The organism is Bradyrhizobium sp. Leaf396, assembly GCF_001424605.1.
In the GTDB taxonomy this organism is placed as follows: Bacteria; Pseudomonadota; Alphaproteobacteria; order Rhizobiales; family Xanthobacteraceae; genus Bradyrhizobium; species Bradyrhizobium japonicum_C.
The window spans coordinates 1-40959 of the sequence record NZ_LMQJ01000032.1 but is presented as its reverse complement, the minus strand read 5'-3'; the positions used below and the strand labels follow the sequence as shown (position 1 = coordinate 40959).

At 62.8% G+C, this 40959-nt stretch carries 35 protein-coding genes and 7 pseudogenes; 12 read left to right on the top strand and 30 right to left on the bottom strand.

The genetic code is table 11. The features are described from left to right. From ASG57_RS38105 to ASG57_RS39425, 3 pseudogenes are all read left to right on the top strand, one after another. Positions 1–245, top strand: a pseudogene (locus ASG57_RS38105) (hypothetical protein); the annotation flags it as partial. Between the two features lie 477 nt (positions 246–722). Next, positions 723–917: pseudogene (locus tag ASG57_RS40145) on the top strand (hypothetical protein); the annotation flags it as partial. 82 nt (positions 918–999) lie between these two features. Next, a pseudogene (locus tag ASG57_RS39425) lies at positions 1000–1331 on the top strand (c-type cytochrome); the annotation flags it as partial. A 53-nt stretch (positions 1332–1384) separates the two neighbouring features. On the opposite strand, the gene ASG57_RS24595 reads toward ASG57_RS39425, so the two are convergent. The 7 genes and pseudogenes from ASG57_RS24595 to ASG57_RS24570 all read right to left on the bottom strand — a co-directional run bounded on the left by ASG57_RS24595 (position 1385) and on the right by ASG57_RS24570 (position 7064). Next, a complete protein-coding gene (locus ASG57_RS24595; protein ID WP_024343341.1) occupies positions 1385–2158 on the bottom strand; it encodes a Crp/Fnr family transcriptional regulator in 774 nt (257 codons plus the stop codon). Positions 2159–2667: 509 nt separating this feature from the next. Further along, on the bottom strand, positions 2668–3075 hold the full coding sequence (locus ASG57_RS39420; protein ID WP_230646879.1) for an FAD-binding protein: 408 nt from the start codon (positions 3073–3075) through the stop codon (positions 2668–2670). A 221-nt stretch (positions 3076–3296) separates the two neighbouring features. Further along, positions 3297–4181 (bottom strand): annotated as a pseudogene (locus ASG57_RS39415) (FAD-binding protein); the annotation flags it as partial. Between the two features lie 637 nt (positions 4182–4818). Beyond that, the gene (locus ASG57_RS39410; protein ID WP_244490946.1) at positions 4819–5574 is read right to left on the bottom strand and encodes a 4Fe-4S dicluster domain-containing protein; all 756 of its coding nucleotides are present in this window, start codon (positions 5572–5574) and stop codon (positions 4819–4821) included. Positions 5575–5609: 35 nt separating this feature from the next. Further along, positions 5610–6236 (bottom strand): 4Fe-4S binding protein (locus tag ASG57_RS39405; RefSeq protein ID WP_244490945.1); only part of this gene is annotated, 627 nt, incomplete at its 3' end. An 8-nt stretch (positions 6237–6244) separates the two neighbouring features. Then, positions 6245–6558, bottom strand: a pseudogene (locus tag ASG57_RS24575) (metal-sulfur cluster assembly factor). Beyond that, positions 6555–7064, bottom strand: a complete 510-nt coding sequence (locus tag ASG57_RS24570; protein ID WP_024343345.1) for a DUF2249 domain-containing protein — start codon at positions 7062–7064, stop codon at positions 6555–6557. The pseudogene ASG57_RS24575 and the gene ASG57_RS24570 overlap by 4 nt, the downstream one beginning before the upstream one ends. A 481-nt stretch (positions 7065–7545) precedes the next feature. On the opposite strand from ASG57_RS24570, the gene ASG57_RS38815 reads away from it, so the two are divergent. Then, entirely contained in the window at positions 7546–7695 is a 150-nt protein-coding gene (locus ASG57_RS38815) for a hypothetical protein (protein ID WP_196232448.1), read from the top strand. Positions 7696–8121: 426 nt separating this feature from the next. Beyond that, positions 8122–8253 carry a DUF433 domain-containing protein gene (locus ASG57_RS40140; protein WP_080655018.1) on the top strand — a complete coding sequence of 44 codons (132 nt, stop codon included), beginning with the start codon at positions 8122–8124 and terminating at the stop codon, positions 8251–8253. 1201 nt (positions 8254–9454) lie between these two features. On the opposite strand, the gene ASG57_RS24565 is transcribed toward ASG57_RS40140, so the two are convergent. The 7 genes from ASG57_RS24565 to ASG57_RS24535 form a co-directional block, all read right to left on the bottom strand. Continuing rightward, complete coding sequence (locus ASG57_RS24565) at positions 9455–10660, bottom strand: NnrS family protein (RefSeq protein WP_024343347.1); 1206 nt, start codon at positions 10658–10660, stop codon at positions 9455–9457. A 21-nt stretch (positions 10661–10681) separates the two neighbouring features. Continuing rightward, the gene (locus ASG57_RS24560; protein WP_051160788.1) at positions 10682–11869 is read right to left on the bottom strand and encodes an NnrS family protein; all 1188 of its coding nucleotides are present in this window, start codon (positions 11867–11869) and stop codon (positions 10682–10684) included. A gap of 19 nt (positions 11870–11888) precedes the next feature. After that, positions 11889–12638 (bottom strand): ABC transporter ATP-binding protein, encoded by a 750-nt coding sequence (locus tag ASG57_RS24555; protein ID WP_024343349.1) that lies wholly within the window; start codon positions 12636–12638, stop codon positions 11889–11891. Then, a complete protein-coding gene (locus tag ASG57_RS24550; RefSeq protein ID WP_230646877.1) occupies positions 12635–13453 on the bottom strand; it encodes an ABC transporter permease in 819 nt (272 codons plus the stop codon). Before ASG57_RS24550 ends, ASG57_RS24555 begins: the two co-directional genes overlap by 4 nt. After that, positions 13450–14439: an ABC transporter substrate-binding protein gene (locus ASG57_RS24545; RefSeq protein WP_024343351.1), complete on the bottom strand. Its 990-nt coding sequence runs from the start codon at positions 14437–14439 to the stop codon at positions 13450–13452. Before ASG57_RS24545 ends, ASG57_RS24550 begins: the two co-directional genes overlap by 4 nt. A 154-nt stretch (positions 14440–14593) precedes the next feature. After that, complete coding sequence (locus ASG57_RS24540) at positions 14594–14818, bottom strand: hypothetical protein (protein WP_024343352.1); 225 nt, start codon at positions 14816–14818, stop codon at positions 14594–14596. A gap of 128 nt (positions 14819–14946) precedes the next feature. Beyond that, complete coding sequence (locus ASG57_RS24535; RefSeq protein ID WP_028146145.1) at positions 14947–17274, bottom strand: TonB-dependent receptor family protein; 2328 nt, start codon at positions 17272–17274, stop codon at positions 14947–14949. A gap of 705 nt (positions 17275–17979) precedes the next feature. On the opposite strand from ASG57_RS24535, the gene ASG57_RS38100 reads away from it, so the two are divergent. Further along, entirely contained in the window at positions 17980–18117 is a 138-nt protein-coding gene (locus ASG57_RS38100) for a hypothetical protein (RefSeq protein WP_155248803.1), read from the top strand. A gap of 289 nt (positions 18118–18406) precedes the next feature. On the opposite strand, the gene ASG57_RS38095 is transcribed toward ASG57_RS38100, so the two are convergent. Both ASG57_RS38095 and ASG57_RS24525 read right to left on the bottom strand, forming a co-directional pair. Next, entirely contained in the window at positions 18407–18547 is a 141-nt protein-coding gene (locus tag ASG57_RS38095; protein ID WP_155248804.1) for a hypothetical protein, read from the bottom strand. 668 nt (positions 18548–19215) lie between these two features. Next, positions 19216–20079 carry a hotdog family protein gene (locus ASG57_RS24525; RefSeq protein WP_155248805.1) on the bottom strand — a complete coding sequence of 288 codons (864 nt, stop codon included), beginning with the start codon at positions 20077–20079 and terminating at the stop codon, positions 19216–19218. 166 nt (positions 20080–20245) lie between these two features. On the opposite strand from ASG57_RS24525, the gene ASG57_RS24520 reads away from it, so the two are divergent. After that, on the top strand, positions 20246–20794 hold the full coding sequence (locus ASG57_RS24520) for a TetR/AcrR family transcriptional regulator (RefSeq protein ID WP_162250082.1): 549 nt from the start codon (positions 20246–20248) through the stop codon (positions 20792–20794). 190 nt (positions 20795–20984) lie between these two features. Continuing rightward, a pseudogene (locus tag ASG57_RS40135) lies at positions 20985–21167 on the top strand (LysE family transporter); the annotation flags it as partial. 42 nt (positions 21168–21209) lie between these two features. On the opposite strand, the pseudogene ASG57_RS24515 reads toward ASG57_RS40135, so the two are convergent. The 13 genes and pseudogenes from ASG57_RS24515 to ASG57_RS24455 form a co-directional block, all read right to left on the bottom strand. After that, a pseudogene (locus tag ASG57_RS24515) lies at positions 21210–21506 on the bottom strand (c-type cytochrome); the annotation flags it as partial. A gap of 589 nt (positions 21507–22095) precedes the next feature. Continuing rightward, positions 22096–23361, bottom strand: a complete 1266-nt coding sequence (locus tag ASG57_RS24510; RefSeq protein WP_024343357.1) for a molybdopterin molybdotransferase MoeA — start codon at positions 23359–23361, stop codon at positions 22096–22098. Positions 23362–23399: 38 nt separating this feature from the next. Beyond that, positions 23400–23933: a DUF2478 domain-containing protein gene (locus ASG57_RS24505; protein WP_230646878.1), complete on the bottom strand. Its 534-nt coding sequence runs from the start codon at positions 23931–23933 to the stop codon at positions 23400–23402. 25 nt (positions 23934–23958) lie between these two features. Further along, positions 23959–24498, bottom strand: coding sequence for a molybdopterin adenylyltransferase (gene mog / locus ASG57_RS24500; protein WP_024343359.1), 540 nt, complete (start codon positions 24496–24498; stop codon positions 23959–23961). Position 24499: 1 nt separating this feature from the next. After that, entirely contained in the window at positions 24500–25228 is a 729-nt protein-coding gene (locus ASG57_RS24495; RefSeq protein WP_024343360.1) for a carbonic anhydrase, read from the bottom strand. A gap of 23 nt (positions 25229–25251) precedes the next feature. Further along, positions 25252–25590: a hypothetical protein gene (locus tag ASG57_RS24490; RefSeq protein ID WP_024343361.1), complete on the bottom strand. Its 339-nt coding sequence runs from the start codon at positions 25588–25590 to the stop codon at positions 25252–25254. 9 nt (positions 25591–25599) lie between these two features. After that, the gene (locus tag ASG57_RS24485) at positions 25600–26424 is read right to left on the bottom strand and encodes a peptidylprolyl isomerase (RefSeq protein ID WP_024343362.1); all 825 of its coding nucleotides are present in this window, start codon (positions 26422–26424) and stop codon (positions 25600–25602) included. 4 nt (positions 26425–26428) lie between these two features. Next, positions 26429–27142, bottom strand: coding sequence for a respiratory nitrate reductase subunit gamma (narI, locus tag ASG57_RS24480; RefSeq protein ID WP_024343363.1), 714 nt, complete (start codon positions 27140–27142; stop codon positions 26429–26431). Positions 27143–27152: 10 nt separating this feature from the next. Further along, positions 27153–27860: a nitrate reductase molybdenum cofactor assembly chaperone gene (gene narJ, locus ASG57_RS24475; protein ID WP_024343364.1), complete on the bottom strand. Its 708-nt coding sequence runs from the start codon at positions 27858–27860 to the stop codon at positions 27153–27155. Then, a complete protein-coding gene (narH, locus tag ASG57_RS24470; protein WP_024343365.1) occupies positions 27860–29380 on the bottom strand; it encodes a nitrate reductase subunit beta in 1521 nt (506 codons plus the stop codon). The genes narJ and narH overlap by 1 nt, the downstream gene beginning before the upstream one ends. Then, positions 29377–33129, bottom strand: coding sequence for a nitrate reductase subunit alpha (locus ASG57_RS24465; RefSeq protein ID WP_024343366.1), 3753 nt, complete (start codon positions 33127–33129; stop codon positions 29377–29379). The genes narH and ASG57_RS24465 overlap by 4 nt, the downstream gene beginning before the upstream one ends. 11 nt (positions 33130–33140) lie before the next feature. Then, positions 33141–35879, bottom strand: coding sequence for a nitrate/nitrite transporter (locus tag ASG57_RS24460; protein WP_024343367.1), 2739 nt, complete (start codon positions 35877–35879; stop codon positions 33141–33143). Positions 35880–36320: 441 nt separating this feature from the next. After that, positions 36321–36884, bottom strand: coding sequence for a methyl-accepting chemotaxis protein (locus tag ASG57_RS24455; RefSeq protein ID WP_024343368.1), 564 nt, complete (start codon positions 36882–36884; stop codon positions 36321–36323). Between the two features lie 193 nt (positions 36885–37077). Here ASG57_RS24455 and ASG57_RS38450 point away from each other — a divergent pair, with 193 nt between their 5' ends. Next, on the top strand, positions 37078–37689 hold the full coding sequence (locus ASG57_RS38450) for a GAF domain-containing protein (protein WP_051160791.1): 612 nt from the start codon (positions 37078–37080) through the stop codon (positions 37687–37689). Continuing rightward, the gene (locus ASG57_RS38445; RefSeq protein ID WP_051160792.1) at positions 37686–38249 is read left to right on the top strand and encodes a sensor histidine kinase; all 564 of its coding nucleotides are present in this window, start codon (positions 37686–37688) and stop codon (positions 38247–38249) included. Before ASG57_RS38450 ends, ASG57_RS38445 begins: the two co-directional genes overlap by 4 nt. 184 nt (positions 38250–38433) lie before the next feature. On the opposite strand, the gene ASG57_RS39735 is transcribed toward ASG57_RS38445, so the two are convergent. Beyond that, positions 38434–38559, bottom strand: a complete 126-nt coding sequence (locus ASG57_RS39735) for a hypothetical protein (protein ID WP_283805304.1) — start codon at positions 38557–38559, stop codon at positions 38434–38436. Positions 38560–38745: 186 nt separating this feature from the next. On the opposite strand from ASG57_RS39735, the gene ASG57_RS24440 reads away from it, so the two are divergent. Then, a complete protein-coding gene (locus ASG57_RS24440; protein WP_155248806.1) occupies positions 38746–38946 on the top strand; it encodes a hypothetical protein in 201 nt (66 codons plus the stop codon). A gap of 285 nt (positions 38947–39231) precedes the next feature. Then, positions 39232–40788 carry an ISL3 family transposase gene (locus tag ASG57_RS24435; protein WP_024342178.1) on the top strand — a complete coding sequence of 519 codons (1557 nt, stop codon included), beginning with the start codon at positions 39232–39234 and terminating at the stop codon, positions 40786–40788. Positions 40789–40959 lie beyond the last annotated feature (171 nt).

Genomic DNA, 40959 nt, shown 5'->3' with positions numbered 1-40959 from the left:
CCGGCACGAAACATGAAGTTCCTGCGGGAATGGCCGTTCGACCTCTATGCGGGATTGCTGCTGCGCGCCGGCCTCTTCGTGAGCGCTTCTACTGCCGCTATCTGTGCCTGCTCGGGGCGGCGCTCGCGATTCCGGCCCGCATGCGGATGTTCGAATGGCTCAAGCGCTACCGCGAATGCGGCGCCGAATGTCACGTCAGCGCGCGTCGCTGCACGGCGAAGGCGATCCATCCGCTTGGGCAGATCATTTCGACCAAGACATCTGCCGCACTTGAGAAGCGCGCTTCGCGCCGCCAACCGTTGCCGCAGCCTGCTCCGACCCTGCCGTCATGAGGAGGTCGTCATGAGGACTGACACCTCGCCTGATCATCCGGCCCGCCACCGCGCCATCACCATTGGCGAGCGCCACGGTCGTCGCGTTTGCAGGACCGGCGCGTCCCTCGCCGATCGAATTCGAATGGTGCGGCATGGCAATGGAGGCGGACGCCAGCATTCCCTTCAACGGCGGCGACGCGCAGCCGCACGACAATCCGCCGCGATCGTCGAAGCCGAGGTCGAGCGCATTGAAGGCGCGCTGCGCCTGTTCCGCGCTGAATCGGAGCTGCGCCGGCTCAATCGCGACGGAACCCTGCCCGAGCCGAGCGCCGATCTACAGCGCGCCGTCACCCTGCGCTTCGCACCGCCGACCTCACGCAGGGACTTCGATTCGTCGGTGCAGGCGCTGTGGGAGGCACATGTCGACTGGTTCGCGGATGGCACGCGCACCACGCTGCCGCCGGGCGCGATGATTGCGCGGACGCGAGAGGAGTGGACTGGCGGAAGATCCAGCTTGCGCCGGAGGCGATCTCGCTCAGCAAGGGCCGGCCCCTGGCGCTCAACGGCCTCGGCCAGGGCTACGTCACCGATCGCGCCGCGGAGCTTCTGGCGAGACAAGGCTCTGCACGCGTCCTCGTCGACCTCGGCGAGCAGCGGGCGATCGCGCTGCGCGAGGGGGGTCGCCGTGGAGCTGGTGTCGCGCGACAATGCGGAGCCGTTGCGACTTGCCCTTGGTGCACTGGCGGCGTCGGAAGGTTCGGCGAAGAACAAAGTTGGCCCCCGCGCTCAACGGCCTAGACGGCCGCAAGTCGGGCTCGGTCGCGGGGCTGCAGCTATTCGGATGCGAACAAGAACTCGGGCATCACCTGGGACGAGTCCAACTTCCTCGACTACATCAAGGAACCCAAGGCCAAGGTACCCAACACCAAGATGGCGTTCGCCGGCATCAAGAACGAGGCGGAAGCCAAGAATCTCTGGGCCTACCTCAAGCAATGCGACTCGCCGCGGCGATTGCGATTGCGATCAGACCCGCTTCATTTCGTCCCGGCGCAAAATGGTTTGTTCGGGCGTCAGGGATTCATCTCGGACTGAACCACTTGCGGCACGGCCGGCTCCGGACACGGCATCCTGGGCTTCAGGGGGCAGCGCGCGCTAATTCTGTCGCAAGCCACCAGCTTGCAGAGCTGCGCCATATCGCGCACTACGACCCTCGAGGCGCGCACGTCGACGCCCACCGTGCGCAGCTTGGCGAAAACGCGAGAAAGCGATTCCGGCTTCAAGCCAAGTCTGCCGGCGATCAGCGACTTCTCGTACGGAAGCGTGATCGTGCACGGCCCGCGGGTGCGGTCGGCCAGCGAAGCCAGGAACTCCGCCACGCGCTGCGTCGCGCTCTGGGCCACCAGTTGCTCGATCTGCTGCACCATGCGGTGCAGATGCTGCGAGGTCGATGCGATCATCGCGATCGCGATGTCGGGCGTATCGCGGATGCAGTTGATGACGTGATCCGCAGGGATCAGCATGACGCGAGCCGGCGTCACGGCGCTCGCGGTAGCGGGATAACAGCCGGACGTGAAGGTGACGGCCTCGGCAAAACTCTCACCCTTGGTCAGGACGTTGAGAACCGCTTCGTCGCCGGCCGGCGTGACACGATAGATTTTGATCCAGCCGTCGATAATGACGAAGAAGGCGTGCGCCGGCTCGCCCTGGCGGAACAGCGCGTGACCGGGACGAAGATTGAAGACGCTGGCCCCCGCCAGAAGAACGGAGAGCGCCTGCAGCTTCAGTCCGCTGAACGCCGGTATGTCGCCGGCGACCTGAAAATCAACCGGAGTAGGCGCTGTCATGGTTTCTCCTGCTGCCCGATTTTCTTGCTGACTTTCGATGATCTCTAGCTGCATGTCATGATGTGGATCAATTTGCACCATGAGGGCGAGGACCGTCCTCACACAGCGCGATCAAAGACCAAGACGCGATCGGACGTAAGTCTTCCCATTCCTCTGCATCATCAACCCATTCCAGTCCGGGCTATTTGTGTAGGCACAAATTCGGGAAGCTTTTGGCGGGCGTTCGACTGCAGGTCCGCCGGCTCAGGCGGAGAAACCGAGTCCCGCACGCGGAAGCCCCGGTCGCGAGATGCCGCACCGCCCCCCCCTCGAGAGGGTCAGGCCACGAAGCTCGAATCACACGATCCGGAAAATAGCCTGATAGCCAAACGTCCAAGCGTCGGCATGCAGAAATGGGGGCGACCGGCGCCGTGGGTTGCCCTGACGCGTGTCGGCGGCGACTTACAAAAGCTGACCGAATGGCAAGCCATCCGGGCCGCGAGACCAAACGCCGGCACCTACTTAACGCGCTACTCCGACTGGCGGCGAAGGGAGGCATTGGCTTGGCACGCAGCGGCACGACCGGCGATCCGCCCGAACACAGTGGAGATGGTGATGCCGAGGCCGGCAAGGTTGCCCTCACGAAGCACATTGGCGGCCATGATCGCGCCGGCGGCGAAAAGGCGACTCGAAGCGGTGCCGTCGGCCCGCAGTATCCGGGTGTCAGGGGCGATGGCAACGCCAAAATGGGTGAAGGTAACCCCTGGTCGCAGTGGGTAACAGAAAAACGGCGGTCTGCTCAATGGGTTCGCGCAACACGACTTCGGTGGCAGCAGTCCGATGGTGGCTCGCTCCACTGGCTCCGTGTCGGCCGATGCGACGAGGGCTGCGTTGAAGCGATTGACGGTACTGTTGAGAACTGCAGAATCGAGTTGCAGCTTGTTGGAAGGTCACCGACGTCATCAGCTTGAATCGGACGAAATACCGAAGGAGCTGTCTTCATGTACCCGTCAAGATCCAGGATCAGATAGGCGATCTGGTCGGGACAGCGGCTGATACGTACTCCCCATTTTGAGAAATGCATCTTGCCGATGTCCTCGCCCTCATCCGCGATTCGCAGACCATTTCGATCGACAACTATGCCGTGTGGAATTGCAGTTACGCGGGTCACGACGCCACCGTCGAACTTGGGGCCTCGCGCATCGAAGGGAACCATGTGGCAATGCGACGGCTCTCCTATGGAGCGCATGCCACACGCGAGCAAACGAACGAGCAGGTCACCCAACGCGTAAGGCGTGCCTCGGATCACGAGACCGTTCGCAGCATCCCCAAGCTCCTCTCGAAGCCATTCGATATTGGCCGGATTGCCACCAGCACATATAGCGATGGTCTTCGATGCTACGTGGCGGACTACGCCTCCCCGACTAACGAAGGACACGCAATACTCGGTTTGGCTCAGATCTAGTTCAATCACGGGGCTGCCGTGCCAGACTGTCGCGCCAAGCCGGATTGCGGCAGCGTAGAGCGCGTTCATCATGGCCTTTCCCCCGCCGAGAAGGAAGGCGGTCCGATTTGAGACATTCTGGCAGCGGTGATCTCTACGCTCGAGATGGATTCCATTCTCGACAAGCCAATCGGTAGTCTCCGCAGATTCGCGGACCAGGATTTCGGTCAGCTCCCGGTCAGCCGTTCCGCGCGTCACGTGCAAGATATCGCCTATGAACGCCTCTTCACCGTACTTTCCGGGCACGAACGTAGTCGGCTGCTGATGCGCAATCCGGAAATTGCGCGCATGACGAGCGTTCTCGCCCCGCAGAATTGAAGGCGCTGCCTCGATCACGTGAACCGACGCGCCGCATTGACGTGCAGCGATGGCGGCACATAGAGCCGCGCTGCCGCCGCCGACGACTAGGACGTCGACGCAGCTGCGAAGCGCCGGAGCATAAGTTGTTAGCTCGCCGCTCGCGTGCGCTTCGAGCTCGGCTTGAAGTGCCCGTCGGTCCAAGCCAGTTAATGACAGGGGAGACTTTGTTGGACTTCTCACTGGATCGTCCTTCGCAAGTCATTCCGTGCGACCATTCTGGCGACGAGGGCGCTATGAGCTCCAGACGAGGCCGGCAATGGTGAATATAGCTGTCCGGGCTCCACAGCGGGGTGCACGACAGGGAAGTCGTTCAGGAGATTCCTCGCTCCAAAGCAGGCAAGTAGGGTAAGCGCACTTGCTCGCGTACGTCCTCACATGCCGGTATGGTCTCGACCGCCGTCGATGCCGGTTGTTTAGGCCGCAAGTTGGCCAAGGCAGGAAGAGACTGGTCTGCTTCGCAGAGGCGCCTTCGGGCTCGCCCTGCCCACTGGGCTAAAGTGAAGCCTCGATTGGCGAGGCAACACTTAGGGGTGCCCAGTCTGCATCTCTTGCAGCAAGCACGCAATCAGCACAAAAAGGAGCCGTCGCTCGAGATCGGGCTTGCGTCTACGCCACCCGAGTTTGTGTAACTGTCGCATTGCGTTCTCCCTTGCCGGTCTGGAGCCCATTAAGTTGCCACCAGTAAGAACGTCGTCGTTGTTCTGGCACAAAGAGCGTGTCTGCCCCTTGCCGGTCTTCGAATAGCAGCCAGCGGCAGCTTGGGCGAAGATGACATCCAGACGTTCGGCCGTGCACTCCAGGCAGACTTCCCGGGACGCTACCGCTCGACAAATCGGTCCGTGGCGGAGAGCGTATTGCCGGCCTCGTCCCGAACGGTGAACACGACGTCCTTCTGCTCGGCGCCCGCCGCCGTCAAGGTGACGCGTAAGGACTCCGAGGCGTCGGCGGCGACCTCGATCGGAGCGATACCATCACTGCCCACGATGGAGAGCCTTGCATCGATGCCGCTGACGGAGAGCGTGTAGCGATGAGGGCTCGCTGACTTGTTGAGCAGCTTCACGGTGTAGGCATTGCGCAACGACCCGTCGGATAGCCGGACAGCTACGGGATCACGATCGTGCTGGACCGACAACGTCAAGGTGGTCCTCATCGCGAACCCGACCCCGATCGTTCCCGCCAACGCAAGGCAGGCCGCCGTCAAGCCGACGGTCTTCGGCCGCAGAAGACGGTTGCGAGGGGACTCGTTGCTGCGGCCCCGCTCGATGTTAGCCCAGCTTTCGTAATCGATCAGGCCTCTTGGGCGTCCGAGCTTCGCCATTACGCCGTCGCAGGCATCGACGCACAGGCCGCAATTGATGCATGCGAAGTTCGGCCCCTCCCGGATGTCGATCCCGATCGGACAGACAGCGACGCACTGGCCGCAGTCCACGCAATCTCCCGCCGTCTCACCCCGCAGGCGCAACTCGGCGGCCTTCTTCGCGGAGGTCCGCTGCTCACCGCGATAGTCCCGATAGTTGACGGTGTAGGCCTCCGGATCCCAGATCGCACCCTGCAGGCGCGGCCAAGGACACATGAAGGTGCAGACCTGCTCGCGCGCGAAACCCGCANCGTCGTGCCCGTGAACACCGCGATCCAGGTAAGGGCGTTGGCGGAAAAGTTGCCGGCAGCCAAGTCGCGCAGCAGGTCCGGCGCGTCGGTGAAGTAGAAAATCAGCGTGCCACCCGTTGCCAGGGAGATCAGAAGCCACGCCGTGTGCTTCGCCGCGGACTGGACGGCCCGCTTCGGCGTGAGGGGTGCTCCGAAGTTCTTGAGACGCTGGCGCCTGCCGCCCTCGATCACGCGCTCGACGAGCAGGAATAGATCGGTCCAGACCGTCTGGGGGCATGCGAACCCGCACCAGAGGCGCCCCGCAAGCGCATTTGTAAGAATCAAGACGGTCGACGCGAGCACCAGGAGGCCGGTGACCAGATAGAGATCCTGAGGCCATATCTCGACGAAAAACGCGTAGAGGCGCCCGTTGGCGAAATCGAGCAGCACCGCCTGGTCCGGTGCGTTCGGTCCGCGATCCCAGCGAACGAACGGGGTGACGTAGTAGATCGATAGGGTCAGCAGCAGGATGGCCCATTTGATCCTTCGGATCGGACCTCGGACGGCCTGCGGGACGACCGGCAGTCCGGCTGCCGCCGCGGCCTTGGCACGCGTTTTCGCGTGGTTGATCTCGATGGTGATGGCCATGGGAAGCGTCAGTTCACCGCGGCGAAGCCGAGCGAGGCCCGGACCGCTTGTTCGAGGAGGTCGGGAGTCCAAGGCGGCTCGAAGGTCATCGCCACGTCGACGGAAACGACCCTGGAACGGTCGACGCCGCCGTACGCGCTCCTTCCTTCAGGAAGGACGTCGCTGGACACCCCGGCGTCGTCGCCGTCATCGTGATGCGGACCGCCCCATCCGCGACCGCGATATCGTAGACCAAACCGAGATCGACAATGTTCTCGCCCAGTTCAGGATCGATCACGACGCGCAGCGCGTCGCGGATGTCCTCGGCCAACTGGCCCATCATGATGGCGCCCTCACGGTCAACTCGTAGGTGGCGCCGTCAGGGTGAAATCCACCGAGCCAGCGAAAGCCGCGTTTTTCGAGCTGAGGGAACAGGAAGACCGGCTCCCGTCGAAGAAGGGATGACAGCGTCTCGCCGGGCCCCAGCTTTTCCGCCGCTGCGAGGATCCGGACCATGGGCTCGGGCGGATCCAGGTCGCGGTTGTCGAGTTCCACGACAGGCTCGGGCCAAGGGGCGAAGGGGGAATTGTTTGCGGCAACCGATGTGGTCTCCGCCTTGGCTCCGGCAGGCGTGAACAGCACCTCCCATTCGCCGCCTTCGAGTTCGCTCGTCGAATGAGCGAAGCCCTTGTCGGCCATGACGGCGAACAAAGGCACCGGCTTGAACGGCGCGTGCAGGCGGAGGCCCTGCCCCTGCCGGAGTCGACCGACCGCGGCCATAATGACCGAGAACGGCTCGCCACCGCCGCGCAGGATCGGGCGGACATCGACATCCAGGTATTCGGTCATGGCGATCTCCTTCTCAATTCGTCGCGCAGATGAAGCCTGACATTCCGTCGTATCTCAGGAGCTCATCATCGGCGATGCAGCCGGCGACTGGCGCTCGCGTGGGCACTGCGCCTAAAACGTCTTCGCGCCCTCCGATCGAACGCGAGCCACGGTATCCCGAGGTCGAGCGAGGTCGTTGCGCCATCGCAAAGAATCGCCGGACCTTGGGGGAACGGGCCTCGCGCCCCCCGGGCAAGGACCCGGTTCAGGCGCCGATCGACCAGCGAAACGATCGGAAGGCGCCAAGTTCACGGAGATCGGAGGAAGACCCGCGTCTGAGTGGTGGAGGTGTTCCGCGTGTTTTGAGCTGCCTCAAGGCAGCTCAATAAAGATTTCATAGATTAGCCAACGTAGCCCCGAGCGGCGCCGCCATGACGTCACTGAGGTTATGACCCCGGACTCCTAGGCACTCCGGGGTCGCCCCTTCCTTCAGGAGGCTGGGATGAAGACGTTGACCGAGGCAGAGGCCGCATTGAAAGAGATGGAGCGGGGCATCAATGCGATCAGGTCCCGCGAGCTTCGCGAGTTGGTCCACGAAGCCGTTGAGGAGTACCGAGAAATCATTAAGATGCTGCGCAGGCTCTACAATTGACGCTACCTCAGTTGGCAATTCATCAATTACCAATATTTCCGGCTTATCATGAGAGAATGCCGGACAAGGAAAAGAGCCTGGAACAGATACTGGACGAAATACACAGGAAGGAAGCGGCAGAACGCGCGCGGCCGACCTGTGACTCGAAACAGCCCAAAAACAAGTGAGGACGCCTAAGTGGGCGGCCTTTTCATTCTCAGCCCCCGTACTTCCGCTGCTGGCTCCTTCTCGGAAGTCCGATAACGTCCGCTTTCGCGCCGCTGTTAGGATATGCGAACATAGGATGCACCTGCTCCTAACGGCAAGTTTTATGAGTACGCACCCAAGTGCTTGTGGAGAGGCTCAAATGGGAGCATCGCACCCGACCATAGAGGCTGAAGTCGTTAGCGATCCCTCCATCATGAGCGGGGATCCGTCGTTCGCGGTATCTGCGTGCCTGCCGAAACCATTCTCGCGTACCTCCGCGGTGGCCAAAGCGCCGAAGACGTTTTCGAGGATTATCCAAGCCTACCTGTAACGGCATCGACGCTGTCGTTCGCTGGGCGCGGCGACGTATAGTGCGGACTGGATGTCCAACCCACCGCCGGCAGAGCGTTGAAGGATCGTTTCTCCATCGATGGGTGTCTGAAACGACGATCTGGTCGGGGACATCCATGTCGACGGCAGCGTCCACATCAGAGAATGGTCTTCGGAAGACCACGACATCGGTGACATCGGAATCCGAAATGGCCTTAGACCGGAATTCGACGATGCAGTGGCTGGTTGGGTTCGGAGAGAAGGCTGCTCTGGAGATTGTTGAGTCGAAGAGGAGGTTTCTCGCGAGATGGGTTGCCTCCAGGCCGCGTCTTTCGGGGCTTGGATTTCATGCACAGGATCTCTTGAACTCGTCTGGATCGGCAATGTCCGCTCGGGCAGGAAGTCGTCGGCGCTATGATCGTTCAATCGTCGTCTGATGGTTTCCGCTCCGCAATCACATCGTCGTAAGCGGGCATGGCTTGGCGAAAAGCAGATGGGGTGCTACGGCGCCTGCAGGCAGACGCAGCGACAAGATCCTGCGCGAGCTTGCGATCCCACGAGTCCGAGAGGATTTGATCGATGTCAAAGCTTCGAGCGTCCATGCAAGACGGATCCTATTCTACAACATTCGCGGCAAGAGGCGATCGGATGAATGTCACTTCAATCGATTTGCGCAGTGCGCCTGTGAGCACCGTCATGACGACCGAGGCCACTAGTCAACAGCGCCTTGAACATCTCGAATCAGACACAAGTACTAGTTCGATCTTGATTTGGCAGCATACGTCTGTCTTTGCTGAGCGACAAGGATCGTGCTTCGAACCTTAGTTGCCGATCCGAGGTAGGAAGCCGCAGAAAAGTCGATGTTGGGCTAGGAGTTCTAGGGAGACGGAAAAAATGCTCACGGTTCACTCGCTGATCCCGATGATGTGAGTATCGAGCTCCGCCGAACGAGCCGTTTCGCAGCCGTCGGGAAAGCCAGATTGATGGAGTTCGCAGCCCTCGCTGATTTTGGACTCTCGGCAGCTCCGCTTTGGAAGGCAATGCGAAGCAATAGCTTACAAGCGCAGCGGCCGAGCTTGGCCGACTTTGTTTCCAGCCAGTTGGCTGCGCTGCAACAAGTCCCGACTGAAAGCAACTTTCGGATGCAGTTCGTTTGTGCTGAGCTTAGCGCACTATCCCGCTAACAATTAGCCTAGTGGAAGCAGTCTGATGCGCTTCAAATCGAGCGCGGCAGCGCGACAACCTACCGCGGCGCTCCCTTCCGCGGCAGCAACAGCATCGGCCCATACAGCAAGGCAAACAGCAGGTAGGCGGCGATCCAGGCCGCGCCAGCGAGGCTGAGGGTCGCGAACGTGGTCTCCGGCGAAAGGGCCGCGACAATGCGCGCGAGCGCCGCGCTCACAATCAGCAGATAGATCGCGACCGTCCCGGCCGACGCGGTGAGAGGGCGGCCGGTGTGACCGCGGGTCGCCCGCGTCATCACCCCCAGTGTCATCAGTCCGATGCCGCCGACCGTCCAGGCGTGGATCGCAGCAGTCGCCGCTGCCCGGTCGCCTGTCCAATGCGCGAATCCAGCGAGCAGGAAGCCGAGAGGGATGAAGGCATAGCCCGCATGGAGCACAGTGACGAGCGGCTCGGCCAGTGCGCGCTGCGGATACCAGCGCGCCTGCCGGAAGAGGTGGAGCACGCCGGCAACTAGCAACAGCCCGGCCAGAACTGGATCGGCCACGGGCAGCAGCGGTGCGCCGGCCCAGCCGAGCAGCGCGAAGAAGCCGACGATCGCCGCGACGGCGTCGATCCGGCCGAACGGCGCCGGCAGCGGCCCGGGCTCGCGCGGCCTGAGCCAATTCGTAGTGAACGCCGGCACAATTCGGCCACCGATGATAGCAATCAGCATGACGATGGCGGCTACGGCGAAGCGATCGCCGTAGGTGGAGCGGTCGTACCGCCAGACTTCGTAGTGGACCAGTGCCTGCGCCAGCGCCAGCGCCCCTATCCCGGCGAGCACCTTAAGGTTGCGCCGATTGCGCGCGGCGACGATGTCGCGCCCGATCACAGCGAGCAGCGCCAAAGGAAACGCAAGGCTGAGCGCGGCGACAACGCCAGGCGACGACAGGCTCGACAGCGCTATCGCCGCCCGCCCGGTCAGCCACAACGTGAACAGTGCGATCAGCGGCAAGCCGCTCGACGGCCGTCGCCCGGTCCAGCTAGGCACCGCGGTGAGCAGAAATCCCGCCACGATGGCCGGCACGTATCCGAACAGCAATTCGTGGCTGTGCCAGGCGACCGGCGGAAACGCGCTCGGCAGGGCGACAAAGCCGAGATACCACGGCACCCACAGCGCCACCATCGCAGCCGCGTGCAGCGCGCCGAACAGGAAGAACGGCCGAAATCCGCCAGTGAACAAAGAGGACATCGCCCAGCCGCGCGGCTTCACCAGCATCGGCATGTCGAGAATCCTTTCACATTGCTATGAGCCGATCGACGCCGGGTCCGACAGCAGCGGCCAATAGGCTTTCAGCCAGATCAGGAACGCCGATGCCCAGATCAACGAGGCAAGGCCGTGCGCCGGACCGGGCGGCGTGAGCCAGCCGAGATCCGGCGCGAGCCGCAGCATCAACCCGATCAGCAGAACGGCCATGGCCGTCTTCGCGAGGCGGCCCAACGGCAGCGTCCGGTCGGCATGCATCAGCCCGGCGATGCTGAACACCGCCATCACTCCAAGTCCGAGCCCGCCCATGGTGATGACGTGCAGCCCTGTGGCTTCGGGAAACGGCAGCCCGAGCCGGGCAGCGCCGATCAGCATCAGCCCAGCCCCGGCCAATATGCTCGAGCCTGCCGGCGACAGGATCTCCGCCCGCAACATCTCCCGACCGACGAACGCCTCGCTGGCCCGATCCATGAACGCCGCGCCGGCAGCGACCCACAGGAAGCCGGAGACTGCCGGCGAGAGCGCGCTGAGTTCACCCGCGATTGCGACGGCGGCGAGGCCCGGCCCGAGATTAAGCCGTCCCGGATGTGGCCGGTACGGCGAGTTCTGTTCGCTCGGGTCGAGTACGAGATTTGTGACCGGCACGGTGATGCGCGCCAGCGCCAGCCCAAGAATGCCGCACCACAGCAAAGTGCCGACGCGCGTCATCGTCTGCGCCAGCGCCGCGTCCGAGGTCCAGAATGCGTAGCGAATGATAAGGGCCGCCGTCAGCAGCGCCGCGATCCAGCCAGCGAACGCCAGGAGCCGCGTTGTTCGTCTGTAACAGGACACTGCCAGCAGATGAACCAGCAGCGCGGTCAGCCAGGCGGCATCGAGCAGCGCGGCGACCGGCGTCAGCGCGTCGGCGCCCAGCAGGCCGGCGATCCGCGCCCCGCCCCAAAGGCCAGCGAGCACGAACAGCCTGGTGTGGCGGACCGGGCGTGTGTCGGTCCACTCGGGAACCGCGGTGGTTATGAAACCGAGCAGCGCTGCGCCAAAGCCGCCGATCAGCATTTCCTGCGCATGCCACAGTCCGGCCGGCATCGCCCGCGCCAGAGGCAGGTCGCCGCCGTGGACCGTTGTCCACAGCACCGGCCACAGCGCCAGATGCAGCGCCGCCAACGGAAAGAATAGTCGAAACCCTTCATCGCCCAGTACGCGATGCAGCGACATCGGATAGTTTCTCATGACCCTCGTCTCGACCGGCTCATGCCTCTCTCCGTTCGTCGACGTCGTTGATGTGACAGAACAGCGGATCGTCGTGCAGGAAGCTCTGCACCTCGTCGAATATGTCCCGATCCTGGCGCATTCCCGGGACGCCGGGCAAGGTCCGCTCGCCCGCAACGCCGCGGCCGTTGAGATCAAGCACCGCGATTCGGTGCGCAATCCGCACCGCCTCGATCAGATCGTGGGTGATGAACAGCGCCGCGAACGCCTGCATCGTAGCGGCCTCGATCACGAGATCCTGCATGCGGCGCTTGAGCGCCTGATCGAGAGCGGTGAACGGTTCGTCGAAGAATACGAAATCCGGCTCGACAACGAGTGCCCGGGCGATCGCCGCGCGCTGACGCATGCCGCCCGACAACGCGACCGGAAACTTGCCGAGATCGTCTGCCGCGAGCGCCACTCGCGCCGCGGCGGCCCGTGCTCGCCCCCGGCGTTCGCCATACGGGACGCCGACAAGCTTCAACGGGTAGGCGATATTGTCCACCGCGGTCGCCCACGGCATCAGCCGCGGCTCCTGGAACACCATGCCCTGGCGCGCATAGGACCGAACCGTGCGCCCGCGCATCGGCTCGATGATCCCAGCCGCAATCTGGACCAGCGTGCTCTTGCCGCATCCGGACGCCCCGACTAGCGCAACCACCTCGCCCGGCGCCACGGCAAGCTCGACATTGTCGAGCACGGTGCGTCCGAGATAGGCGTGGCCGATGCCGGCGAGCGTCAACGCGGTCATCGCTTTACTCCCCAAGGTCGCGCCGCTTCGCGCCAGCGCTCAAACGCCGAGCGGATCGGATGCAACACGCAGTATTCTACGGCGATCAGCGCCGCGACCACGATCATGATCCAGGCCAGGGCCGCCGCCACGTCGAGATTTGATCTGGCGCGCGCCAACGCCCCGCCGACGCCGCCGGTATTAGCAAGCAGTTCGGCCATGACCGCGACCTTGAACGCTGTGCCGAGCGATATGGTGGTCGCGGGGAATACTTGGGCGGCGACCTGGCGCAGTCCGATCGTCGTTACCCGCCGCCAGACGCCGGCGCCAAACGCCTTGGCCATGTCGTCGAGGCTGCGGTCGCGGCCGGCGACGCCTTCGGCCGCGCCGGCGAACATCAGCGGAAACGCCGCGATCACGATGGTCAACAGCACGGTGCCGTCGGTCGGACCGAACCAGATCATCGCCAGCACGATCCAGGCGATCGGCGGCACGCCGAGAATCACCGTGATGAGGGGGCGCGCCAGCCGCATCGTCGCCGCCGAATACCCGGCAATCAGCCCGGCTGTCAGCCCGGCGAGCGTCGCCATCGCAAACCCCTGCAGCGCGCGTCGCACGGTGTCGAGGGCGATCGTCCAGTTCGACGGCGCGGTCAGGATCGTAGCTGCAGCGGCCAGCGTCGCCAGCGGCGCGGGCAGGATGAAGTCGCCATACGCTTCGTGGCCGGTCTGCCAAAGTGCGGCCAGCATGGCCAGCGCGGCGAGCCCGGCCCAGGCGCCCCACAGGAAGCGGACCGCGGCGAGCAAGCGATCGGCGATGTAACGCGCTGCGGTCACAGATAGAAGCCGCCATCGGGTAGCCGCCCCCCGATCATCGCCATGTCAGCGCCGGCCGCCTTGGTGAACATCCGCTCAAGATCGGCCCGCGCCTCGCGCGCGCTCACCGCGACCAGCTTGGAATGCGGAATCGACTGCTGGATGATCGGCAGCGGCAGCTCCAAATGCGCGGCGGAATGGCCAGCGGCCACCGCAGGGGCAGCGTTGACTTCGGCAGTGGCTGTTACCAGCGCCTGCTGCAGCCGCGGTAGCAGGCTCTCGTTCGCGGCGCGGAACGTGTCGAGTACAGCGAGTCCCGCCTGCGGCAAGATCGGCGGCCCGCCTACCGCCCGCGCCCATTCGACCTGGATATCCATCGCCCGATGGACCGGGCGGTTGGCGAGCTTGCCACGGAAGATCGCCGCGGTGGCCGCCGGCTCAGGCACGAACGCGGCGTCGATTCGACCCGCAAGCAGCAACTGAATGGCCTCGAGGGGCGTGCCGGTGGTGCTGACCTGGATATCCTTGCCATCATCGAGGCCGTGATGGCGCAGCAGAATGTTCGCCAGGAACTCCGGCGTGTCATTGCGGAACGGCACCGCCAGCCGCTTGCCCGCGAGCGCGGGAAACGTTGTCAGGGAAGGATCGGCGGCAATCAGGAACAGCAGGCCGTGAGTCATGACGTTGACCAACCGGATGCCAAAGCCGCGATTGTAGAGGTTCGCCGCCGCCGCCGTCGGCACGATCACCAGCGGCATTGTACCCGAGGTCAGCCCCGCGCGCATCTCGTCAACGTCGCGCCATGCTCGGAACTTGGCCTTGTCGGCAAGAAACGACAGCGACCCGGTGGCGACCGCGTGGGCCAGTATGATCGATGGGCCAGCCGGCGGCCCGGCCAGCGTGGTCTCTCGCAGCGATGCCGCCAATACCGGCTGGCGCAGCAAGGGGTTTGTGGCGAACGCGGAGGCTGCGGCAACGAAGGCGCGACGAGAAACGGGGGCTGTCATCGGTACGCTCCACGTCCGCTCGTCATCATGTCTGGGTGGAGTTGCGACATCATTCGCGCTGGGCTGATTGCATCTGCCGGGTCGGCGTATTGGCCTGCCTGTGGTCGCAGTTGCGGGCCTCCTGTGTTCATTCCGATGAGGCTCGCAGGGGCGTTCAGCTGACGCAGGCCTTGTCGAGCGCCTTCAGCCAAGTGTCGCCGCCGGCGAGGAACCCGGCGCGGGAGACATTGTCGTCTTGGTCGGTGAAGTTCCAGACGAATATCAACCTCTTGGCGACCCACCGGATCATCTCCTGGTCTTCCGCCGCGAATCGAGCAGCGTCGGTCTCTCGCACGTTGTCGAAGCGCTCGTTCCTGGCGGTCGATCGAGCTCTCGCCACTGCCGTTCCACCGATTCAAGAAGTGTTTGACGATCATCGGCTCCGCCGCAGGGGTGGACAGGACCATGGCGACGGGCATCGCCGCTGCACGCGCGTGCTTGCTCATGTCGAACTCGATGTTCACTCTTCTAGAACTTGGCCTTGATGCCGGCGTAGAAGCCTCTGCCGTCGGCAGGCAGGAACGCGGCCTGATCCGACGTCGCCCGGTCGACCACCAGCGCGGTCGCCGCATAGGTCTTGTTGAACAGGTTGGTGATCTCGCCGAACACCCAGAAGGTTTTGTCGATCTTGTATTCGGTGCGCAGGTCGACCACCGCATAGGGATCGGCGTACAGCGTGTTCATGTTGTCGACCGCAACTTTGGTCGGGCTCCAGCGCACCGCGCCCTGAACCATCCAGGCGTCGGTAGCCTGCAACTGCACTTGCGCATAGATCAGATGCGGCACCACGCCGCCAAGCCGGTTGTTGCCGCGCACCGAGTCACGAACGAAGCGGAAGTCCTGATAGGTGTAGGCGAGCCGCCCGGACAGCCGGTCGGTGAACTTCATCCCGGTGCCGAGTTCGACGCCGAAATGCGTGGTGCGGTCGGCATTTACCGCCGCCAGTGGCGCCCCAGTGACGTCACGTAGCGTCAGCAGTTCGTTGCCGACCCACGAATAGTAGGTCACCGCATCCCAGGAGAAGCGATCGGTCCGGCCGCGCCAGCCGCCTTCCGCCGTGTTCGCCGTCTGCGCGCGCAGGTTTGGCGTCGCGAACGCCGCCGCCGCCAGCGCCGGATTGCCCGGTGACGGGCGTCCCGCGCTCGAGTTCGGCGTGCCGTTGAGCGTCGCGATCAGGTCGTCGTGGGTCGGCGGCTCGAAGCTGTGGCTGCCGGCGACGAAGAACGTCTGCACCGCATCCGGCCGATAGCTGATGGCCAGACTCGGGCTCCAGCCCGCGTACCGGCGCGAGTAGCTGGTGTCCTGGGTCGCCACCGAGCCGTTCGGTAGCAAGGCAGTCGGATTGGCCGGGTTGTACGCGATCGTCGGCCGGCGCGCGGAGCCGTAAATGTCGTCGTTGTCGCGGGTCGCGTAGGCGTAAGAAATCGAGGGCGATACCACAAACTGCCTCCAGACCGGGACGTTGGCGCCGGCGTACAGCGACAGGGTCTGGGCGTTCAACAGGTTGGCGCCGAACTGCGCGCTGGTCTGCCCGCTCTGGTTCAACGCGTAGAAGCGATCGGCCGAACCAACGGTGTATTGCGCGGTAGTCTCGAACAACGGCAGCAGCGCCGCAGTGGGATTGTAGGCATAGCGCGCCACACCAGTGAAGTCGCCGCCCTGAGTGGCGCGGACGCCCGATGAAATCGGGAACCGGAACATGTCATCGGTGTAGGTGTAACCTAACGCGAGATCGAACAGATGCGCATCGATCACCGCTGTGGTGCGGTTGCCGACCATGAACTGGCTCGCCTCGCGCCGCGGCTTGTCACGCACGGCGTTGGGGCCGGGATTGATCGCGACGCCTCCGACCACCGTGGGACCGGCGGCGGTCTGCCTGGGGTTGGCGTATAGCGCCGCCCTGTTCAGCGGGCCGGCCACGTCGAAGCCGAGATCGGTATAGCTCATGAAGAACCTGGTCTTAACGTTCTCCGAAAGGGCGACTCCGAGATTGCCGTTGACGCCGACGCGCTCCGACGAATTGTAGTCGCGGAATCCGTCGCGTCGACTGGTCTCGAACTGAAAGAACGCATCGACATCGTCCTTCCTGCCGCCGACCTGCCCGGAGGTGTTGATCTGGCCGAAGCTGCCGCCGCTGACGCCGATCTGGGTGCCCGGCTGACTCGAACCGGTCGGCGACACGAAGTTGATCGCGCCGCTCAAGACCGTCGCGCCGAGGCGATTTGCCATGTAACCGCGATATACCTCGATCGAATCGGCCTGTTGTGGACTGGCGAAGCCGATGATGAAGGAGCCGTCGGCGCGATTGATCGGCAAGCCGTTCTGCAGCACCAGAACGCCGCGCTCTGCTGGATTCTGCTGGGCGGCGCCGCGCATCTGGATCCGCGGTTGGTCGTTGGCGCCAAGGAAGTTCTGCACGATCAATCCGGGAATGCCGCTTAGGCTGTTGGCCAGCGACGGGTTGCCGTGATCCGCGATATCCTGCTGGGTCATCAGGGCCACGCCGCCGGGCAGCATGTCGAACCGCTGGCGGACTACGCCCGCGGGTTGTACCGAAGGCGTCGCTGGCGAAGGCGTAACGGCAGCAGTCGGTACACGCCGAGTCGCCGATCGTTGCTGGCGCACGACGGACCGTTGGGGTTGTCGCGTCTCGACCACGATCGGATCGAGCGTAATGGCCGACCCGGGCGTCGCCGATTGCGCGAAACATGCCTGACTGGCCGACGACAACAGAGCGGCAAGTGCCATCGTCCGCAGCGGTAATTGCCGGCCGATCCACCGGATCGCCTGGATCATGTCATTGTCTTTTATATGCCCGGCCACGTTCATCGCTATCCCCTGTCCGCTCGATCGTCGGGCATGATGCCGGTGTCCCGCGCGTCGATGCAGTCCGACGTTCTTCAAGAAATGGAAGGTCGCCATCGCACGTCGAACCGCGACACGGGAAATCCCACCCCCCGATCCGTACTTAGACGCCGACCTTTCGGATTTGATCTCGATGGCAAGCAGGCTTTCTCGACCGGCAGCGACCATACAAAAGCGTCCGGCCCGACCTTTTGCTTTGGCGCAAACAACTCTCATTCGCAGGACGCGGCCGATTGATCAGCGGGCGACGGGACACATGTCGAAGGCCTTTCAGTACATCAAATGGTCGAATCTAGCAGGCTTCCTCTCAACCGCCGACCGCCCCAAGGCGCTTCGCTTAGCGCTGAAAACCAGCGCTGCCCAGCGCGGGTAGAAGACACGTAGCTGGCGCGGCCACGCGCTCGATCTCGCGCCAAATTTAGAATTTCTCTCACTTGATTTTGCGAGTGCGCCTGCAAATTAGAATCTCTCGCAACAGATGCATCGTTTGCTCCCAGCACAAGCTTCTTCGCGAATGCCGCAAATAGCTTCGCGGCCCGTGCAGAGCGGCCTCGCCCTGCGGCGCTTTAGGACAGGCCGACGCGACGTGCGCGGCGTGAATGCTGAAGAAGAAACCATGAATGCAGGGGCAAGTGAATGATCGGGGCGAAGACGGCAATCGGAACGACGACGCGCGTCGTCGGCGTCGTCGGCGTTGTCGTGCTGGTCGCCATGATGGCGTCCGCGCACACGGCGAAGGCGCAGAGCGCGCAGAAGATCTCGGCACCGTCGTGATCACCGCCAAGACCGGCACCGTTGCCTCTCCACTACGCCCGCCAGCGCCGGTCTCGGCGGACGACTCGGCGTCATTCGCGGCCCCGCAGCGATGAGGGAATGGGATATAACCAGCCTTGTTCCGTCGTAGCATGGCGGATGAGGAGGACCGACGTCCGGGCGTCGTTACTATGAAGTCGCGGACCTCAAAGCCTCGGCGCTCCCCCATGGCGGCGCCAGCGCGCACGATTACGTAGCACGGCCAGGATCAAGTGGAGGTATGCCCATGACGGTGGCTGGTGCGCGATGATCAGGAGCTCGACCCGGGAGGTGGCTTGAAGACGGCGAACTCGCCGCTCGCCGGCAGCCGCTGCTCCAGATAGTAGAAGCGGAGCGGCGCGCTGCCAGTAGCATTGTAGATCAGAAGGGGCAGCACGGGGGCAGAAGACATCAGAAGCGTGATTATGCCGGCGCACATGGCCGAGAGCGTGGAGGTCTGACGCCAAGGCTTCGTGTGATCGCCCTGTCGCCTGCACCGTTCATTGCGCCGGTCAGAGGCTGCGAAGGCCCGGTGCCCTTTGTACGCGACAGCATCGCGCCGATCCATGGCTGGCTGATATCAAGCCCGATTCGACTTCGAACAGTGGGAATCAAGGGCACCATCGCCCAAGTCGCGCACGTGCTGCTCGTCATCCTACCGGTCGTCATGTGGCAAGCGGGATCGGCGTGTCGCGCTGTCGGGTGCAGGCGAGCAGCTTCGGCGGCGCGCCGGGTCCGCTGCCGGATCTTAAGAGATTTCGTCCGCGCGTCCCTCACGGCATCGGAGCCCGTATACTGCTCGCCCTCGTGGTGTTGCACGTAGGTGCCGCGGTCTATCACCTTCTGGTGTTGCGCGACCGGTTGCTCGAACGACTCTCCTGGAGGACGCGTCAATGGGGAAGGCGAGGGAGCATAATCGATCCTTCTTGGACTTGATTGGCAGCTCGAGTGCCACTTTCTTGCCGCCAAGCCCGTCGGCGCGGACCGACGACGGAACCCAGATGAACGTCCCTGTCGCATCCTAACTAAGACGCACAGCTACAGCTTGCCAGCCAGCTTATCCCGTGCCCGACAGGACAGTCATGCTGCGATTGACCACGACCCCATGAGGGCGTGGCGGGCATCACCTGCAAGCGATAGTCCGAAATCCAGGGCATCCGGCTTGCGAAGGGCGATGAGAATGGCATCGGCGTCATAGAAGACCGGACCTTTGATCCATAAGATGAGCGTTCCCGGTTCGCCGCCGAGTTGCCCGAGACGATCAAGACAGAGGCCTGCCGCGCGCTGCGGATGCATGAAGGCTGTCGGGAAACCGAACCGGCGCGCATAGCAGCGCCACAGGTGGATGCCATTGTAGTCGCCCGTCAATCCGCCGAATGCCCAGCGACCGGATCCGGGCGTTTGAAACTTTGCAACCTCGACGGCTGCCGAGAGGTCGGGCAACGCAGGTTGCGGACAGTTGACCTCTGCCGGGCCGAAACGTCCCCTATAGAAATATGTGATCGTACTTTCCCAGTCGCAGCGGTCGCCACTTACCAACCGGGTGTGGAGGTCGACCTCAATGCCCTTTTCGACCTCGCGATGCCCGCCGATGCCGGTTTCGAAATCGTATTCGGAGCCGTGATCAAGCGGGGTGTGCCTGACGAGGCGGTTGCGTGTTTGTAACGCGTTCCAAATCGGCAAGGGAAATGCCGGATGCGTCAGCAAGGCCATCTGCAAACGGAAGCCGAGCACGTGCGGGTAAAGCACACACCGGGCATCTCGGCCGGTCGCCTGATGAAAGCTTGCCTCGTGGCTTCCTCCTATGCGAACCCCGGTCCAGCGCTCGACAAGGAGCGGGAATTTCGGTCGTACCGGAAGGCGGGGAAATCGCAGTAAAGCCCGCGTCATGAAGGCGAGTGCGGACGGCGGCCGCCGATGCTGTTCAATGGTGGCGGGGTTCATGACCGCCATCTCGTCTGGTTTCCAGTGGATTTCTCGGCCATAGTGAGCATTGAGAGGCACCCATGCAGATATATAATATTATTATATAATACCATTCTATATGATAGTCAAGAAGAGCAAATCGTCGCGCCCGCGAGCGGCCCACGGCCAGCGCCGACACGACCTGATGGATGCGGGACGCGCCTGTTTCGCGGCATCGGGCGTCGGAGGCGCGACCGTCGACGATATCCTTAGCCGCAGTGGCGCCAGCGTCGCGAGCCTCTATCAGCACTTCCAAGGCAAGGACGGGCTTGCGGCCGAGCTCTATCTCGAAGCGATGGACATGTTCTTCGCCAAAGCTCGGGAGCGCCTTCGCCGGGCCGAAACCACCGCCGACGGCGCCAAGGCTCTGGTGCGGGCCTATTTCGACTGTGCGGAAGCCGACCCGGCAGCGGTCTCCTTCCTGATCGAAGCGCGCGACTATCTCGAAAAGACGCGCTATGCTGCCGAGATCGAACGGAAGAATGCGGAATTCATGCCGGAAGTGGCGGCATGGTTTCTTCAGAAGATTAGGGCGCGCAAACTGCGCGATATCGCCCCGGACTACATCATGGCGATTATCGAGGGGCCGGCTCGCCACTATGTGAAGCGCTGGCTGGCATCGCGGACGCCGTCGCTGAAGGAAGCTCGCGAAGTGCTGGCGCAAGCCGCCTGGGACGCCTTACGGGAACCTTAGACGGAAAAACCCGCGCGCAGCTATGTCCGCGGCCAGCATGGCCGCGAGAGAGCACTCTGATCCGCACAGATTGTCGCCAGATAGTGCGTAGATCGCTTATGATAGAAGTAAGTTAGTGGCGCGATGTTTCTGCTTGCAATTGTCGGGATCAGGCGTCGCTGTCGTCGTCTCGAGAACACTTGTTTAATGGATCAAGGCTGGCCTTGCGGTCACAACAGGAGTTGTCTGCGGCGACGTGATCTTTCTGATCCTGGCGGTCATCGGCTTTTCGGCTGTCGCGGCAACGATGGAATCGCTATTCCAAGCGATCAAGTACGCATGGGCCGCCTGTTTAATTTGGCTTGGGCACGTCCGCGCAACGGCATCCTCGGCTGACCGGGATGCGCGCCGCGCGGACAGATTGGAACGACAGCTACTACTTGGTCTTGCCGTCGGAGTCGTTTTTGCTCAAGGTAGGCGCAGTGATTCTTGGCTTCCGCTCGTTCTTGATGCCGGCGAACGCCATCTTGGTGTTGGGTACCCTGGCCTTGGGTTCCTTGATGTAGTCGAGGAAGTTGGACTCATCCCAAGTGATGCCCGAGTTCTTGTTCGCATCCGAATAGCTGCAGCCCGCGACCGAGCCCGACTTGCGGCCGTCTAGGCCGTTGAACGCGGGGCCAACTTTGTTCTTCGCCATCGGACCGACATCGTGGCAGCTCACGCATTTCTTGAATGGGCGCCAAGGAAAACAGATAGCTTCGACGTTTCCACAGCTTACCTAATTCTCGCAAATAGATGAAGCGCGAACGCGTGCACTCCAATTTAGACTAAACTGCACGCGTTTGTACCCGTTTGACCTCGGTGCATATGAAGCCAATTTCGTTGGGAACGCCGCTAGCGCGGATATCGGCGAGCATTGTAGGCGATGCAGCGATAGTTGGGTGCTAACTTTCGAATTTGAGAATCCAGGCACTAGAGGCTAATTCGAATTCATGATCGGATAACCGTAGCCGTTCTCCTCAAAGAAGAGCTTCACGTTGCCCGAAACGGTACAGGGCATCACCCAACTGCGCCCCGCGCAAGTCGCGTCACGCCTCAACGGCGGATAGCCACAGATCCCGCTTCGACCGTGGGATGGCAAGCTCGACTTTCATTTCCAGCACAAAGTTGACAAGCGTCGAGACCTCCCAGCATCGATGCAGTTCGGATGTCCCACGAAGCACCGCCTCCGTCTCCATCCTTTGCCAATCGACGTCATCAGCAATTTTGGTGTAAAGCAGTCGACTATACTGGCGGGCAGCGCGGCGGTAGTGCCGCACTCCTTATCTCGCAAATGGCAACCAGCATATCTTTGCTCCGCGTTCGATGGATTTCACTTCTGGCGAGACAACGACGAATCCGGCGGCGAGGCTGAGCTGATGCAGCTTGCCGGAATTGGAATCCGGCAACAGCTCGATAAACGGCAAGCCGTTCTCGATCCCCGAGAGAATGGCTGGCAGATAGGTTGTGCGGCCCGGTCGTCCGCTCCAGGTAAAATTGGCAATCGCGGTTCGCTCGCCATCACCGGCGCGCTTGATCCCTGCACAAGCACGGAGCACCTTATCGACGATGACTTCAAATGCCGTGAAGAGCGCCCCCGGATTCCCGGGGAGGCCGACATAGGTCGAGTTAGCCATTCTGCCGAGGACCACGGGCTTGCCGGGTTTGATCGCGACCTTGCGGACCCACAGTCTGCCACCGCAACGCTCGAACGAATCCACCACATGGTCTTCGTCTCCCACAGATATGCCCCCGGCACTGATAATCACGTCGGCGCGGGCCGCAGCCGACTGGAAGGTACTGCGCAACTTCGATGGGCTATCGGCGACGCATCCGAGGTCTGCCATCTCGATCCAGGGCTTTGCAAGCAGGCCGAGCAGGATAAAGCGGTTGGCATCGTAGATCTCGCCCGGCTGGATGCTCTCCCCCGGCTGTCGAAGCTCCGAACCGGTCGTGAATATTGCCACGCGAAGCCTGCGGAATACACGAACGCCAGGATAGCCGCAGGCCGCTGCCACGCCGGCCTGCAGCGCTCCCATCTCGGTGCCGGTCTCGATCAGGCTTTCGCCCGACCTGACGTCCTCGCCGCGCCTTCGAATATTTTCGCCGCTTCGTGGCGCGCGGGAGAGAGCTATCCAGTCGCCCTCCGCATGCACCTCTTCGTGGGCAATGATGGCATTGGCGCCGGCTGGAATCGGCGCACCCGTCAGGATGCGAAAGGCGCAGCCGGCCTGCAACACCGGCTCGTCGACGGTGCGGCGCGCGGCGATGCTGCCGGCGACCTTCAGCCGGGCAGGAAATTCAATGCCTAGGCTGTCCGTATCGACGGCATAACCGTCCATCGCACTGTAATCGAACCGCGGCAGCGGCTCGTCGGCCTTGATGGGCTGTGCGAGAATCCGCCCCGCGACGGCTGAAAGATCAACCAGTTCGGTCTCGGCGATAGGCCGCGCCTCGGACAAGCCGATGGCAACCGCCCGTTCCACCGAGACAAGGTCCGTTGCAGGCGTAAGGCACACGTCGATTTCCGGCTGCAGCAATGCTGCCATTTCGCCTCCGCAAGATCGTTCGAAGTTGCAATCCCTGTCTAGCAGGCCGCCGGCTCGGGACTTTGCGCCATCGCAACAGGAAATGCTCTATTGAGCCAGTCCGCGATCTCCAGGGGATCGCTGGAGAACTCGACCGACATGCCCCCGGTAAATTCGCGCCAGGAGTCGAGATTCCGCGTCGGGATCCCGATTACCACGGGAATGTCGCGGTCGACTGCCATCGCCACCAGGTCGAGCAGCCCACGCCCTTCGGCCTCCACCTTGCCGAACTTGTTGAGGATCAGAATCTCAGGGGCGAGATCGAGCGAACGCGCCACCTGGCCGTTCACTTCCGCGAGCGCCGCCTCGTCGAGTCGACATCCCGACGCGCCGGGGCCGCGGTCCTCGAATAAATCCGTCCGTAGTCCCGTCGTGAGTTCTTCCAGCGCCACATTGCAGTGGCCGGCGGCGTCCGAGCAGACCGGATGTTGCAGCACGCCGGCGATCTTGAGCCCACGATGCCGGCAATCCTGGACGATTCGTTCGAATGTTGCTTGGGGATAGACCTCGTTGGCGTAGACGATCGCGACCAAAGCGGGTTGCCGATGCACGGCTGTGCTATGCGGCGGGACGGAATGCTGCGCATGCATCTGGATTTACCTCCATTCGTCGCGCCCCGATCAGATCGAGGCAGTAGGGAATCGCCGGGAAGACGGCGCTCAGACAGATATCGATGGCCGAGGGGCGTCCCGGCAGATTGACGATCAGGCACTTTCCGCGCGTTCCGGCAGTCTGTCGTGAGAGAATGGCGGTCGGAACCTGTTCGAGGCTGACCCGGCGCATTAGCTCGCCAAATCCCTCCAGCTCGCGAGTGACGACCATGCGTGTTGCTTCGGGCGTGAGGTCCCGCGGCGCCGGACCGGTGCCGCCGGTCGTCAGGATGAGGTCGCAACCGTCGCCCTCGACCATTTCGATCAGCGCCTGCGCCACGCTGTCGGTGCCGTCAGGCACGAGCCTGACGACCGCGGTCCAGTTCGAGGCCACCACCCGGCCGAGAAAATCATGGATAGCCTTGCCGCTGATATCCTCATATTCGCCGCGGCTGGCGCGGTCGGATATCGTCAGCACACCAATCCGCGGCAAAAGATCGTCCGGCACCTCAACCCTCCTCCAGAAACTGCGGTTCAAGCATCGACAGCCCGCCGAAAGCTTCCTCGGCGTGGCGACGAACCATCGTGATCGGCTCGCGACGGTTTGCGTATTCGCCTTCGCGATCGAGGCTCTCCGCTTCATCGAGCGACGACAGCTTCAGGCCGAGATCCCGCAGCAGCCCGTCGCCCAAGCCATAGATCCAGCCGTGGACCGACACGGACTGCTGACGCAGCCAGGCCCCGCGCAATATCGGCGTGGCCGCGATGCGCCGCAGCTGAAGCTCGACGTTCAGCTCGCAGGCGCGGTCCATTCTGGCTGCATCGCTGGGTAGGCGCGCCAGCTCCGGCGCGCAGCGCCGGCACATCTCCCGCACCGGCGCCAGCCAGTGATCGACCAGACCGCCGCCACCCGGCGGTTCGAATGCCCTGCGTATGCCGCCGCAGCCGTAGTGGCCGCACACGATGACGTGCTTGACCTGCAGCGTTTCGACCGCAAATTCCAGCACCGACAGCAAATTCATGTCGCCGGTGTGAACGACATTGCCGACATTGCGGTGGACGAACACCTCGCCCGGATCGAGACCGACGATGTCGTTGGCGGGAACGCGGCTGTCGGAACAGCCCAGCCAGAGATATCGCGGCGCCTGCTGCTCGGCGAGACGGCGAAGGTAATCGGGGTCTCTGCGGGTCCTGCCCGTCGCCCAGGCCACATTGCGGTCAAACAGCTCGTCGATCATCTGATGTCACGATCCGGCGCCGATCACGAACAATCTCCACCACCGCCGCAAGTGCAGCCGGCATGCGCGGGCGCCTCAGGCGCCTCATCTTTCTTCAGCGACCAGTTAACCATGTAGACGAGACACCCCGTTCCGGGATCGTCGGTACGCTCGACGACGTTCATCAACCCCAGCCAGTCCTCGCTGCCGGCGAGATTGGCGAAGCGCCTGACGGCGCCGGAGGCGTATTCGCCTACGGTCTCTTCATACCGGCTGGCCGCATCGCCGACGCGCGCGAACAGCACGATATCGTTGCAGGCGAGCAGCACCTCGCCGGCGGCGGCGTCTTCACTGAAACTGCGGATGATGTCGCCCAGTTGCATCTTCGGCCCCTATTGCAGCAGCGGCGACGCCGCCGCAGCGAGCGCAATTCCCGTTATCTCGGCCCGGCCGGCCAGCACCGAGACATACTGCGCCAGCGCGCGATGCTGAACGCTGGTCGTGAGGTAGTCCGCGATACGGTCGCGCGCCAGTTCGAATGGAAGCACCTGCCCCGGCGCATGCTGATCGAGACGGATGACATGAAAGCCGTAGCGGGTCTCCGCAATGGCCAATTCACCGGGGCGCATCCGCTCCAAGGCGGCCTCGAACTCGGCAACCGTCTGGCCGCGCGTCAGCTGACCGAGCCGTCCCCCTTCCTGCGCCGAGGTCTTGCAAGCCGAATGGCTGCGCGCGAATTCGGCAAACAGCGCCGGATCTGCGCTCACCGCAGCCAGAATGTTCTCGGCAGTCCGGCGACCCGCACTGCGGGCCACGACGTTGTCGGGATGCGCCGCAATCAGGATGTGCGCCGCCTCATACAGGTCTCCCGAACGGAAGCGCTGTCGGTTCTGCTCGTAAAACCTGAGGCAGGCCGCGTCGTCCGGCTCAGGGGTTGCCACCTCTCGCTCGATCAACGCGCGCATGGCCGCTTCCTCGTCGGTCTCGGAACGCCCCTCGGCATCGCGGAGCGGCTCTGCTTTAATGCCGAGCCGCGCCGATTCCTGCAGCAGGAGTTCACGCACGACCAGTGCCTGGGCCGCAGCCTGCCATGCCATGATCGGCTTCTCGGCCGGATGGTTCTGCACCTCACGGGCAATCACCTCGCGCGGAATGACCTTGCCGTTGACGCTGATCGTCTTGGGCTTCGGCAGCGCATTCGTCACTGAGCAATCCACTGATCTACTCCGCCGGTTGAATCGGTCGCAGCGAACCATCGCGGCTTCGCACCACCTGATAGCCGCGCCGGCCAAGGTACCACACCGGCGCGCTCCAGATATGGACCAGTCGGGTGAACGGAAAGACGAGGAACAGCGTCATGCCGAGCACGAGGTGGGCCCTGAAAATCGGATGCACGTCCAGAACGTTAGCTGCCGCGCCGGGCTGGAGCGTCAGGATGCCCTGCGCCCAGGCCATGAATTTCACCATCTCATGGCCGTCCAGATGGCCCATCGACACCGGAATGGTCGCAAGCCCCAGCAGCAGCTGCGCGAACAGCAGCAGCAGGATCGCGGTGTCGCCGAACGAGGAGTTGGCGCGAATGCGCGGATCGAACAGGCGGCGGTGCGTCAGCAGCGCAATTCCGACCAGGCACATCAGGCCCGCAATGCCGCCCGCGACGATCGCCAGCATCTGCTTGAAGCCGTGCGAAACGCCGAGCATGTCGAACACCCAGATCGGGGTCAGCAGGCCGACGAAATGGCCGAGGAAAATAAAGAGAATGCCGACGTGGAACAGATTGGAGCCCCATGTCAGTTGCCGCCGCCGCAGCAACTGGCTGGACCCGGTACGCCACGTATACTGCTCGCGGTCGAACCGCACCAGGCTGCCAAACAGGAATACGGTCAGGCACAGATAGGGATACCAGCCGAAGACGATTGAATTGAGCGTTTGCATGGCTTCCTCCTCACTGCGCACGTGGCGCGGGATCGACCGCGCGTCTGGCATGGCGAAGTTTTGCGATCAGGCCTTCGTGGCCGCAGGCGCCCTGCCCCTGGCTGCCCGAACCGAACCGCACCTCCTCTTCTTCCCAGGCGGCATCGAGCGCCACGAGATCCATCGGATCGGTATCAATGTCCTTCAGCAGTTCGTCGACAATCTCGCGCGACAAAGTTTCGGCCGAGATCGCGACCAGCACATCGAACACCGACTTGTAGTTCGATTGCCGCCGCCCGAGCCGCTCGCCGAGGGCCGCAAAAATATGGGCGGCCTGCCCCAACAGGTCACGGGCCTCCGCGAATGGCTGGGTCGAGAGGAATTCGAGGAACAGCGGCACGTAGTCGGGCAGTTCGTTGGCGGCAATGAACAGGTCGGCCTTCTCGTACATCGCCTTGAGGTCGACCATGGCCTGACCGCGATCGCGGCTTTCGCCATGGATGTGCTCGAACAGATGCAGTGCCAGCGTCTTGCTGCGATCGAACAGCAGGCCGTAGCGCTCCTGCAGATCGTAAACCTCGCCGACCGAAATTTCCTCGATCAAGAGATCGAGCGCACCGCGACAGGTCGCGGGCACCACCTTCTCGGCGTCGAGGATCGCCGGGAACTCCGGCGCCGCGTCGATCAACTCCTGGGCCGGATAGCTCAACAATGCCGACAGGACCTTGAACGTCTTCATCACGCGATCTCCATCGGGTTCTTGGCCTTGCGCGGCGAGCCGAATAAATTGGTTTCGCTTTCGCCACCAGAGCAGCCATTGCCGAAGGTGAAGCCGCAGGATCCACGCATGTCGTAGGCATCGGCGCCGAGCTCGCGGTGCGCGGTCGGAATCACGAAGCGGTCCTCGTAATTGGCGATCGACATGATCTGGTACATTTCGTCGATCTGTGCCGGCGTGAGCCCGACCCGCCGGGCGACCACTTCGTCGACGACACCGTCGATGGTCTTGGTGCGCATATAGGAACGCATCGCCATCATTCGCTCCAGCGCCAGCGTCACCGGCTTCTCATCGCCCGCGGTGAGCAGATTGGCGAGATATTTCATGGGGATGCGCAACGACTTTACATCGGGCATTCCGCCATCGAGCCCGATCTTGCCGGCGGAGGCGGCCGAGGTGATCGGCGACAGCGGCGGCACGTACCAGACCATCGGCAGCGTGCGGTATTCCGGATGCAGCGGGAACGCCACCTTCCACTCCATCGCCATCTTCCAGATCGGCGAGGCCTTGGCGGATTCCAGCCATGCATGCGGGATGCCCTGCCGCTCCGCTTCCGCGATGACCTTGGGATCGTTGGGATCGAGGAAGACGTCGAGCTGCGCCTGATAGAGGTCGCGCTCGTCGGGGTTGCTGGCAGCTTCCGCGATGCGATCGGCGTCATAAAGCACGACGCCGAGATAGCGGATGCGACCGACGCAGGTTTCCGAACATACCGTCGGTTGGCCGGCCTCGATGCGCGGATAGCAGAAGATGCATTTCTCGGATTTGCCCGAGGACCAGTTGTAATAGATCTTCTTGTAAGGGCAGCCGGAGACGCACATGCGCCAGCCGCGGCACTTGTCCTGGTCGATCAGGACGATGCCATCCTCCTCGCGCTTGTAGATCGCGCCGGACGGACAGGCCGCGACACAGGCCGGGTTGAGGCAGTGCTCGCACAGCCGCGGCAGGTACATCATGAAGGTGTTTTCGAACTGGCCGTAGATGTCCTTCTGCACGCCCTCGAAATTATAGTCCTGCGAGCGCTTGGCGAACTCGCCGCCGAGGATCTCTTCCCAGTTCGGACCCCATTCTATCTTCTCGATCCGCTCGCCAGACACCAGCGAGCGGGGCCGCGCGGTCGGCATCGCCGGCATTTCCTTGGCCTGCTGCAGATGCGCGTAGTCGAAGGTGAACGGCTCGTAGTAATCGTCGATTTCGGGCAGGTCCGGGTTGGCGAAGATGTTCGCCAGCACGCGCCACTTGCCGCCGATGCGCGGCTCGATCTTGCCGTTGCGCTTGCGTTTCCAGCCGCCTTTCCAGCGCGCCTGGTTCTCCCAGTCCTTGGGATAGCCGATGCCCGGCTTGGTCTCGACGTTGTTGAACCATGCGTATTCCATGCCCTCGCGGCTGGTCCACACGTTCTTACAGGTGACGCTGCAGGTGTGACACCCGATACACTTGTCGAGGTTCAACACCATGGCGATTTGAGCGCGGATCTTCATTCTGCGGCCTCCAAACGGGGGGGTCCGGGCTGATCTGATGTCGGCGTGTCGAGCCAGTCGACTTTCACCATCTTCCGGACGATGACGAACTCGTCACGGTTGGCGCCAACCGTGCCGTAATAGTTGAAGCCGTAGGACTGCTGGGCGTAGCCGCCGATCATGTGCGTCGGCTTGGTGACAACGCGGGTGACCGAGTTGTGAATGCCGCCGCGCTGGCCGGTCTGCTCCGAGCCCGGTACGTTCACGATCTTCTCCTGGGCATGGTACATCATGCACATGCCCTGCTTGACGCGCTGGGAGACCACGGCGCGCGCCACCAGCGCGCCGTTGGTGTTGTAAGCCTCGATCCAGTCGTTATCGACGATCCCGGCGGCTTTGGCGTCGATCTCGCTGATCCAGACGATCGGACCACCGCGCGACAGCGTCAGCATCAGCAGATTGTCGGTGTAGGTCGAGTGGATGCCCCATTTCTGGTGCGGCGTGATGAAGTTTAGCACCACGGACGCATTGCCGTTCGGCTTGCGGTCGATCACCGGCTTGATGGTCTTGGTATCAATCGGCGGCCGGTAGACGCAGAACCCCTCGCCGAAGGCACGCATCCACAGGTGATCCTGGTAGAGCTGCTGCCGGCCGGTGAGCGTCCGCCACGGGATCAGTTCATGGACGTTGGTATAGCCGGCGTTGTAGCAGACCTTTTCCGATTCAAGGCCGGACCAGATCGGCGAGGAAATGATCTTGCGCGGCTGCGCGACCACGTCGCGGTAGCGAATTTTCTCATCCTCTTTCGGAACCGCCAGATGAGTGTGTTCCCGTCCAGTAAAGGTCTCGAGCGATGCCCATGCTTTCACCGCGACCTCGCCGTTGGTTTCCGGTGCAAGGCTGAGGATGACCTCGCAGGCGTCGATCGCGCTGTCGATGCGGGCAAGTCCCTTGCTCGCACCCTCCTCGATCACGACGCCGTTGAGCTTCTTGAGCAGATCGACCTCATGGTCGGTATTCCAGCTCATGCCCTTGCCGCTATTGCCGAGCTTGTTCATCAGCGGCCCAAGCGACGTGAAGCGCTTGTAGAGGTTCGGGTAGTCGCGCTCGACCACGGTTACGGCCGGCATGGTCTTGCCGGGGATCGGATCGATCTCGCCTTTCTTCCAGTCCTTGACGTCGAGCGGCTGAGCGATCTCGCCGGCCGTGTCGTGCATGATCGGGGTCAGCACGACGTCTTTCTCGACGCCGAGCACTTCCGGCGCCACGCGCGAGAACGCCTCCGCGATACCCTTGTAGATGTCCCAGTCGCTGCGCGTTTCCCAGACCGGATCGACCGCCGCCGACAGCGGGTGGATGAAGGGATGCATGTCCGAGGTATTGAGATCGTTCTTCTCATACCAGGTCGCCGTCGGCAGGACGATGTCCGAATACATGCAGGTGGTAGACATCCGGAAGTCGAGCGTGACCAGCAGGTCGAGCTTTCCTTCCGGCGCCTCCTCATGCCACCTCACATCGACCGGCTTCTTCAAGCCATGCTCGCCGAGGTCCTTGCCCATCACGCCGTGCTTGGTGCCCAGCAGGTGCTTGAGGAAGTATTCGTGGCCCTTGCCGGACGCGCCAAGCAGATTGGAGCGCCAGACAAAGAGATTACGCGGCCAGTTCCGGGGATTGTCCGGATCGTCGCAAGACAGGCTCAACTCACCCGACTTCAGCGCCTTGGCGACATAATCCTTCGCCTCCATCCCGGCGGCCGCAGCCTGCTTCGATACTTCGAGCGGATTGGTTTCCAGTTGCGGTGCCGACGGCAACCAGCCCATCCGTTCGGCGCGCACGTTGTAGTCGATCATGGCGCCATCCCACGGGCCCACCGGCGCCGTCGGCGACAGGATCTCCTTAACGTCCAGCGTCTCGTAACGCCACTGGTCGGTGTGCGCGTAGAAAGCCGACGTCGAATTCATCTGCCGCGGCGGGCGCCCCCAATCCAGGCCAAACGCCAGCGGTGTCCAGCCGGACTGCGGCCGCAGCTTTTCCTGGCCGACATAATGCGACCAGCCGCCGCCGGACTGCCCGATGCAGCCGCACATCACCAGCATGTTGATGATGCCGCGGTAGTTCATGTCCATGTGGTACCAGTGGTTCAGGCCGGCGCCGAGGATGACCATCGAGCGACCGCCCGTCTTTTCGGCGTTGAGCGCGAACTCACGCGCCACCGTGACGATGTGATCGCGCGGCACGCCGCTGATCTTTTCCGCCCAGGCCGGCGTGTAGGGCTGCAGGTCGTCGTAGCTCTTGCCGATGTTCTCGCCGCCCAAGCCGCGATCGACGCCGTAATTGGCGAGGAAGAGATCGAACACCGAGGCGACGACGGTTTCCCCCTCGGCCAGTTGCAACGTCTTGGTCGGCACGTTGCGCTTGAGCACGTCGGGATGATCGGTGCCGGCAAAATGGTCGTGCTCGCGGTTGCCGAAATACGGGAATCCGACCGGCGACATGCCGTCCTTGATGTCGTTCAGCGACAGCCGCAGCCGGGTGTCCCGGTTGCCGGACGTCTTCTCTTCCAGGCTCCATTTTCCCTTCTCGCCCCAGCGGAAGCCGACCGAGCCCTTGGGCACAACGATCTCGCCGGAGGTTTCGTCGTAGGCGACTGTCTTCCATTCCGGATTGTTGGTCTCGTCCATCCCGTTCACGAAGTCGGATGCGCGAAGGAAACGCTCGGGCACGAAGTGGTCGCCCTGCTTCACCAGCCGCACCAGCATCGGCATGTCGGTGTACTGGCGCGCGTAGTCGTTGAAATACTTGGCCTGACGCTCGACGTGGAATTCCTTGAGAATGACGTGGCCCATCGCCATCGCCAGCGCCGCATCGGTGCCCGGCTTCGGCGAGACCCAGAGATCGGCGAATTTCGAGGCTTCGGAATAGTCCGGGCTGATCACGACGCTCTTGGCGCCCTTGTAGCGGACCTCGGTATAGAAGTGCGCATCGGGGGTGCGGGTTTGCGGAACGTTCGAGCCCCACAGGATCAGGAAACCGGAATTGTACCAGTCGGCGCTTTCGGGGACGTCGGTCTGCTCGCCCCAGGTCTGCGGCGAGGCCGGCGGCAGGTCGCAATACCAGTCGTAGAACGACATGCAGACGCCGCCGAGCAGCGACAGATAGCGCGCGCCGGCGGCGTAGCTCACCATCGACATTGCCGGGATCGGGGAAAAGCCGAACACGCGGTCCGGGCCGTAAGTCTTGGCCGTATAGGCATTCGCCGCTGCCACGAGTTCGTTGACCTCGGCCCAGCTCGCGCGGACGAAGCCGCCGAGGCCGCGCTTCTGCACATAGGCCGTGCGCTTCTTCGGATCCTCGACGATCGACTTCCATGCCGTCACCGGCGTCATGAGCACGCGCGCTTCGCGCCACAGTTTCAGCAACCGCGAACGCACCAGCGGGTATTTCACCCGGTTGCCCGAGTAGAGATACCAGCTATAGCTCGCGCCGCGGGCGCAACCGCGCGGTTCGTGATTGGGCAAATCCGGCCGCGTGCGCGGATAGTCGGTCTGCTGCGTCTCCCACGTCACGATGCCGCCCTTGACGTAGACCTTCCACGAGCAGGACCCCGTGCAGTTCACGCCATGGGTTGAGCGGACGATCTTGTCGTGCTGCCAACGCTTACGGTAACCGTCCTCCCAGGATCGGTCCTCGGTGGTCATCACGCCATGCCCGTCGGCGAACTCGGCCTTGGCTCGCGTGAAGAACGACAACCTGTCGAGAAAATGACTCATCGTGAGCTTCCTTATTCGGCAGCTTGGGTAACGGTTGAAATGCGGGGCCCGCGCTCGACATCATGGAGCATTCCGCCTTTGCGCGAATAGACACTCCAGGTGACAGCGACGCAGATCACGTAGAAGATGAAGAACCCCCACAGCGCGCCCTCAACACCACCAGTGAGATCGATCGAGGTCCCGTAGGACTTCGGGATGAAGAAGGCGCCGAAGGCTGCGATTGCCGACGTGAAGCCCGTGATGGCCGCCGATTCCTTTTCGGCCTGGCGCTGGCGGGTCGAGGCATCAGCGGTAGGCATCAGCCGGTCTATTTCCTTCCGCATGATGTTCGGGATCATTTGGAAGGTCGAGGCATTGCCAACGCCTGTTGCGAAGAACAGGATGAGGAACATCGCGAAGAAGCCCCAGAATGCCCCCGGCTGGTCCTTGATGCCGATGAAGTAGAGGATGCCGAGCACGCCGAGCATCATCAGGATGAACACCCAGAAGGTGACCCGCGCCCCACCCCATTTATCGGAGATCCAGCCCGTCGCCGAGCGCGAGAGCGCACCGATGAGAGGCCCGAGGAAGACCAACGGCAGCGCGTCAACTGCGGGGAATTGAGTCTTGGCGAGCAGCGGGAACCCGGCGGAGTAGCCGATGAACGAACCGAAGGTGCCGGTATAGAGCCAGCACATGATCCAGTTGTGCTTGCGCTGGAAAATCACGGCCTGATCAGCGAACGAGGCCTTGGCGGAAGAGATGTCGTTCATGCCAAACCAGGCTGCGAACGCGCTGGCGACGATGAACGGCACCCAGATGAAGCCGGCGTTCTGCAGCCACAGCGAGGACGTCTGTGTTCCGCTGCTAACCGTCGTAGGATCGCCGCCGAACCAGCCGAACACGCCGACGGTGATGATGATTGGTACCACGAACTGCACGGTGGAGACGCCCAGATTGCCGAGGCCGGCGTTCAGCGCGAGGGCATTTCCCTTCTCTGCCCGCGGGAAGAAGAAGGAGATGTTGGCCATCGACGAGGCGAAGTTACCGCCGCCGAAACCGCACAGCAGCGCCAGAGCGAGGAACACCGGATAAGGCGTCGACGGATTCTGCACGGCATAGCCGATTCCGACCGCCGGGATCAGCAGTGACCATGTCGCGAGCGTCGTCCAGAGCCGGCCGCCGAAGATCGGCACCATGAAGGAGTAGAAGATCCGCAGCACCGCGCCGGAAATGCCCGGCAGCGCCGCCAGCCAGAACAGTTCGGCCGTGGTGAACTTGAAGCCGACCGAAGGCAGCTTCGCGACCACCACGGACCAGACCTGCCACACCGCGAACGACAGCAACAGCGCCGGGATTGAAATCCAGAGATTGCGGCGCGCGATTGCGCGCCCGCCCCCCTCCCAGAATGTCCTGTCTTCCGGACGCCAGTCGGTCAAGACAGCGCCGGACAGCGCACCGACATGCTCGGGCTTGTGAATCGTTTCCATTTCGGGAAGTTCGGGAAGTTTCTTGAGCTCTTCGCCGGCGATGCCGCGCTCCATCTGCCGGATTGCCATATGCATCCAGGCCAGAGAACCTGCGACGAGCAGGAACAGCAGCATGAAGCAACTGGTCCACAGACCCGTCAGGTCGACCAGCGCGCCGAATACGATCGGCAGCACGAAACCGCCGAGGCCCCCGATCATGCCGACCAGTCCACCGACCGCGCCGACATTCCTGGGATAATAGACCGGGATGTGCTTGTAGACCGCGGCCTTGCCCAGCGCCATGAAGAAGCCAAGCACGAAGACGATCACCGTGAATGGCACTAGCCCCATTTCCAGATGGAAGGCGACGGTACCGTTGACCGTCTTCACCAGATAGTCGGTCGGAGGATAGGACAGCACGAAGGTAGCGACGATGCTGACCAGGAAAGTCCAGTACATGACGCGCCGTGCGCCGTAACGATCGGAAAGATGGCCGCCATAGGCGCGGAACACGCTGGCCGGCAGCGAGAACATCGCAGCCACCATGCCGGCGGTCTTGATGTGGACGCCATAAACCTTGATGAGATACTGCGGCAGCCACAGCGCCAATGCGACAAAGGCGCCGAACACGAAGAAGTAATAGAGCGCGAAACGCCATACCTGGATGTTCTTGAGCGGCTCAAGCTCCAGCCATGCGCTCTTTGGCTTCTCGTTGTTCTTGTGCCGCGCTTGGACGACGGGATCTTCTTCGGAGAAGAGCCAGAATGCAATGCCCATCAGGCCGATGACGAGCGCCCAGACCTGCGCCACGGTCTGCCAGCCGTAGGCTACCAGCACGAACGGCGCGATGAATTTTGTCACGGCCGCGCCGACATTGCCGGCGCCGAAGATGCCAAGCGCGGTGCCCTGCCGTCCAGCAGGATAAAACCGCGAAACATAGGCGACGCCGACCGCAAACGATCCGCCAGCTATGCCGACAAAGAAGGCCGCTACCAGGAATTCAGGATAGGTATGCGCCCAAGTCAGCAGATATGTTGCGAGCGCCGCGGCCAGCATGACGATGGTGTAGACCCGCCGGCCGCCATATTGATCGGTCCAGATACCGAGCAAAAGCCGGATCAACGATCCGCTGAGAATGGGTGTGCCGACCAGGAGGCCGAACTGGGTGCCATTCAGGCCCAGCTCCTGCTTGATGCGGATGCCGATGATCGAGAAGATCGTCCACACGGCAAAGCATATTGTGAAGGCAATGGTTGAAAGCCAGAGCGCCCGGCCCCGATGCGCAGTCGTTGTTGCATCCATGATGGTCCCCTCGCCAGTTCGAAGGGCATGTATCGCCCGAAGCGCAGATTTGAAGTTTGCGCTGCGTCAATTGAAGTGCGATGAGGCGACTTTTATCGCCAGCGACCGCGTGAACTCCCCGCGAACAGCCGCTTGATCCATGTCAATGCGAGCGGCTCGAAACGACTGGATTATGAGTTGATATGATGCCCGACAAGGCGTTGCAGTGCTTCTCCGCGCATCAGGTGATCGCGCTGCCGTGGTCGGCTTTCGCCGGAAGGGACGCGGCCTCTGAGAAAATTGTTGGTCATCGGTGTATCCGGATAAATTGCCGCCAACTCCCGTATCCCGACGCGGGTCGCGAGGATTACCGTAAAGTGCCGCGATTAATTGCAGATCAATTCTCTTGTCGGAATTCGGCAGAGGCAAAATCATGCGACACGAACCATCGTCAGGAAGGTATCAACCTCCTGCTTGAGACGTTGTCCGTCCGCCGAAAGAGATTTCGCGGAGGTGAACACCTGGGTCGAAGCCGCACCGGGTTCGGTGGCCACTTCTCAACTTCAGCGATGCCGGCGAAACGTGGGAATCGCCCACAGCAGCTTGCTGCACGTTGCGCGAAATCTCGCGCTTGGCGTTTCTCTGCTCCTCCGCGGCGGCCGCGATCGCACCCGTGATCTCCGACATGCTGTCGATCGTGGACATGATCACCTTGATCGCCACGACCACCGCCGATGCCGTCGATTGGATCTCTCCGACGTGGCCGGAGATCTGGCTGGTGGCGTTGGCCGTCTGTGCGGCCAATTCCTTGACCTCGGAGACGACCACCGCGAGACCTCGTCCGGCCTCCTCCCCGGCCCGCGCCGCCACGATCATCGCGTTGAGCGCAAGAAGGTTCGTCTGTTCGGCGATGGCCGTAATAGTGTGACGATGCTGCCGACCTTGTCCGCCGCCGTCGCGAGCTTGACCATCGACTGGTCGGTGCCGCTCGCCTGTCCAGCGCGAAGTGCTGCTGCGGAAGGCCATCGCCGCGGAGAACGTCCCGCAGCTTGAGGGCTTTCCCACGGGCAGTCCGACGGACGTCCCGGTCCCAGTCCGCGCGCGGGCCCTTCAAGCTGACGCCGCGACCGAAGATGCGGCGAAGCCAGTGGTTCATGCTGGTAGAGGCGGAAGGGCGGTGGCAAGATGGGGGTATCAGGCACCAGTCAAGTCCTTGGCCATGCGGTCGCAGACCCAGTTTCCAGAACCGATCGCGACGGTGTTCATCACCGACCAACTCGCCGGCCGCCAGGCGGCGGCCCCCGATTTCGTGCGCGAGAAGCTGGCGATCCAGGACCTCGCAGATGTCATGTGCGACCATCCGGATGAAGTTCTCCAGCGCCTGGTCAAGCTCGGCATGGAGATCTGCGATGCGCACTCGGCCGGCATTAGCATCCTCGAGCCAATGAATGGCCAATTCCGCTGGCGCGCCCTGACCGGCGAACTCGCGACATTCGGGGGTGCCACCACCCCGCGGGATTTCAGTCCTTGCGGCGTCTGCCTGGATTTGGTCGAACCGATCCTCATGGAACGACCCGAGCGCGCCTACGACTGGATCCGCGACGCGGGCATCGCGGTCCCCGAGGTCTTGCTCGTGCCTCTGAAGGTGAAGGGCGCCTCTGCAATCGGCACCTTGTGGCTGGTGACCACCGATCTTGGCCACTTCAACAAGGAGCATGCGCGCATCATGACCGAACTGGCCGCCTTCGCAGGCGTGGCACTGCGGATGATCCAAGGCGAACAGCGGCTCAACTTGGCCATGCAGCAGCAGGAAACTCTGATCGGGAGATGAGCCACCGCATCAAGAACCTCTTCAGCGTGGCCGGCAGCATGGTGCGGATGACGGCGCGCAATTCGGCGACGAAAGAGGAACTCGCCGAGACGCTCTCGGGCCGCCTGCATGCGCTATCGCAGGCGAACGGGCTGATCCGCCGGTCCTTCGGCACCGACGTCTCCGCGGTCGCGAGCTTCTCCGATCTCGTGGCGCGGATCCTGCGCCCCTTCGAGAGATCGAGCTCCGTCGTGGAAGGACCCCCGCTCGCGATCGGAGAACAGGCGACCAACCACCTCGCCCTCGTCTTCCACGAACTGGCGACCAACGCGTCGAAGTACGGCGCGCTGAGCCGCGATGGCGGCGGCGTGATGGTTGCATGGTCGGTCGACGCCGACAGGATCGTGATCAACTGGACAGAGAAGGGCGCGCTCGACGTGGCCGAGCCGTCTGCCGCCGGCTTCGGCACGAAGCTTGTAGAGATTACGATCGAGCGGATCGGGGGCTCGATCAAACGCGACTGGCGGTCGGATGGATTGCGCGTCCGGATCGCATTGCCGTCGGCCGCGCTGCAAGGCTGACAGCGCTCGGTGCGCGAGGAACCCCTTCTGGTCGACGGCGACTCCTTCGCCTGAATTTCGGAGAGTTCATGAGCGAAATCCGGAAAGCGCACATCGGCGCATCATCGCATCATGTGCGATCTCGTTGCTTCTCGTTGTCGCCCTGAGCGGAGCGGCACTCGGTACGGAGGGGGTCGGGCCGGGCTCAAGTGCGCTTCGATTTCAGAGCCTTCGCCACCGCCCTCTCCACGAACTGCCAGGCCTTCAAATCCTGCATCGCGGCCGCCTCCTTGAGCGCCTCGATGATCTCCGGCTTCATGTACGTCAGCAACGCTTTTCTTCCGTCGCGTCTGACGGACGCCTTCGCGCTCTTCTTCGCCGCTTTCATCCTGTCCGCATTCCATGAGGGCGATTCCCGTGAGGAACGCGGTCCGGCGCGATTTCAAGATCCAGGCGACCCTTGATCCCGGCGTCCGCCGCATCGAGTACCATCACCGCGTTGGCGTCGGACCGCTGCGTGCCGGTCGACGCCCTGGTCCTCCACCGCGACGACGGCCGCGATACCGTGGAGGTGATCTACGCCCTCGCCTGCGAAGACAGCTTTGCCCGTCTCAGAGAAATCGGATACCATGAGCGGCGGGAGCATGAGACGGAACGGATCGAGGAAGTACGCGGCAAGCAAGGCAGCGGCGCGCAGCGGCTGACGTCCCTTGCGTGATCACGCGCCGCTGCGTCGATCGGCGACGAAGCCACGAGGCGACTGCAGAAATCGTGCATTGGCAACATCAGACTGAGTGGACTGTTCGTGCCCCTCCCCGGGCGGAACGACGGCGTGCAACTTGGACGTGTGTGCGAGTTCCTTGGCCGATGAGCGAGACGTTGGGCAAATTCCGATCACTCAGAACTTGGCTGTCCCGTGTCATTCGGCTTGCAATATTGGGTCTGACTCATTTCTGATGAAGTTTGCCGGGCGACTGTGGTTCTTCAACGGAGAATCGGCGCCATGCGGACAGGCTTTCGAATTTCATCGCTCGTACCGAGTGGTTTGGTGTTTGATGGCGTAAGTGATTCAGAGGATTCGGTTATTCTGGCTGTTCGGTCAGAGGCTGCCGAGGCCCAGTGCCCTTTGTGCACGACAGCATCGCGCCGAATCCATAGCCGTTACATCCGGCACGTGGCCGATTTGCCATCAGCGGGCAGAAAGGTGCGCCTCCGATTGCTCACGCGGCGCTTCACATGCGAGGTGCCGCATTGCCGCCGGCGGATCTTCGCGGAGCGGTTCGGAGAAGACATCGTCCCGCTGCGACGGCGTCGGACAGCACGGCTGGAATACATCGTCCATCACTTGGGGTTGGCGCTCGGCGGCCGGCCGGCGGCAAGCTTCGCCAAGCGGCTCATGCTGCCTGTCAGCAACGATACCTTGCTACGGGTGGTCCGCCGGCGGACGGCGATGCCGACCGATCCATTGCTTGTTGTGGGCATCGATGACTGGGCGTTCCGGAGAAACCATCGATACGGGACGATCGTGTGCGATTTGGAGCGTCGGCGGATCGTAACCCTGCTGCCCGACAGGGAGACTGCGACCGTTCGGGCGTGGCTATCGAAGCACCCAGCGATCAAAATTGTGTCGCGGGATCGCGGTGGTGGATATGGCGAGGCAGCAGCCAAGGCGCTCCCGAACGCCATCCAGGTCGCCGACCGTTGGCATCTGATGGAAAATGCGAGCGCGGCCTTACTTGATGCGGTGCGCCGCTCCATGAACAGAATCCGAACCGCAATCGGAGCGACAACGATCAATCCGGAATTGCTGACCTATGCGGAAAAGCTGCGCTATCAGGGCTATCTGCGGCGCCAGGACAGCCATGCCGCAATTGCGGCTCTCATCAGCGACGGTGTGCCGTTCAAGGAGATCGTCCGCCGCACAGGACATAGTCGCAATCTGGTTCGCCAAATTAGCCGCGGTGGCGGTACGGATATGTTCCGCACCCGTCAAAGCACCCTGGACGGGCACCTGCCGTTCCTGGACGGGCAATGGTCAGGCGGCTGTCGCAACGGTGCCGAACTCTGGCGCCGTTTGAAGGGACAAGGCTTCAAGGGATCGCTGCGCGTGGTGGCGGAATGGGCGACGCGACGGCGGCGTGCCGAGACTATCAGCCATCAACAATTGCAGAAGGTCCCCGCCGCCAGGACGATAGCGCAGCTGATGACGACGAAGCGCGACCACCTGACCAGGGCCGAGACCGTCACGCTTGCCGTCATCGAGCAAAACGTTCCTATGCTGGCCGATGCCCAAGCTCTCGTTGGCCGCTTCCACGCGATGATCCGAAAGAAGGCCGAGATGGAGCTCGAACCTTGGATTGAGGAATCCAAGCGGAGCCTCATTGCCTCGTTCGCGAATGGCATTGCCAACGATAAGGGCGCGGTGCACGCGGCTATCACGCAACCATGGTCCAATGGCCAGGTGGAAGCTCAGATCACCAAGCTCAAGCTGGTCAAACGGCAAATGTACGGGCGCGCTAAGCTCGATCTCCTTCAGGCTAGGCTGATTGGTGCGCCATAAAAACAATCCCGATCATCGAATATGCGTCAGAGCCCAATATTGACCCCCTAAGCCGGGGGATCGGCGTCCAAAATTGGCTCTGACTCATATGTGGAACGGCCCGGGCTGCAAGGTCTTTCTCTGGTTGAACAAGGGATGACGGTGCGGTCATATGTTCGGCCTGTGAACGCG

Excerpts from the sequence above, each read along its gene's own strand:
- ASG57_RS24595 (WP_024343341.1), bottom strand. The coding sequence starts at position 2,158 with ATGACAGCGCCTACTCCGGTTGATTTTCAGGTCGCCGGCGACATACCG.
- ASG57_RS39410 (WP_244490946.1), bottom strand. The coding sequence starts at position 5,574 with ATGTGTCCTTGGCCGCGCCTGCAGGGTGCGATCTGGGATCCGGAGGCC.
- ASG57_RS24570 (WP_024343345.1), bottom strand. The coding sequence starts at position 7,064 with ATGACCGAATACCTGGATGTCGATGTCCGCCCGATCCTGCGCGGCGGT.
- ASG57_RS38815 (WP_196232448.1), top strand. The coding sequence starts at position 7,546 with ATGAAGACGTTGACCGAGGCAGAGGCCGCATTGAAAGAGATGGAGCGG.
- ASG57_RS24565 (WP_024343347.1), bottom strand. The coding sequence starts at position 10,660 with ATGCCGATGCTGGTGAAGCCGCGCGGCTGGGCGATGTCCTCTTTGTTC.
- ASG57_RS24560 (WP_051160788.1), bottom strand. The coding sequence starts at position 11,869 with ATGAGAAACTATCCGATGTCGCTGCATCGCGTACTGGGCGATGAAGGG.
- ASG57_RS24555 (WP_024343349.1), bottom strand. The coding sequence starts at position 12,638 with ATGACCGCGTTGACGCTCGCCGGCATCGGCCACGCCTATCTCGGACGC.
- ASG57_RS24545 (WP_024343351.1), bottom strand. The coding sequence starts at position 14,439 with ATGACAGCCCCCGTTTCTCGTCGCGCCTTCGTTGCCGCAGCCTCCGCG.
- ASG57_RS24535 (WP_028146145.1), bottom strand. The coding sequence starts at position 17,274 with ATGATCCAGGCGATCCGGTGGATCGGCCGGCAATTACCGCTGCGGACG.
- ASG57_RS38100 (WP_155248803.1), top strand. The coding sequence starts at position 17,980 with ATGATCGGGGCGAAGACGGCAATCGGAACGACGACGCGCGTCGTCGGC.
- ASG57_RS38095 (WP_155248804.1), bottom strand. The coding sequence starts at position 18,547 with ATGTCTTCTGCCCCCGTGCTGCCCCTTCTGATCTACAATGCTACTGGC.
- ASG57_RS24525 (WP_155248805.1), bottom strand. The coding sequence starts at position 20,079 with ATGAACCCCGCCACCATTGAACAGCATCGGCGGCCGCCGTCCGCACTC.
- ASG57_RS24520 (WP_162250082.1), top strand. The coding sequence starts at position 20,246 with ATGGATGCGGGACGCGCCTGTTTCGCGGCATCGGGCGTCGGAGGCGCG.
- ASG57_RS24510 (WP_024343357.1), bottom strand. The coding sequence starts at position 23,361 with ATGGCAGCATTGCTGCAGCCGGAAATCGACGTGTGCCTTACGCCTGCA.
- ASG57_RS24495 (WP_024343360.1), bottom strand. The coding sequence starts at position 25,228 with ATGATCGACGAGCTGTTTGACCGCAATGTGGCCTGGGCGACGGGCAGG.
- ASG57_RS24490 (WP_024343361.1), bottom strand. The coding sequence starts at position 25,590 with ATGCAACTGGGCGACATCATCCGCAGTTTCAGTGAAGACGCCGCCGCC.
- narI (WP_024343363.1), bottom strand. The coding sequence starts at position 27,142 with ATGCAAACGCTCAATTCAATCGTCTTCGGCTGGTATCCCTATCTGTGC.
- narJ (WP_024343364.1), bottom strand. The coding sequence starts at position 27,860 with ATGAAGACGTTCAAGGTCCTGTCGGCATTGTTGAGCTATCCGGCCCAG.
- narH (WP_024343365.1), bottom strand. The coding sequence starts at position 29,380 with ATGAAGATCCGCGCTCAAATCGCCATGGTGTTGAACCTCGACAAGTGT.
- ASG57_RS24465 (WP_024343366.1), bottom strand. The coding sequence starts at position 33,129 with ATGAGTCATTTTCTCGACAGGTTGTCGTTCTTCACGCGAGCCAAGGCC.
- ASG57_RS24460 (WP_024343367.1), bottom strand. The coding sequence starts at position 35,879 with ATGGATGCAACAACGACTGCGCATCGGGGCCGGGCGCTCTGGCTTTCA.
- ASG57_RS24455 (WP_024343368.1), bottom strand. The coding sequence starts at position 36,884 with ATGGCCTTCCGCAGCAGCACTTCGCGCTGGACAGGCGAGCGGCACCGA.
- ASG57_RS38450 (WP_051160791.1), top strand. The coding sequence starts at position 37,078 with ATGCGGTCGCAGACCCAGTTTCCAGAACCGATCGCGACGGTGTTCATC.
- ASG57_RS38445 (WP_051160792.1), top strand. The coding sequence starts at position 37,686 with ATGAGCCACCGCATCAAGAACCTCTTCAGCGTGGCCGGCAGCATGGTG.
- ASG57_RS24435 (WP_024342178.1), top strand. The coding sequence starts at position 39,232 with ATGCGGACAGGCTTTCGAATTTCATCGCTCGTACCGAGTGGTTTGGTG.